This window comes from Thermorhabdus hydrogeniformans (assembly GCF_049310025.1).
In the GTDB taxonomy this organism is placed as follows: Bacteria; Bacillota; Thermosediminibacteria; order Thermosediminibacterales; family Tepidanaerobacteraceae; genus JBJYKD01.
Genome location: NZ_JBJYKD010000010.1, coordinates 1 through 54,450 on the forward strand (window position 1 = coordinate 1; position 54,450 = coordinate 54,450).

Here is a 54,450-nt window from a genome sequence, read left to right on the forward strand (position 1 = left end):
TCTTCATTCTTGAGCATCATCTTTCTTCGTCCCGACAGAGCCGATGTTCCAGCGAAGATTTCCGCCGCTGTTGCAGTAACTGTTTTAATCCCCGTCACCGGCGTTCTGATGGTGTAATTTAAAACATCATCTTTTGTAGGAACAAATATCTGTGCCATTATACCACCTCTTCAAAAAATACTTTTCCATTTGTTATTCCCAGTCGCCAGGATGTGCCCTGGTTATCTTTAATAACAATTCCCCCTGCAAACCTGCTGTCGATTACATCCATATTGCCGTTGATGTCGGCTATGTTGACAGGGTCTGTGCCATCTGGCTTTTTAAGATTGAGATTGGGAGTAAAAGTAGCCATAGAATCACCTCACATAAAAAAATGCTGGCTTGAAAGCCAGGTTAACATATTGCATAAATCGTGGTAAAATTAGGACAAAATATAAATGGAGGGGTTACAAATGAAAAAGTTTATGATTCTTCTTGTAATTAGCTTATTGCTTATCACCTCTTCTGTATCTGCTGCCGTCGAGCAGTTCATCCTCACCAGGTCGCCTTTCCCAATCATAGTAAACGGACAGGCCCTCAAATCAGACCTGCCCGTGCTGAATTACAAAGGTAATACATACATTCCCCTGAAAAAGGTAGGAGAGGCCCTGGGTGTACCGGTGGAGTTTAAGGATAATAAAATTGTGATTGGGGAAGGGGGAAAAGGCGATACAGTTACAAATAATACATCAGATGTTGCCACAGCTAAGGTTAATGAGTTAATTCAATTTGATAAATCAAAAATAAAAATTAACAGTGTCTCTTACAGTAATACTTTTACATTTGATAAATATATGAAAAACCATGCTGGAACTTCCGACCCATATAAAGCCCGTGATGGTTATTCCCTTATCATAATTAATGGTGATTTTTTAATATTAGAAGCTCCTAAAAATAAATTTGATTGGAGACCAATAGATATTAATGTTGAGGTTAATTTTAACACTGGACAGTCTATACGCCCACGTTTTTATGATTTTGAAGAAGATACTGTTAAATTAAATTCATGGACAAATATAACTTGGGGATTAGAATTCCCAAAAAATATCAAGCCAACTTCAATAACTGTTATTGACCCTGTTAGTCATAAAAAAGTAGAGGTTTCATTAGAATAAGTTATTTAGATGGGTTTTCTTGTAAAATTGTATTTATATTATCAAGCTCATTTTTAAGTCTTTTGCAGTAGTCTTGAATTTTTATAACTTGTTCATTATACGCTTGTAAATTATATTCCAATCTTCGTTTATATTTCATTAATTCTTCAAGGGTCATTTCGTTTTGGTAATTTAAAATGAATTTATCCCCATTTTTTTGTAATTTATTTAATTGCATTCTTCATACCCCCATAAAGAATTGACAAAATATAGTAGCGTCGATACGGCCAAGCTGACTGCTGCCCAGTTCAATTGTATTCCATTGCCCTATAGTTAAATATGGGGCAATATTTATATTTGACTGGTCAGCATTGAAAGGCCCTCCCAATTCTGATGTTCTATCAATCCCATTAATTTTTATCGTTATATTTGATGGCATTGTGCTTAAATATATACCGTATATTATAGGGTGCATATGTGATGGTATATTTACATCATGTGTATGAGTAGGAGCAATAAAATCATGTGAATGTGGTCGTAAAGTTACCCAATGATAATGATATGCATCATCAAACAAGTGATCGTGCTCTCCATCATAACCTATATCGTGGTCATGAAGGCCGGATTCTAAAAATACAGTGTATCCTCCACCATATAAAGCTAGTTTAGTCCCATCAGGAATGCCATGATTATGTCTTCCGCTTGTGCCGGTTAAACCGCCATGGTCATGGTTTCCTTCATAAGATAAAATTCTAAATGGGGGAACAAATCCTCTGCTTGTATCAATTCCCCATACATCATCTTCGGATGTAAAATAATCACCGCCACCGTTCGCCGTAGTTGACGACACGCTGCCGCCGCTACTGCTGGTAACTGTGCTTCCTCCCCCACTCGCTGCTCCCTTCTCATAAGCCCTAAACTGCTGGAGACGAAAACGCAGGATTGCCCTTCTAATACTCCTTGTCTCCGGTGGAATATAAACATTTAATACCAGCGGATTAGCCGAATCCACATTGTCGGCTCTGCCTTCCTGCCAGGATTGGAGGATTCCGTCCTGGTCAAGGATTGTCTGTTGGCCGGTTTTATCTTTTATAATTAGCCCAAAAATATCAGTATCATATTCCCCCAATCTAACCCTTATATTGTTCTGCCTATCTACCACATACAAGCAGTTTCCGTCAATATAAAGATTTCCTGCTTCGCTTATCACCCTCACCAGCGAAGTATTAAGCTGCCCTGTATTTATAACATCTGCAGTAAAACCGTCTCCTGTGCCAAACGTCCTCCATATCCAATTGCCGTTGGCATCCTTCTGATTCGCAATCGCCAGCATTCCGCCTACAAGCGCTATGGCCTTTGTGGGATTGTCTTTGTTATCCAATATCAAAAGACCTTGGTCGTTAGCAACAACAGTGCCCAATCCAGCTTGAAGTTCATTGTTGTGTGCATCAATAATACCTTCCAGCCATTTGGTGGAGAGTTTCTTTGTCTGCCGGTTGAAGGCATTATTAACTATGTCCTGGGTCTTTTTGAAGGATACAAAGTAATCGGTCAGCTTCGGAATGAAGTTGCCCAAAACCACCGATGACCTCTGCGGCTCATAAGGATAATAGGTGTATTCCAGAATCTCAGCCTTAACGTCTATACCCAGTTCTTCATCAATGATTGTAATAATATCACCTAGGTTGAATTTCTCATATTCATAGCTTGCAAGCTTCGATAATTCCACCACATTGACATCATAAGATACTTTAGGCATTTCTACATCCGCAAGATATTTCCGTGCCTCATCTAAAAGCTTTTGCGGGTCATCTATATCATCAAATTTAACTTCACTGATTTTGGGCCGTGGGAAATTTCCGATATACCGGCTGTCAATATATTTATGGCCGGTAATGCTTTCAAAAGTAAGCCCATCTTTGCCGTAAACATATAGCCGGGTTACTACATCCCGGCCATCGGTAATCTTTTTTATGGTCTTGATGTTTTTCTTATATCTAAACTGAATGCCGTTATCCTGGCCTATATTATGGAGCAAGGATATCTTGAAATTATCCCGCTTTAGCTCTCCACCCCATACCTCTATAACTTTGAGGATATTGTGATGTATATCCCCTCTCTCAAGCCTTATATCCGATACGGGAAATTCATCCACTCTTTCAACAGTAAACCGGGTGCCACTTAAAAGCATGTTTAATACTGCCTGGGGAGTGGTGGCAGGGATAAAGTTAAATTCTTCTCGGTCTTCTTCCCAGTATTCGTCGAGAAGCTCAAAATAGATATGTTTCCCTTCGACAGTGCCTATCAATTTATTTTCCTCGTCTCTTGCTTCATCAAAGTAGTTTATTATAAAATATTGGCCTTTGATTTCAACATAGTTTCCATATTGAATATACTGCCATTTAGGATCATTCCGAGGCAAATTCATTGAGAAGGCATAATCTCCATTGATTTGCTCTGTCACCTTAACGTTGAAGGCATTTTCAAGATAAGCTATCCGCTTCAAATCCTTGTCAAGGACTATGGGGACGTCTCTCATTATAACCACCTGTCTTTATACTGGATTTGTATGGTCATAAGCACATTGCCGGTATCGTCCTGGATAACTAAATAATTTACCCCTGTTTCTAACTCAATAAATTTATCTACTGAATTATTGGCAAGTATATCATTTACCAAAGCAATAAATTTTTCTGTATCGATAACAAGTGTTTGTCCTGGCCCCAATTCGCCCGTAAATACCATCTGCGATAACATGGCCGTAAGCTGCAAAGAATCGATAATAATCTCTTTTGGTAGATAAAGCATCTGTTTTGAATCTATTAGATATATCTTATCTGCCGATATGATAAATTTGGTATCCGTTAATTTTTCCCTACTGGCGTATATAATCTGTTTGCTATCGGCTAAAGTTTCTCTGTCTAACGTTATAACTTGCTTTGTATCTGCAAAAATAATTTTTTCTACCGTCAATACAATCTTGGTATCAATATTCCCGGTAAAATCCATGGTCAAAGACTGCTTTGTATCAATTAAAGTTTTAAGAGCGTTCGCAAGCATATCCCATGTGTATAAACCTAAACTATCCCAGGTATTTTGTGATAACTGATTCCATGTATATCCCATAAAATCACGTCCTATACGGCATATTCAACAGCAGTTATTTTATAGTCTATGTTTGTTCTGTTCTGACTGTCCTGGCCCGGCGCTACAATCACACGCCTCCATATCTTTACCACATCTCCCGACTGCCCGGATGCGGCTATGCTTCCTACATTCAAACTGTCGCTAAAAGCCCCCGGAGAACCGTTTAAATCTAGTGCAAATTTTATATCTACATTCGCATCATCATTTACTGCCGTTATTACTACATTCTCATACCTTTTGACAGTGCTATCATTTCCGATATAAATTGCTCTATCAGCAGTAAATCCGGTGGTTCCATTTCCCGTTGCCACATCAGGATTGCTCCCGTCACCCTCGCTAAACATGCCAGTTTTATTGCTGTTGGCATATATGTGCAGCACTCGAATCACCCCTTATAAAGCATGATTTTGATATTTTTCATATTCACGGAACCATTATTTTTGATTGATATTATAAACGGCGTCTTATATGTCCCCTGGCTATTTATTATTATGACTTCTGGTTTGGTGGAAAAACTCAAGCTTTTATCTGTATACGCAAAAGGCTCACACTTAAACTGAAGTGTGAACCTTCCAAGGTTTATGGTCTGCTCTAAATCTATCCTGTTATTGATTTTTGCTAGGTAATATTTATCCGGCTCATCATCAAAAATAAGTTTCCCCCGGGTGGTCGAATATAGCCATGCCGCAATCTGCCTGGCTTTGCTTCGTAAGTCTCCGACAATAGCGCAATCAACTTCTATAATCCGGTCTTCAAGTTCCCCTGAAGAATAATCGTATACTCCATGCCTGCCTGGAATAACTTCTTCTACTTGGCGAATGGAGGGAAGTAATTGCCTGTTCCGTGAGCGCATATAAATTCCATATTCCGAACTGTGGTGTCCGTTAAATGTGAAACCCAACAATTACCCCACCTCCAATGTATTCCGCAGTATTTTTGCCTGCTCTCGCTGGTAATTTTCTATATCCAGCTTATCCTTAAATATTTTCTGCCCGTAATCATTTAACGTTACTATTATCGGCCTCGGCGCTCCTGCAAAAGCAGGTCTTGCCCCTTGCACATTCATGATTATGTCTTTTATCGGCCTTATATCAAGTCCAGCAAGAAGCGTTGGTGTAAAAGCCTTCCACCAGGTGTGCAGCCTTGACAATGGCCCTTCCTTTGCCGGAGAATGAAGCTCTAAAACATCCGACGCCGCCTGTGCAAGTTTCGTGGCCGCTTCTTTCACTCTCTGGGCCTGTTCCTCCAAGCCTCTTGCAAATGCCTGGCCCAGGGCCTGGGCTGATTGATAATATACTCCAGCTTTAGATTGCAACATGCTGATGATATCATCCTGATTTTGCTTATAAACTTCCAGATTTTGCTGGGCAAACTGCTGTGCGCTGGCTAAAATTTGCTCATGAGTCTGCTCTATGATGAATTTCCTTTCATCCAGTTTTTGTTTTTCTTCCTCATATGCTTTCTTTGTCCTTTCAAGTAAATCATCATAATAAGCCTGGGCTTCTTTAATTAGCTCGTCGTAATGGGCTTTGATGGCATCCTTTTCCTCGGCAAAGCGCTCTTGCATAAGCTCATATTCCTGCTGGAGTTGGTCTTTCTGGATCTCTGCATTCTCCTTAATGTTGTCAATTTGGTCTTGCAGGGATTGAGTAAGTTGTTCATTTTGGATGTCCCTTATTTGTTTTGCCAGTTCTTTAGCCTTTTCCTGGCCCTCTGCTGTTGTAGACTTAGAATATAATTCATATAGCCTCTGTAAGTCTGCAAGTTGCTCTTGTCTATCCTGTTCCTCGGCAGCCCTGTTTATGGCATCTATCTGGTCTTGCAAGGCCTTTATTTTGGCATTGGCCTCATCATCAATCATTTTGAGCCTTGCTTTGTAATTCTTTTCGTATTCTCTTTGCTCTCTATCAAGACTATCAAGGGCCTCTTGCTGGGCCTCTCTTAATGCGTCGATCTTCTCGTTTTTTTCTCGGTTGATTAGGTCTATCCTATCGTTATAGGCCTCCTGCAAGGCATCATATTCCTTCTGAAGAGCCTCGATTTGAGCATTATACATTTTGTCAGCTGCATTCTTTACTGCCTCTACCGAATTGTCCAGCATTTCCTTCCGGACTCTATATACTTCTCTATCCGCTTCCTTATAAAACTCGCTGTTTTTTGCGTATCTATCTCTTACCCGCTCCCATGCGGCTAGTTCTTCTTCTAAAGACATTCGGTTATAATATTTCTCCTGGTCAATCCAGTTCTTAGAGAATTCAAAGGACTGCCGCATTTTCTCCTGACGGGCATCATATATCATCGTATCGAGTTGCCTTATTTCATCGGCAGTTTTAGCATATTTCGCTTTTATAGTCTCCAGCATTTTGATTTCATCATCTATAGTTAATTGATTTAAATGTTTTCGGTAATTATATACATCAAGAGCGTTTTCCAGGGCTTCATTACGATATACTTCCTGTGCTTTTGATGCTTTTGTATTTATTTTTGCAGCACTGGTTGCGATAGAAGAAGTATATAGCTGTGTCCGCAACCTGTCTAATTCAGCTATGCTGTTTTGCAGTTCGTTAATATATCTTTGCTGACCCTGTATTTGTATTTCATAAGGAGTGGCCCAATCTTGTTCCAAGACACTTCCGATTAACCCGCCGAAGGGTACCAATGGATTTTTCAAGACCTTTGCCAGGATCTTTTGTTGCTCTAAATAAGCCTGTTGCTCTATTTTTAAGCTTTTGAGTATGGCATTAGCCCTGTCAAGCTCACTTTGGATATCCAGTTTCCTTTGCCTTATCTTGGCTTCTATAGCTTTTTTATGTTCTTCGCTGCTGTTTTTGACCTGCTCGACTTCTTTCTTTAATGCCTCAATGCTTATGCCGATAAGTTCTCCGTCTTTACCCCTTACCGCTATATCCTGGCCGAAGATATCTATAAGATACTGCATGGTATTTGCTAACTGGCTGGCTTCCTGGGCCGATAAGTTCTGTTTTTGTGCAAGATTTATATACTGCTGGGCACTCTCTATTATTTTCTGATTGGTGTTCTGTATTGCGGTATATTTTTCTATCTCTGATTTTATTGCGTCATTATTGGTATACTGCTGGATTTTGGCCTGCTCTTCCAGGGCTTTATTGTATATTTTTATGGCTTCCGTTGCAGTTTCATACGTATATCCAAGCTGGCGCAGTTTTTTGTCCAGCTCGCCTATTTGCGCCTGAGTAATGGCAATAGTTGTATCATAACCGGCGGCCACCCCCGGGCTTTCACGGAAGGTATTTTTGGCTTCTTCAAGTTTTGCCTTTAATTCATCATATCGTCTAATTAAATCCTCAAGCTGCTGGGCCTCTTGTTTGATTTCTTCCACCTGGTTATCCTGAATACCTTCGACCTTGATTTTGTTTAATTGCTCTACCTTTTGGTTGAAAAGTTCCTGCTCTTTTTTTGCTCTTTGCGTGGCCGCTATATAGTTATAAATTGCCGCTACAACCGCACCGATAGCCAGAGCCACCCATCCCCAGGGAGACTTCAGCAGGGTGACATTTAGGAGTTCAATGGCTTTTTTTACCTGGGGGATTATTAAGTTCAATGAAGTAAATAGGGCCACAAGACCGGTCAAGGATGTCGTTACGGTTATGATGCCGGCAACCAATTGCGGATGTGCATTTGCTAAATTTGTAAACCCCTGTAGCACTAAACTCATAACCGAATATAAGTTTTCCATGGCAGGTGCTAGTGCATTGCCAACAGCAGTCTTGGCATAATTTACCTGCACCTCAAATGCGCTCATCTGACCGGAAAGACTGTTTGCTAGCTTAGCAGCATCACCAAGTTGGTGCTGAGTTTCCTTCAATATACCGTTAAATATGGCCTGCCGCACTCCTGCATCGGATGTGGCCCGGGATAAATCCTGGGCTGAATATCCCGCTTCCTCCAGCATAACGGAAAGGTTTTTTGTGACACCAGCATTATCTACCAATATGCTGTTACCATTCTTGATACCTTCCGTAGCTGAAACAATAGCCTCTCCGAAGGATAATGCTCCTTGTCTGCCAAAAGCAGCACTATCTTTAAACCGCTGCATTAGGATTATAGCCTGATCAAGTCCAAAACCGGCCAGCAGTAAATTTTTTAATCCTGTAGCCGCTTCGCCAATAGACATCAGCCCATCTTTGGAAAGTTCCTTTGCAGCTTCCGTAACATCATTAAGATTAATATTTAAACTTGCTGCAGTAGACTGCAACCCAATAATGGCATTATTGAATTGATTTGTAGAATTTATTACATCCTGAATGCCCTTTATCATCCCGTAAAATGCTGCTGCTGATGCTACCGCTACTTTTGTAAGTTCCGCCTGCACTTCCCTGGCCCCATCGGCAACATTTTTACTCCCCTGTGCTATCTGTTTTGCAGCATCCGATGCTTTTTTTGCCTGTTCCTGGGTCTGTTTTGCCAGATCCTGTATCTCTTTTTTGACGCCATTCATCGTGGCTTTAAAGGCTTCAGCAGTAGCTCGGATTGTAGCTGTAATAGATCCTACTTCCATTTTCTCACCACCTTTACTGGCGGATCACTTTAAATCCCATCTCTTCAAATGAAAAGTCCTGCTGTTTTTCGTCTGGAAGTTTTGATATGTCAAGCAATGTTTTTATCTCGTCGATGTAATAGTCCTCGAATAACTCCCTTTTGCTAATTCCTTTGTTTAAAGCCCACAATATCAGGTATTGGAGCCAATTTTCATCATCTGGTTGATTACCGGTATTTTCTCCATCATAGGATAAATTTTTTTTTGAAGTTCATCAAGCTTATTTATTTTTACAAATTCCTGCATAATTTCTATTAGTTCAAGGGGTGTCATTTTTTCCTCAAGATGTTTTCTGTCAACATCAAGTATTTCAGATATAATATCAAGCATCTTATCCGGCAATAAAGCAATAAGTTTAGGGAGAAGATCCAGCACTTTATCAAAAGTAATATCTCCTATTTCACTTAATGCTTCTTCCGCTGTTTTCCCCGGATATAAAGCCTTAAATATTTCTTGCGGAAAATCCTGAAGTAATTGAAGCACCTTCAAATATTTGCCTAAAGGCATTTTTTTTATTTCAATACCATGTATTTTTTTAGATTGAGGAAGCGATTTTTCTATACTGTTCGCCATGTTATCCCTCCTTAAAAACATAACAGAGGGAAATTAATCCCTCTGTTATACTGTTTTATCCACAATCTCACCGTATTCATTCATATCGTTTGCCAGTGCTTCAAGCGTAATGGGTATGAGCTGCACTCCGTTTTTGGTATAGCTTGTCTGAACATTTCCGGTGGAAACCACTCTAAACAGTGTAATCGTTCTATCAAGGCCATCTGGATTTTTGCCTACCAATTTTACCTGGTGTTCAGGTAGTTCAAAATTCGGCTTTAGAGTTAATGTTTTGGTTTTGAGAGTAGTATCTTCAGTTAATGCTGTATCCGGTAAGCCCAATGCAAGTTTATAATTTTCCAGAGTGGCTTCAGCCATATTTACGGTTATCGTCAAGGTTTCACCGGTTTTTACCTTTTTTACAGGCAAAAGTTCTTGATCGACTTCTATATTCTGGAATGTGGGACTGTAATTAAGCGATGCTCCATCCTGAGTATAACCGATATCTATCCATGTGGTACCGCCATCTTTCGAAATACTCATCGATACGGCACCGACTAAAACATTCTTTCTGGTACCCATTTTAATACCTCCTTGTGATTTCTAAATTTAAACTGATTTCATATCTGCCATTTGTATCCTGGCCGATGTATGTCGGCTCCTGTGCAAATTCACTGTAATAGATATAAAAATCTCCAAGGGAATAATTTTCCTTGGAGTGAAATAAGGCAAATATTTCTTCTGCTTTGGAATTAGCCAGGGCATAATCGATATTTCTTACAATAAACTGAAAGGTTGGATATCTAATAGCCTCAATATAGTCAGGCCTATAACCTCCCGTCTCAAGGATGGTTATACAATTGTCTGGTTCTGCCGGTTGAAAGCCTATAAAAATATCATTCCCCAAAGCACCGATACCGTGTGTTTGCAGGAATTTAGCAATTTCTTCTATCAACATCATTTATTCAGCACCTCTTTGACTTTATCGGCTATGGTTTGCATATACTTTTTTGAGTAAAACTTTAGCGGTCTTTCAAGGTACTTCCTTCCCGGCTCCATGCCATCCACGGGAGGCTTTCCTCTTGTGAAAACACCTCGGCCATCGATATACTCACCTATTCTTCGTCCTTCCTGGTCATATTGCGGATATGTGCCCATCCTGGGCGCTTCCTCATGTCTGCGAAGGGCATATGGCACACCGCTGAAAATCACTCTTTGCTTTATTTCTTTTCCGTTATTGATAAGCTTTCCAAGGTGTCCTGCTGCTTCCAAATCTCCTGTTAAATGCGGCGCCAACGCCTTGGACTTTTCCAGCAGATCCTCTGCGTTTTCGTTTACACCTTCTTCTATCGCTTTTATGACTTCATCAGTGGCCTTATCCAGGTTTGCCATTATTTCTTCTATGCCATCCCATTGAATGGAAAAGTCAAGTAAATCATCGGCCATCAGACCCACACCTTTCGATATGCAAAAGCTCCATCAAAACACATGATGTCGGCAAAATTTAATACAAAATAAACTCTACCGTCATACTCCAGCTTATCATCAAGTCCCACCTTATCAGCTACGTAAAAAACCCCCTGGCTTACTGCATCCTTGCCGGTTTTGTCCTTAATGAGCTTCATGCCGCCCTCAAACCGGCAATGAATATCAATCGGTTCAGCATAAATAGGCTTACCGTATGCATCCTGCCCGGTCTTTTTAAACCACGTCGCAACCTGGTTTAGGTAATCTTTTATCATGTTATAAGCACCGCCCCGGCAAGATAAGGCTTGAGCAATTCTTTTGCCTCTTGACTAATAAGCCCCCGGCCAGACCCGGGCCGATATGTCTCAGAAACATCGCCAATATCAACCGCCTGAACTCCTTCCTGTTGAAGTTTTCTCCTTTGGCTGTTGCCTCTTTCGAGCAATGCCAGAGCTTCTTCACATGTAGCATCTTTGACAGCCTGCGGCACATCTGTCTCGCACCACCAGCCGGGAAGAAGGTCAAAACGATACTGTGAAGGCGGTGCTCCAGGTGCAAGATAACATCTTGGAAAGGCCAGCGGCTGTTTTAAATCAACCGGCCTGCCTTTAAGCGGCTGCCGGTCTATTGCTTTTGTCGCCTGCTTGAGGGCTTTTTCTTTATCTGATTCTGTTGCATTGTTCCAGGCGTCGCTGTAGAGTCTTCCTGCAAAATATTCATCTGCTCCGGCGATGTCGATGTAGGAATCAATTCCGACGGTGATTGACATTCTATCACCTCATATTCGGAAGAACGGGAGAGCCTTTCTGCAAGCTCTCCCGTAACTTCCCATGTTAGACCAGTTTTTTTATTGCGAAACCACATTTTTCTCACACCTTATGCCTTGTTGGCAGTCATAACCACTATAGCTTCAGGCCTTACAAGTTTAGCACCATAGAGATGGAGCCCCTTAACTGCGTCAGCAAACCGCTTCTCCGGCCTGTAGGCTTCAACTTTGTTAATTTGTTCAGCATAGGTGATAGCAATAGTGGAACCGGCGATAATCTTATATTTTGTGCCTGCAGTATTCGGAACATTGTGAGATACCAGCACTGTAAAGCCTGCGGCCTGGCCTACTTCACCATTTCTCAACACCTGGTCGGATGTGGGAGTTCCGGCCTTGACAAAGCGGTCATCTTTCAAGAGAAGGCCATAAAACCAGGGTGGAACAACTACCCAACGGTTTGCCCTGGGTACTTTGTTGTCGTCAAGGATTATTGCCATGTCTACCAAATGTTCATAAGCATCCGCTTTTGTAGGAACCACCGGAGTAGTATCATTCCCTATGGTATTTCCTGCGGCAACGCCAGTATAAAGCCCTGCTATATACTGGTCTGCGGCATCGGCAAGAGCATAAGCGGCCTCTCTCATTGCATCATCCATCACTTTAGGATTCTGCTGTGCCCGGTCGATATCATCCACCTGGAAATTGAAATACTTGGCCTGATCTATTACAAGAGTGGTCTGATCACCGTTCAAAGCTTCAGGATCTCCGATGTTAGTATTTTTGGTATATGTTCCAACAGTTATGGGGCCAATGTTGTTGATTTTAACAGTATTACCCACATCTCTTATTTCACCTTCATAATCCCTGTTTACGACATTAGCCTGACCGTATACAAGGGATTTTTGAAGGTTCTGGAGTAGCCTTGCACTCCATATGGTTGGAATAAAATTATCAATCGCCATTATCTATCATCCTCCTATTTAAGTTTTCCTTCTGCCATCAGCTTACTGATGATATCCCAGTTTTTATTGATTTCATCCGGTGACATTCTTTCGATTTGTTCACGTGTAAAAGTCGGAGAACCGCTACCAGGTGGATTAGTTCCTCCACCTATGGGCTTGCCTTGAATACCTAACAACTTCTTTAATTCCTCGGCATCGGCTTTTATCTCTTCTTCAGTCGTACCGAAGATTCTCGAAGCCCAGGAGAGAGGAAGGCCCATTTCAGTTAATACCTTGGTCTTAATCTGTTCTGCCCTTAGCGTTGCAAGCTCAAGCTCTTTATCGGCCATGGCCCTTTCATATTCAACTAGTTTTGCCTGAAGCTTTTCAGCTTCAGACATCTGGGATTCCTTTATCTTTTTTAGTTCTTCAGCCGCTTTTTTAAGTTCATTATAGTCTTTGTATTTTTCTCTCTCCCTGGCAAGCCTCTCATTGATGATGCGGTCTAAATCCTCCTGTGTAAAAGTCTTCGGCTCATTGCCAGTATTTCCGCTTCCAGCGTTTCCGCCCTTATTGGCGTCATTACCCCCAGCGCCTGTTTGGGTATTTGTTCCCTGGCCGGTGCCGTCCCCGCCATCTGCAAAAAGCTGTAAGTTCATATGTCATTTACCTCCTTCTTTCACCGCACTTAACCGGCGTGCGTAACCGTATTTTGACATAATAAAAGCACCTTTACGGTGCCGGTGTAAACACATCTGGATTGTCTTTAATTACCTGATATAATCCTTTCGCAAGCTGGTCAACCTGTTCCTCTCTCAAGTCGATGTTAAATATATCGTCAATTCCATGGATTATCTCATGTATCAAAGCGCATTTTTGGACGTCATCAGCATATTTTGTTGAAATTTCTATAATACAATCATTATGTCGAATAACTCCATAACATAGTGTCGTACCGTCTATAACATCGCCATCCGTTTTTAGCACTTTTATATCTTTGTAACCTATTTTTACTTTGTCCGGAATTTTCATTTCACACCCGCCAATCTTTTGATACTGTCTGGCGGCTCCTCTTCCAGTTCCCGATACAATGTTATAAGTTTCCTGGCCGCCTTTCGTTTCTGTTCCATCGGTGCATCAACTCCGCCCCTTGCTCCCGCCAGGGCAGCCGCCGCCGCATGAACACCATTACGGTTCAATGTCCCGTCCGGTTCCCACACCGGTAACTTACACTGGCTTTTAGCAGTAGGTGCACCGTCATGCAAATGTATCAAACATGCCCTATGCCACTGCTGAACATCGTAATCCGATTCCTGGATGCTTCCCCAGGGCTTGTTTGAGACAGCCAATGTCATCACCTCCTTTGGGCATAAAAATACCGCCTTGGTTTATTTACCTTGGCGGTTTGTTATGAGATGCTTAATATTTGGGCAATTATTAATTATATCACTGCTTTTATCTTTAGTCACTGTGCGTTTAATATATTCTTCATACTGCTTCAATATACCCGCATCAATGCCCATCGGTCTTTTACCTGTATTATCATAACTCTTTTTTAGTTTTTGGGCAGCTTTAATTTTTTCTTCTAGCGGTATGTTTTCATTTAAAAGGATTTCCCTGGCTCTTTTCCGGTTAGTGGCGATTGTTACTAAATCTCTCATTTCTTTATAAGCCTGTTTTTCAGCCTCGCTTCGTGGGTCTTTCGTTAATGAAGTATTGCTATACCTTTGTGTTTCATCTGCATTAGGGTCAAGTTTACGAATATAGGGCATCAAAACATGCCGGCAATTAGGGTGAACGGGAACCCTCGCTCTATCACCATCATATTTGGGATATCTTTTATCTCTGCCTGATAAACTGAAAACTTTTCCCTGAAGAGGTGCACATAGTTCACATGTGGGATAATGCGTCGATATCCTTACCAGGTCAACACCAAATTCCTTGCACTCGTTTATTGTTGCTATGGTTGCCGCCTCTCTGGTTGTCGTCCGTGCTACCATTTCGGCATAGCTGTCCAGCCTCCATTTCCTTCCAAGCTTATCAATGAATGCTGTCTGACCCTGGTCTAATAGTCTTTGAACCAGTCTTTGTTTCATATCCCTTACTGTAGTTCCGCTTACAAACTTACGTCCTGTTTCTTCAAGGCCTATTCGCCGAAATTCATCATTTATGCGTCTTCCGATAAACTGAAAGGCATCCCGCAAATTATCCGCCATATTCTGAGCCACAACATCAATGGCCCGCTGATGAATTACATTGGCCTCATTTATTTTATTTAAACCTAAGCTGTTCAAATATGCCACAACCTGTGCTGCATTCTGGCTGTAAACCTGTCCTATTGTTTGCTGTATCCATTGTTGGGTGTTATCATCAAGCTGGCTTAGTATATCGTAAACATCCTTCAATATTGCCTTCCAATATGTCGTCCATTGCCCCTTCGCTTCTTTTTGTATAATTATGCGAAGTATCTCCTCAAAGCCCTGGCGGTATAGCTCTATAAGCTGCTGAATCTGCTTTTCCTCATCAAAGGCCATTAACTACCACCGCCTGTATTTTGTTGCCCTTCCTGTTGTTCTGACGGTTGTAAATTCGGCCTGAATATCAAAGGCGTCTGCTGATTGGCTTCTGCTGTAATCTTCAACAGTTCATCCCGTAACGTCTGGGTATCAAATTCATATAAGTTCTTCAGCGCCGTTTCTCTCGACGCAAGGCCATTCTGTACCCGCAAGCTGTAGATCTGTGTCTTCTCCATCTCATCCTCTGGTAATCCATCACGCCATGCTATATTGATATTCTCAAGCTTGACTGCGTCACTCATACCCTGAGCAACTTCAAGTTCGCTTGCAAGCTTCAGCACTTTTTTGAGCGCCGGGTCAAACCTCATTCTAATTCTGTTTACTTTGGCTAGCGGGGCCATCATTAAACGTCTTAAAGCGCTACCACTTTCAGCAAGACCTTGCTTGAGCTGCCCGAATGCTGCAGCCGATGCCTCACTCAAGGCATAAAATTGCTCCATAAGAAGATCTATCTGCTTGAAAGCTGCTTCAAGCTGCCCGTCCCAAGTGACATATCCTGGCGGATTCTCCCCGTCGCCCACAGGAAAGTATTTCCCGCCGCCACGAAAAGTCCATTGCCCTGTCTCTGGATCTTTTTCAAGCGCTGTTTCCGGCCCATACATATTCGGATCTGCGTGCTTGTCTAGTATACGGCTTATCTGCGCAACTCTGATTTCGAGTTCCTGAATAACGCTGTCAAGGTCGCTATAATCATCAAGGCCCGTCACTCTGTCCGTTGTCAGCACATTGTTTACCGGCACTATGAGAAAATCATCAATGCCGGTCTGTTGTTCTTCTCTGCTTATTTCCTGCGATATTTTGCCATCCTTGACAATGTATTCTGCCGTTGTGATTTTTCCTTTTTCGTGTATCTCGGCTTTAAGATGCTGTATTTTCTTCGTCCCGAACAGGCCCTGTATCTCTTCATCCCAAGTCCACGCCAGCACATGGGCTGTGATTTCCTTGACGTTGTCCGGCTTTACAACCGGAAACCATATTATCGGCGGCTGGCCTTCTATGATTGCCCTACCGTCGTGCCTAATCTTGAATAATCCGGTGCCGAACCGTGATACGTCTAATGCCACCTCGTATGCAACGTTTATCAAACCGTTGTCGTTTATAATTCTCTCTAATGTCTGCTGCTCTGGGCTGCCTTCTTCGCCTGCTGTAATCTTCGGCGGCTCTCCTAACAACAAATCAGCCCAAAGCGTCGATAATCGCTTGGGCCAATTGAGAATTATTTCCAATATTGCCTTCTGGTCTTCCCGAAGCAGCCTAACCCAGTCTTTATATACCTGGTCATGCTTACCCTCGAATAATTTTCTATTGTTGTCGTATAACTGCAATCTGTCTATTTCACTCGGCGGGGGCCATTTCTGCCCTATGCTCAGGAAGTTTATGTCTGTCAGCATGTCATCACCATCCCTGCGGTTTGTTTACAATCGGTTTTCTTTCGAGCATATCATCTTCCAAGGCATATCTGACGGCGTCTATCGTATGGTTATTTTTATCAGGGAATTCCGCTTTAAAATTGCCATTACTGTCTTTTTCTAATTCATAATTAAGGAATTCTCTTGCCGCATTAGGGCACCTGTCAATGTCGATTATAATTTCCTCTAAGTCTTGCAAGAATTTAATTCCATAATCAACGCTATCAGGGCCTTTCTTTGCTCCTTTGATTCTTATGCCATATGTTTTCATCTCTGCTATGGATTTTGGTTCGGCGCTATCAGCAATTATGGTCTGGTGCTCTGGATCTTTCTTTTTAATTAACTCTGCGGCTTTCCGATTACTCAATCCTACCTGATATATTTCATCGAAAATAAACAATCTTCGCCTGGTCTTGTTATAATGAACCTTGATATAAACAAAAGGATCTATGGCATATCCCCAGTCTATCCCCCGCTTAATCCGGTCGAAAGTTTTGATTTCATCGTCTGTTATTTTCCGTATTATTACATTGGTGAATATCTCGCCGCCAGTGCCGGTCACTTCGCCCAAATATTCATGCCTGTATGCTTTTTCATTGACTTTCTTTAAGTGTTCCGCTTCAATAAAAAACTGTTCCCCGAGCCATTCCCGAGGAACAGTCAAATACGTGCTATGATGTACTTTCCTATCTGGCCTTTCAATCAATACTTCTTCATTAACCCAGTTTCTAACCGAATTTGGCGGATTGTAGGTATAGAATACAACGAATTGTTCACCGCCACGCATAAGGGATTGATTGATTATGCGAATTTCTTCCATGCCGTTAAATTCGTCTACTTCTTCATACCAAATATATTTCACATAACCCCGACTAACCTTGATTGATTTAATTTTCCTCGGTTTATCCGCTCCCCGAAATAAAATCTTCTGTCCCGTTGGAAGATAAGTTAGCTCCATCGGGTTATGTTTAATATCCCAATACTCTGCTACTTTTAACTTTTCTATCGCCCAAACTAACTGCTCAAATACGCTGTCCTTTATCGTTTCTTTAACCTTTCGCAAGACCACGGCATTGGCATCTGGGTCTTTCATTATCCCGAGGATAATTTCTATACTGACAAACGATGATTTTGTGCTGCCTCTGCCGCCTTTTAACCAGTAATGTGTATAACGATTATGTTTTATATCGCTATGGATTTCATAAAACGATGGTGCTATGACTTTTCTTAAGTTCACTGTAACCATGAAGCATCACTCATCTATGTCATCAACTATTTGTACACCTACATCACCGCTAATATTTATTTTATCTGTAAACATCCCTAAATGCTTGCCAAGCTTTTCAAGTGCAGGGCATTTGTCATGGAGCCGGATTTTCCTCACACGTTTAACACCGCCAGAAGGAAGTTCCGTTTCTGTTTCTGAAACCTCAACAATTGCTGCAGCATCATCTTCGGAAAGTTCGTTACTAGGTTTTATTCGAATGCTGCCGAAGTCATCCCATTCTACAAAATCAGTTATCTTTGCAAAGCCTATCCTGGCGTATTCACGGATTACACGATCCTGACTGATACCAGTCCTTCTTGATCTTTCCGCCATCGCTTCAGCAATCGCATTTGATACTGTAGTTTTCTGTAGTAATTGATAACCTATCTCACTTGCTCTTTTAGGACTATATCCTGCTCTGATAGCGGCTTGCGTTGCATTCAAGTCAATTAAATACTCTTCAACAAACCGCTTCTGTTTTTCTGTTAATGCCACCTCACCTCACCCACTTTCAGGGCAAATAAAAAAAGAACCTTTGCATACTTTTTATAACAAACCCTTCGCCTTAAGGCTTGGTAGAGTTTTGCCCAATAAAGTTAATGGCGTAGTTCGTAAATCTCTGCAAACATCTCCTACTGTCGGTTGTATGCCTTTCCTTTTACACTTCTCAAGATAATCTTTTAGTCGCCGCTCTTTTGCGGAAAGTTTCATTGTACTCCTCCTATAATACAAGAGCCGTCCTTGCAGATGGCTATCGTCGCTCTCATAAATGGACATAAAAAAAGAACCTTCTGGTTCTTGCATTGTTCCGTATCCCATTGTAATCATTATAGCATATTATCCTTAAAAAAAGTCGCATACTTTTATGATACCTTTTCAATATCGATTAAATTATATTTCTGTGCCAGCAGTGCCATATATAAAATGATTTCATTCTTCCATCTGAAATAAGTGGCTCTATCAATATGTAATTTTCTTTGAATATATCCAGGGCCTTCTTTGTCAAAGTATTTCATTTGTAAAAGCCGACCTTTATCTGTATTTTCAAAGTGTGCTTTAGTTTTCTCTACAATCTCAATCCATTTTTCTTTTTCCCGTATTTCAGGTTTTACAAGCCGGATTGCTTTTATTGCCGTTGGATCGGAATGGTAAGACACCCCTCCACCCCATTCTCCAAATTCAGGGGGGCTTGAATTAAGTATAGTATCTCTGTATTCCTTTACTTCACGTCTTATATCGAAATAATGAAATAAATGCCATTCTAGTTTTTTGTATATTTCTCGGTTTATTATACTCATAATTCAAACCCCCTTGTAAGTTTAATACCCAGACCAGAAGGCATTAGCCATTACCCAGGAATGTTCATTTATTTCTTTGTCGCCATATGCCCATACTCCATCCTCATTGAAGTATGCGCCACATTTTTCGCATTTGTATAAAGGAAGATGACTGTTTATTACTCTTGCCTCTTTAAGCTCCGTGTTGAGCCACATCAAACATGCCGGACACTGCATTATCTCGGCCATAGTCACACCTCCTGTTTATGAATGCCTTATCCCACATTTTGTGCAGCCACTTCCTAAACCGTGTATCCTGCCACCATATTTGTATCTGTTGCCTATAGCCTTACCTCCGCATATCGGGCAGATGAATTCTACCCTTCCTGTTTTTATACCAGCTTTTTCAAATGCCTCGGATTCAGCCTTTATAAACTTTATAAAGTCTTCCATCAATTTTTCTCCTTCAGAGTTACACATTTTTGTATTCCCCCTTTAACACTGCTTCGATTTTTCTTTCCACCGGCCCAGGAGTTGGCGAATCGAGATAATGTCGCTTCCTGTGTGCATAAAGCTCTTTCAACGCTTCACGTAAAGCTTCTTCCAATTCTTGTACCCGTACATCTAATTCCATAAAATTTGGTAATATGTAATATTCTTTAGTTCTATCAAGAAATTGTGAGCCATCCAACTCCGCAGTATTACCATAGATGCACTGCATTCCTTTTACTACACCGAACATTCTACATATCGTGGGCCTAACAGGATATATGGCACATCTCTTATTTTCAATATCTCTGTAAGGACAAGTCAGTATGGCCTTTTCCTGGTTTTTAAGTTTCTCTTTATATTCTTTAGGCATATCTCTAACGTATTTCCTTATCTTTTCAATCTCTTTTTCTGTAGCCATCACCGGCCCGCAGCACTCACCGCAATTATGGCATTTATGCTCTGGTATTCTTGTCTTCATTGTCATCTCTCCAATATCTTTATATCCCCGATATTGATAAGCGATTTATTGAGACATTCTTTGTATCCATGCTCAGTCTGTAAAAGGTAAAAGTTCTCATATTCCTTGATAATTCTGCCTTTTACGGTTTCCCTTCTATGGTTAGTTACTTGCATTGATACTTTTACAGGCGTGCCTATTTCTAACATTGTTTCTCCCCTCTTCCTCATCTAAAACTACTAAACGAGCTAAAATCCTCAACCGCTCCTCGCCCTTTACTTTGTGATAAAGATCCAGTAGACGGTCACGCTCATTTATAATACCAGCTGACCTCATGTTAACCCCTCCAATTTTAAAGCTTTCTGTAATCTTCCCAGTCCATGTAGATACCTTTGCACATTTCATATATCCTGGATACTATAGCCTCGGCGGACTCAATGTTATCCTTCACGGTTAGGCGGTTTATTAGCTTTTCAGTATTGTAATTTGTGGTTATGATGACCGGCAGGCATTTTTCATATCTTGTGTTGATGATGTAATAAAGTTTTTCGAGTGCCCAGTCCGTAGGCCTTTCTTTACCCAGGTCGTCAATTATCAGCAAATCGCAATTTATATATCTGTTTATTACACGTTCTTCATTCTCTTTTGAATATTCATCATCATATGTGACTTTTATTTTTTCAAGTAAATTTATCATTGTTCCAAATATAGGCTGATAGTTTTGTTTAATAATTTCATGACATATTGCTGCTGCTAAATGAGTCTTGCCCGTCCCGTATTTGCCTATGAATATAAGCCCCAACCCTTGTTTTTTATATTTTTGAAATTCATCCGCATATTTTTTGGCTATTTCATATGCTTCCTTGTTTTTATCATCAATGATAAAATTCTCGAATGTCCGGCTCATAAACCTTTCTCCTAACTTGCTTTCCTTTATCATTCTTTCGATTTTTTCACGATATGCTCTTTCTTTTTCTTCCTGTGCTTTTTTTAAGGCCTCTTCTAGCTCTTTCTCTCTTTGCTTTCTAGCGCCTTCGCAATCACAGTCTTCATAAGAGTCATTAGTACGAATCCATTTATATGTGCCTAGCATGTGTATAAGCAATCCGCTGGCCCGAAGTTTCTTACCGCAAAATTCGCATGTTATCGGTAATATATCCCCTGTATTTACATATTTCCTCGCTTCGTCTATAGTAACTCTCCTAGTCAAGGGTTCTTGCGAAGAGCTTGTCTCTCGGGTCTGGTTTAGTTTCATCATTCGTGCTAAAACTTCTTTCACTGGTTCCATCAATTACAACCTCCTTGATAAAGTCTGTAAAAGGCTTATCAGGCCCCAAAAATGTCCCTGGATGCTTTATATACCTTGCCTCAATACTTTGCTTTTTACAGTATGCAGCATAGTTACGGGCAGCAGTAATCATATCATGTGGGCTAATTTTTTCTTTAAGCCTAGTGTTCCATACCCTGAATGCCTTCTTTTTTTCGACTTTCCGGGGATATATGGCCCAAAATTGTTCAAATTCGGGTGTGTAATCTTCACCTTTGCCAGCAGAAGCAGTCTTGACACGTTCCTTCTGCTGCGCTCCACCATCTTCCGTAGTGTCAGATGGTTTCTCAGCCGAGGTGTCAATCACACACTCGGCGTTAGCCGAGGCACACATGTTTATATTATCTTTACCTGTACCTGTTCCTGTACCTGTACCTGTTCCTTGTTTCCGTAACCGTTCGCCTAACCGTTCCAGTAACGGTTTATAAAACGGTTTATCAAACTTATTCACTAACTCCCAAAAGTCCTGAAATAACGGTGTTTCAGGGATTTCGTCCAATTTCTCAATTGCGCTTTTAACCTGATTTGGATTTTCTAAAGGATTATGTTTGAGATAATTTTTAATTAGCACTACATGCGCATGAGCATCATACTTAATCAAACTGGCAGAAATCAGTTCCTGTAACCCTTTACTAAACCGTTTCTCATCCCATCCAAGATCGAAACATGCGTAGGGAGAGGGCAGAAAATAGAATCCGAGAATGTTACGATGTGGCGAAGTCAGAAGGTATAACATCAGATATCGTGCATCGCTAGAAACAGTTCTCATTTTTTCATCTTGCCAAAATCTGTTCTCTACTCTTGTGTACAAAAATCAACCCTCCCCGTTTTCTCCTCTCCTAACATCAAATAAACAAGTTACATCCATTTGACCTATAAAACCTTACCATGCTTTCTTTTTCTTCATCTTTTAACCCCATACACCTAGGGCATTTGTAGAAGCGTTCATCTTTTGCTCCCAGCTTTTTGTTGATGCCAATATCGTTATAATCCAGTTCAGCACCACAGTTTATACAGTAGAAACGATTCGGATTTTCATCTTTTTTGGGTGGAAAATCATATTGCAGTATCGTGTCTGGATCGCCTTGCTCGATTTTGATATATCCCCTTGCCAGAAGTATTCTTGCATCGTGTTCGGTTATGCCAGGATTTTGGATGAGTGCGGAAAATGGCCCGTGGTAGATGATGTCTGCGTAGAAGGGATTGTCCAGAAGTTTTTCGACCTCCGGATCTTCTACTTCAAGGCTAACCACATGCTCTTTCCCGTCCCTTATTCGTTGCTCGAATTCTTTTTTATACCTTTCGGTTTGTTCATCGCATTCCTGGATATATTGGCGTATATATTCTTCCGCTTCAGGCGTATGCAACCATTCGAAATATTCCTTATTCCGCATGAAGTGTTTATAATTGAGTTCATATACGAATCTGTGATAAGCCGCTTTGTAATATTTCTTGGCCGTTTTTCCGTCTATGTTGTATTTTTTGGCTATGTTCTTTATTCGAGTTTTATGTCGAGAATAACGTTTCAGATACTTAGGCATATCTTGGTATATTTCATCTTCAATAGTGGGGAACAATGAAATCTGCTCCTGGATAGGCTTTCTAAACATATTTGGATGCATATCCTCAGCTCGGATGATGAGATATGAGAATTCACCTTCATATCTTTTGTATGAAGGGATATTCATAGTCCCACCTTCTTGGGGTGAAGGCAGGCAGGCCGGGGTAGCCCGCCCGCTGGAGTTATCATAAATACTCATCAATTATTTCCTTGATTTGGTAGGGCGGGCAGGATTCGAACCTGCTTCCACATCGCAGCTCCCCCCATGCGATGTGGCTTTTTGTGGTATACACTGCGTAGAGGGTTCAGTATACCACCACGTATGCACCACTACGTCGCCGCCCTTGCCGACTTACCATATCCGCCGCCCCGCCCGTGCATCGCCAGACTTGCGGGAGGGGCAGCAGGGTATTATCCAGCGAATTTTTTCTCCCACTCCTCTATTAACTCCGGATCACTGTCACGAAATGCCTTCTTAATCGTCTTCCACTTCACGAATATTATTTGTTCCGCATTGCAAGCAGGGCACGTTATATGTCTTATCCCATCTTTATCTTCGCCAGCATCTATCTCAAACCCATGCCCGCATTTCGGGCAAAAAGTATAGACAATACTTTCAATCATGTTCCTCCTCCCTCCTGCACCGGCTATTGCGCCGCCGGTGCCTTTTCTTTATGCCACTAACTCAACATCCTTTATCCACTTCTTTATAGGCTTCATATCTACTTCTTCAAAATATTTTGTGCTGACATACAGTTGAGGCCCTTCGCCAAAGTCCCTTGCGACGGATTTATCAATGAATTCGTCAAGTCTGATACGATACATCTTTCCTGACTGCCGGTCATAGTTGTAAATATACTCAACGCAATCCTTCTCAAGTACTGGGATTAAACTTGCCTGAATACTCCAGGCATCGAACGTATGGAAAGCATGTTTATTTTTCGAAACTTCCCGATAAAAGCACCACTTACCTTCAATTTTCAACACCTTTCCTGCTACCTTCCACCCTGACGGGGTTTTTATTTGCAAGGCTCTTTCTTTCATGCTTAATCAACCTCCACGATAAACTCAGGATTCTGCGGTATTGCTACCACTCCCGGAATAACTTCCCCTGTGTTCTTAGATACCACCGTTTCACCGACTATTTCAGTTTCTTTTTTCAATGTTGCCCAGTCCGGGGACTTCTGAACCTTCACCAGTTCCGTCATGCCGTTGGCCTCCAACCATTCAACGAGCTTTTCATCATCTCGAACAATCTTCGGTGCTCTGTATTTCTTAACAAGGCGGCCGCTGGGCAAGTTATATGTTTCCTGCGTCTTTGTCTTCTTGCGCTGAACCTTCTCGAAGTATTCGGCCAGTTTACCAGTGAAAAAGCCTACTTCACGTTCCATCTTTGTTTTTTCGGCTTCAAGCGCTGCTTGAAGTTGTGCTATTTTGTCATTCACAACCATTTCAAACCTGCGGTATTCGGCCCGGGCCTCCCGGATTTTATCCAGAGCCCAGTCGGCCTGTGAGTCATTTTCAATTTTCCAATGTTCTTTTTGTTCTTCATTGTCTGTATCAATGTCCAGATGTTTCAGAGCTAAATCCCCTAAGATACTCATACTGCGGCTGCCTCCTCATTCTCTATATTTTCTTGAGAGAAATATACATGCTCTACTTTGACTCCATTTATTTCATGCTCATTTTTTTGATATATTGTTTTGTGCGGTTTCAGTGGGTCGTAATCTTCACCGACATATTTATATATTCTTAGAATTGGTTTATCCCAACCATACGGTGAAACATCAATATATACCGAGATTTGTTCCTCTTTGCATATTTTCTGAAGCTGTTTTGCTATTTCAATCAAACGCTTATCCATTTTTTCTTTCCTCCTTGATTTTCCCCAGCATATCTGGTATGCTAGGGGTGGTTATAGTTGGGCCTTGCAAGGCCTTGTTTTTTTATGCTTCAATTTCAATTTCTTCTGCACTGCTTACTTCTGCCTGTTCTTTCTTTGCCGTTTCTTCTTCCAGTTTTGTCAGAAAGTCTATTAATTCATTGGCTTCTGACTTTGTAAGCTGTTTGGAGCTTTCTTTCCCAAATCTATCCTGCATCATTCTGTGCATGTCTTCTCTTTCAAAACCCAGTTTTCGAGCCATAGCATATAGTTTTTTAAGCTGCAATTCTGTAGCCATTTTTTCATTTTCGGTTATAGGTTCAGTTTCTATGTCAATACTAGAAATTGGTTTTTCGGATAACTGTGAATCATCAATTGACATTTCTTCTGGAGAATACATGCCCTGAAAAGTTTCCGGGAAGGCTTCTCTAAGCGCTTGTACAAGAGCAACTTTGCGAATCATCGTCGCTGGCATTTCCCTCCAATTCCTCATCGGGGTGCCATCTTCTTTTTTTCGAAGATATTCCGAAAGAGATACCGTTATTTCCAGTGGCTCTTTCCAGTCTTTCCGGCTTACCCTTGCCCAACCGCCTACAAGCTCTTCTCCTGGTAATACCAAAGTACCATTGCGCTTTTCTATCTGGCCGTCCTTTTTGAGAATGATTACGCCTGCCTGCCATCCTGTGCACAATTCGTTCTTAGCCGCTCTTTTTGTAAAAGTTTCTTTTCCTGTTACAATTGTGGCTGGTTTATTACCGAATTTTATTAAGTATGCTTCACGCAAAAAAGGATTTAATTTTTGAAATTTGCATAAAGCTAGAAACATCATTACTTCCTGGTCTGTTACTTTTTCTGCTTCACCGTTTACCAGATATTGTTTTACTATTGCCGGCGAAAGCTTTATTTTGCCGGTATCTGTTTCATACTCTACGCTTGCCAATGCAGCAGTTTTATTAATTGCCATTTAGCACACCACCTAAATAATCTTTTTTAGTTTGTTTTATAATGGAGTTGTAACGAATTAGTGCCGCATTTAGGTCATAAATTGCAGCGTCAATTTCCTCCTCAGTTTCGGCCCGATTAAATCTTTCAAGAGATGCTAAATATGTTGATTTTGCATTTTCAAACATCCTTATAGTCTCAGGTAATCGCAAAATTTCTGGAAGATTTTTAGCCTTGCCTTTAAAGTAGAAGCATAATTTCATTACATTTCACCTCTTTGTTTTTCCCTGCAAATCTATATCATCTTTCCACTGTTTCTAACTGCTTCAGGATATCCTTTGCCACTTCAGTATCAGCTTTTTTCAGCAACTCTTTTGCCATCTCTACCGTATTCTGCATTGCTTGCTGGAGGCCCTTGCCGTGGTTTGCCCCGCCGCATATGCATGTGCATCGGTTGCCGTGGCCGTTATAGCACCGGGCATCACAACGCCTTCTGTGCCCACCAGACCATTGTTGTATTAAAGTCGCCATTTCCTTTCTTCTCCTTTCCTGGGAATTACCTCTCCACATCGACATATTTTGGAGTGGGGAAATAATAGCCGTCGATTATGTCTCTCCCGCCTTCCAAAATCAACCTAACGTATTTACAGTAGCTTCTGTGCACCACCTCCACAACCTTTTTGCCGTTAATTCGGTCACCTTTTTGTACTTCCTCAAGCTTAACCTTAAGTTTCATTTCTTACGTCCCCCTTCCCTTAGCTGTTGCAACTGTCTTAACATCCGGCCCTCACATATCCGGCAGACTTTTCCCTCATCACTTCTTAACTTTCGCCCGCATGATTCACACCGCATGTTTATCCCTCTTTCTTTCTAAATCATGGTAAAATTATTTTGGAGGTGTTAAATATGCTTGATAGCATTTCAAAGAAAGTTTTAAGAATCGTCTTAAACCTTTGCAGGAATAATCAGTTTATAGAAATCGAAGATATTCAGGAACTTTTGTCGCTTTCAGAGGATGAAATTGAAGAATGTGTGTCGCATTTGATTGATAGCGGTTATCTTAAAGGTATTTGCCTTGATACAACAATTGCTCATATTCAGCCTACCTATAAAGGCAAGACATTTGCTGAATTGGAAAAAAAGTCTTTTTTTGAATATGTCTTGAAAAATATTCTTGTGCCTGTAATGATTGGCGTACTAAGCTACATTGCTTCAAAGCTCATAGATAAATGGCTATTATAGATCGTCATACCAATCTCTGAATTTCTCCCACCTTAGCAAAATAAGCGTTATTAATGCCGATAAGAATATACTCAGGATAATTTGTGCCATCTCCTCACCTCCCTTCACCCTGCCCTTCCGCTGCGGCGGATTGGTTGGTTTTTATACAATCTCGTTATGGTATAATTTTCTTGCGTAGTTAACCAGGCTTACCAATCTTTTTAGAAAGGGTGACAATCATGGATGTTCAAATGATGAAACTTCTAAAATTAATCCAGAAAAACGAAGGCAAAATAACTTACAATGAATTGTGCCGGAAATACCCGTTAGATATTAACGTGATTACAAAATTACTCAATATTGGTTATATCCATCTCAAACCTATAGATGCATATGGTAAACCAACCTCTGAAACAAAAGTTTTTCTTTCCCTTGACGGTAGGTCTTATCTAATCGAAAAGAAATCTGAAGGTTTTAAAGAATTTATTAGGATTATCGTTGTTCCCATAATAACTGGTGTTTTATCGGCTGTCTTAAGTTTCCTGATATTAAAGCTCATTGATTAATTTTTTTATAAACTGTCGTACCAATTTTTAAATGTTTTCCAATTTAGTAAAATCGATGATATTGATGATACTAATGCTGCAATGCAGGCGCATATAATAATTTCTTTCATCATTCTCACCTCCTTATCCCTCCGCTGCGGCGGGGTGGTCGGTTCTTATACAATTGGTAAGTTTGTTATCAAAAAAAATTTCATTTACCTGATTTGTATTTAATTCTAGAATTTGGGCTATTGTTAATATCTCGTGTCTATTAAACTCAATTAGCCCAAGTTCTTTTCTATTATAAGTCTTTGCAGACATATGGAGCTTTTGAGCAAGTGTTTCTTGTGTATATCCTTTTGCTACTCTTGCTCCTTTTAGTTTTAGTGTATTCATTTCATCGACACCTCCTTGCCGTTCGGTAATTTTATTCTACCACACCATTTGGTAAGTTGTCAATACTTTTTATATATTTTTGGTAAGTTTTCTTGTAAAAATAGCTAAATAATTTATAATATTGGTAAGAAGTGTAAAAAGGGGGTGATACAATTGGAAAGTATAGGTGATAAAATTAGAAGATTGAGGGAGCAGAAGGGATTAACTCAGAAGCAATTAGCTGAACTAATTGGTACTACAGAAGCATCTCTATCAAGATATGAGAATAATTTAAGAGAACCTAAAGCCGAAATAATTTCAAGATTAGCCAATGCTCTTGGTGTTTCCGCTGATTATTTACTTGGAAAATCAGAAGAAGACAAGCCCTGGTGGGAAAAAGATGAACCTCCCACAGATATAGAGCTTGAGGAATTTATTAAAAATAATTCAAATATAAAACTCATGGGCAATCCGCTGGACGAAAAGACAAAAGACGATGTCATTATGTTCCTGCGGGCGGCCCATGAGTTTATTAAGCAAAAAAGAAAGGCCGAAGAATCGGCCGAGGAGAAAGAGAAAAAAGAGTAAAGGGGGTCGTTTATGGAAGAAGAACAATATTTAAAAGAAAGACTTGATGACCAAATAAAATGGTATAGTCAAAAAAGCCAGTGGAACCAGAAAAGATATAAAATATTAAGAATGGCTGAAATTATTATATCAGCTTTAGTTCCCGTATTAATTCCATATTCCAATACAGTTCCATATATCAAAACTATCATAGCATTAAGCGGTAGTGCAGTCGCTATTATGATCGGTGCTCAGGGATTATATAATTTTCATGAAAATTGGATTGAATACAGAATGGTGGCCGAAACATTAAAGCATGAAAAATTTCTGTATATAACAAAAGCAGGTGTTTATGAGGCGGTAGATAAACCATTTAATCTTCTTGTAGCTAGAGTAGAAGGTATTATATCCCACGAAAATATTAACTGGTCTCAGTTAAATAAAACCACTTCAAAGAAAGTCACTTAGTAATATATGGCGTAAGCTCTTCATCATCACTTACTGGTTCGTAAGTTCTTTCAAAAACATCCGGTTTGCATGGATATAATTCTCCTCTTATGCCTCTTATAATCCAATCGCCAGGAGATGCACGCAAAGGGCCTTCAAGTGTTTCAATTATCATTTCTTTATCTGTTTGGTACGCCTCAATTACTACGGGTTTTTTTCTAAACTTTTTAAACTGCATTGTAAAAACACCTCTCAATTTAAATTTTAGGGGGTATTATGATGCCGGAGTTAAAAACATATGACATTTTTATAAGTCATGCCTGGAAATATGGAACCGAATACGATCGTTTAATAAATCTATTAGATAATGCGCCTTATTTTTATTATAGAAATTATTCTGCACCGAAAGATAAGCCCCTTGTTGATCCAAATACGTCAGTAGGAAAATTATTTTTAAGGGAAGCCATAGATAGAAAGATAAAGCCAGTAAATATAGTGCTTGTATTGTCGGGCATGTATGCCGCTTATAGAGAATGGATGCAATACGAAATAGATACAGCTCAAAAATATTATAAACCAATTATAGGCATAGTTCCATGGGGTCAAGAGCGTATACCATCCGAAGTGCAAAAGGTTTCTCTCGAAATGGTTAGATGGAATACCGATTCAATCATATCAGCTATAAGAAGATATGCCATTTAAATATGTGAATAAAATGTGGATAATTTGTTGACAATCTCGACCTCTTATAAGGTGCTTCACCATGATTTATCAAGAAATTGAACATTTAATCCGGGAACTCGGCACCCGTGATCCAAAGCTCATTGCCGAGGAAATGGGAATTGATATACTTTATCTCCCTTATGCTGAATTATACGGCATTGCAGCATGTCTAGGTGACTATAAACTCATCGGCGTCAATAGTGAACTTGATGAACCAATAAAAAAACTCGTGATTGCTCACGAGCTTGGGCATTTTGTGTTACATCCCGAAGGAAATTTCTACTTTGTCATGGATAAGACAATGTTCTATGATAAGTTTGAATATCAGGCCAATATGTTTGCCATAAATCTATGTATAGGAGAGGAGGCGGCGAAGTATGACTTTGTGAAGGAACTTGCTGCAGGAAAAGTGGACAACCTTATAAAAATACTCAGCATCGCCCAAATGCAAAATCAATAAAAAAACGGAAGGCGGGTGCCCTGGAGATGATTTTTTGCAATAAAAAAATTGGGCCGTTCCCTCAAGCCCAGTATTCATGCTATTTTGGTAGCCATAGGGGGATTCGAACCCCCGTTACCGCCGTGAGAGGGCGGCGTCCTGAACCCCTAGACGATATGGCCGTATATTTGGCTGCGGGACCAGGATTCGAACCTGGACAACATGATCCAGAGTCATGCGTGCTACCGTTACACAATCCCGCAACAATTTTTGCAGAATATATATTATCATATTTGGAGGTGTTTTGTCAAATTTTTAAACTGCTCATTTCTAGGCTCAGTTACGTTTTTATTATAACGTATTTTATAAAAAAAGCAAGTAGTCCATACATACCTTTCTGTGTTTATATTTAACAACAATTGTAAATATACTACTCCAGGATAAACAGAATTGACTAAAATATTAAAATACCATAATATTTGGTCAATTATTAAATTACCTAAAGTGAGGTGACTGAATCATGAAAAAGATAGTTAGCCCTATTGAGTTTAGGGATAGATTGGGTCAGATTATCGAAGAGGCTTGCTACAGCGGCAAACAATTTATCATTGCCCGGCGTGGAAAACCCATGGCTGCAATAATCCCTATCAGTGAATATGTAAAATGGGAACAAGAACGGGATTAATTTTTTAGGCTCGTAGACAAAACCTGGCAGGCTAATTCAAGATATATTACTGGTGCTGTCACCGGCAGCCGGCACAGCTACTGCAATTTCCGCCGCTGCAGCCGCCTGAACCGGATGTGCCGGGTTCTCCCTTTCTAAAGTACAGAAAGCCCGTGAAGCGCTGGCTTACCTGTCCTCCACATTCGGGGCAGCGGACTTTGTCTTTGTCTTTTAACGACACAAACTCGCTGAAAAGGTTGCCACATTGGTTGCATTTGAAATCAAAAGTAGGCATAACTTAATCCTCCCTGGTATTCATTCCATTTTAAAGGCGCGTCTTCATCCCCAGAGCAGCAGGAAAAACCTTATCCTGTATTCCGGGCGAATAAAGCCCTTTCACCGGCGGGCAATATCAACGCGCGTTATATTCTTTAAAGGCTTTCTCCATCTCCCGCTGGGCATCCTTCCTCTTAATATCTTCCCGCCTGTCGTAAATGGTCTTGCCCTTCGCCACTGCCAGTTCCACCTTCACAAGACCGCGCTCATTAAGATAGACCCTTAAAGGGATAAGGGTCAGACCTTTCTCCTTTACAAGCCCGAAAAGGCGGTCAATCTCCCGCCTGTGCATAAGGAGTTTGCGCGTCCTGAGCGGGTCCTTGTTGAATATGTTGCCCTGCTCGTAAGGGCTAATGTGCATATTGTATAAAAACAGTTCACCGTTTTCCACCCTGGCGAAGCTGTCTTTCAGGTTGCCCTTTCCGGCCCTCAGCGACTTGACCTCCGTGCCCGAAAGGGCAATGCCGGCCTCATAGGTTTCCAGTATGTGATAATCGTGCCGGGCCTTCCGGTTGGTGACAAGGTCGCGGGATTTTCTTTCCATTTCAAAACCCCCAAAATAAATTGCTCAATGCCAGATAAATTATATCAAAAAGGCTCATCATACACAATGTTCATACTAATCGTCTGCCAGAGCAAAATCTATCTGCCGTTCGGGCACATTCACCCTTATCACCTTAACCTTTACCGTGTCGCCTATGCGGAAAACCTTTCCGGTGCGCTCTCCTCTGAGTGTTATGCTTTTTTCGTCAAAGTGGTAATAGTCGTCCTCCAGGTTGCTCACATGGACCAGGCCCTCAACGGTGTTTTCCAGTTCCACGAACATGCCGAAAGGCGTTACACTGGATACAATCCCATTGTACACATTTCCAATCCTCCTGCTCATGTACTCGGCGATTTTTAAATCCGTTGTCTCCCGTTCGGCCTCCTCGGCTATGCGCTCCCGCTCGGAGGAAATCTTTGCGATCTTGCCTATCACCCTGTTGAGTTTTTCCTGCCGCTTCAAATCAAGCTTTCCTTCCAGATGCTCTTTTATTATCCTGTGGATCACAAGGTCGGGGTAGCGGCGAATGGGAGAGGTAAAATGGGTGTAAAAATGGGCCGCCAGGCCGAAATGACCCACGTTCTCCTCACTGTAACGCGCCCGCTTTAGGGATCTTAAAAGCACGGTATTCACCAGCCGCTCTTCGGACCGCCCTTTGACTTTTTCCAGTATCTGCTGGAGGGCCTTGGGCTTTACGTTTTTAACTCCCTTTATGGTGTAGCCAAGGCTGTACAAAAATTCCCTCAGGGCAAATATCTTCTCCTCGTCGGGCACCTCATGAATCCTGTATACAAATGGGACTTTCAGCCAGTACATGTGCTCGGCTATAACCTCATTGGCCGCCAGCATGAATTCCTCTATGATGCGGTTTGAAATCCGTCTTTCCTCCTTTACCACATCCACCGGATTTCCCCTGTCATCCAGGATAACCTTGGCCTCTTCTATGTTAAAATCTATGCTTCCCCTTGAAAAACGCTTCTGCCACAGTTTCATGGCCAGTTCTTCCATCAACCGGAAGTCTTCCACCAGGTACTCGTAACGCCTTATTGTATCCGGGTCTTTTTCTTCCAATATTTTGGTGACTTCCGTATAAGTCATTCTCTCACATGTCTTTATAACGCTTGGTGTTATCCTGTAGCTTTTGACTTCGGCTCTTGCATCGAAGTCGATGATTACGCTCATGGCAAGTCGCAAAGTTCTGGGGTTTAAGCTGCAGATGCCGTTTGAAAGCTTTGGAGGCAGCATGGGGATCACCCTGTCCACAAGGTAAACGCTGCATCCCCTTTTCATCGCTTCTATATCCAGAGGGCTTTTTTCCCTTACGTAATGGCTCACATCGGCGATGTGCACCCCCAGCCTGTATCCACCTTCAATCCTTTCCACCGATACGGCGTCATCCAGGTCTTTAGCATCTTCTCCGTCGATGGTAACGATTTTTTTATCTCTGAAATCCTCTCTGCCCACCAGGTCGGAATCCATCACCTCATCGGGGATTTCCTGAAGCTGCTTCAGCACCCTGTTCGGAAATTCCAGAGGAAGGTCGTATTTTTTAATGATGGACAGTATGTCGATCCCCGGTTCATCCTTGAAACCCAGCACCTCTATAACTTCTCCCTCAGGGTTGCGCCGTTTTTCCGGCCATCTGGTTATTTTAACAACCACCTTCTGCCCGGATCTGGCCCCCATTGTCCGGTCCCCGGGTATAAAGATGTCGTAGAAAAATCTCTTATCATCAGGGGTCACAAACGCAAAATGCTTTTCTTTTTCAATGGTCCCCACGACCTTTTTGCCGGCTCTTTTCAGAATCCGTATAACCTCGCCCTCCGCCTTGGCGCCGCCACGGGCCCGCACTTTGGGCCGTACCAGAACTGTATCCCCGTGCAGGGCGCCGTTTAAGTCCTCCTGGCTTATATATATGTCTTCAAGTTCCTCATTTTCCGGGATCAAAAAGGCATAACCTCTGGGGTGGCCTTCCAGGCGCCCCACCACCAGGTTCATCTTTTCGGGAATACCGTACCGCCCCCGCCGCGTCCTTACCACAAGTCCTTCTTTTTCCATGTAATTCAGCGCCTTTAGGAGCAAGTCCAGTTCTCCGGGCTGGATATTTAACGCCTGTGCCAGTTCCCACTCCGTCATTGGCTTGTAGGCTTTTTCTTTCATAAAATTAAGAAGTTGTTCTTTTAAAGGCATGACAGGCCTCCTGATTCAATCGTTATTCAAAAATTATCTCAGATTAAAAACATTACTTCTATTGTACCCTCAAACTGCATAAATTACAATTTATTATTTCATTGACTCATCGAAACACAATCTGGTATCATAAGACTTAAACATCGAATTGTCCCGGAGGAAGATTCATGACTGCCCACGAAAAAAAACAGCTAATCTTCGGCGTAAAAAGGGCTGTGCCCATTGTCATGGGATATATACCGGTAGGTTTCGCCCTGGGAGTGCTCGCAGCCGATGCCGGTCTTACCCCCCTTCAAATCGGTATGATGTCTCTACTGGTATATGCGGGTTCCGCCCAATTCATAGCGGTCAGCATGCTGTCGACGGGAATGGGCCCTTTGCCCATAATAGCGACCACCTTTCTGGTGAACCTGCGCCACATCCTTTTTAGCGCGTCCTTGAGCCCCTATTTTAAGGAGATAAGCCGGAGACTTATTCCTTTCATTTCTTTTTACATTACCGACGAGAGCTTCGCGGTAAGCATCACCGACGTAAAGGAAGGAAACCTATCCCACGCTTATTTCCTGGGCCTTTATATAACTTCTTATTTGAGCTGGGTAGTAAGCACTGTTCTGGGGGCGGCCTTCGGCGCATTGATACCGGATACAAAAGCACTGGGCTTTGATTTTGCGCTGCCGGGCATGTTCATGGCACTACTGTGCATGCAGATTAAAGATTATAAGAATAAAGTTGTGGCCGCGGTAGCAGGGGGGTTGTCTATATTTTTCATATACACCGTCCCCGGAAACTGGAATGTTATTCTGGCTACGGTCATCGCAGCAGCAATAGGGGTGTTAATAGAAAAATGAGTATTGATGTAAACTACTTATACCTCATTATAGGGATGGGAATCGTAACATACCTTCCCCGCATGATTCCGGCTGCGGTTTTATCAAAAAGGAAAATCCCGGAACTCTTAATTAAATTCCTGAGCTATATACCTGCCGCGGTGCTGTCTGCTCTCTTTTTCCCCAGCGTATTGATGGTAGATAATAAAATAAGCATCAGCACGTCAAACACATTGCTGTTGACATCTTTGTTAACTTTCCCCCTGGCCTATAAGACGAGAAATATGTTTTTAACGGTAATTGCGGGCATGGTGATTATAGTCTTATTGAACAGGCTGGTTTAGTTTAATTTTCTCCCGGCTTATATCAAAAACCAAATGCCGGCCGCCGCTAAAACTCCCATAATCCCCCCAAAGTAGAAGGGGGCCGAGGCTCCGAAAAGGTTCCACAGCGTTCCGGCCAGGATGGACGCCGGGAGTAAGCCTATGCCCACCAGCGTGGCATGAAGCCCTATCAGCGTGCCTTTCAGCTCTTCGGGGGCGACGTCCGTTATAAAAGCTTTCTCCACCCCTTCAGTAAAAGCTATGTAAAAGCCGTAAATACCAAAAAGCGCCCAGATGGCAGCCGGCGTCTTAGCCAGTGCGAAACCAAAATACACCAGACCGTATACCATATAGCCCGCCACTATCATTATTTTTCTTCCTATCCTGTCCGATAAAAGCCCGGCCGGATAGGAGAACACGTCGTACACCACATTGTAGAGGAGATAAAGAAGGAGCACATTTTTGGCGTCAAACCCCACGTTCTGGGCCCTGAGAAGCAGGAACTGATTCGATGAATTGCCCAGGGTAAAGATGAACATGAGGATTAAAAATGCCTTCAGCCGGGCATCAAGAGCCTTCCAGTTCAGCGAGAGCTTTTTGGTTGTGTTCTTCACTTCGCCTGCTTTTTCCTTTATGAAAAACAGGATCAGGACGCCAAGAACCGCCGGAATGAGGGAATACAGGAAAACGGCATAATAATTCCCGGGATTTTTGGTCATGAAATAATAGGCCAGCACCACCCCTATAGCGGCGCCCAGGGTATCCATGGCCCTGTGAAGCCCGAAGGCCCTTCCGCGGCCGCCCGCATCGGCCGACTCGGCTATAAGGGCATCCCTGGGAGCCGTCCTTATCCCCTTGCCAAATCTATCCGCCACCCTTCCGAGCAGAACGAAATGCCAGGATGTGGCAAGATAAAGCAGCAGCTTGCCCAGAGTGGAAAATCCGTATCCGGCAATAGTAAAAGGTTTTCTCTTATTCATTTTGTCGGAAAAATATCCGGAAAACACTTTCAGGAGGCTGGCAAGACTTTCGGCTATTCCCTCAATGGTGCCAACAATAAGGGGAGTGGCCCCCAGCTTTGTAGTCAGGAATATGGGCAATAGAGGATAAACCATCTCGGTGCTTATATCAGTAAGGAGGCTTGTAAGCCCCAGCAATATAATGTTAAACATATCACATCGTCCCTTCTTTTTTATATATGGTCTGGGCAAATTCAAAAAACATCTCCCGGCATATTGCAAGCATTTCTTCGGCTTTTTGCCTCATCGACGCCTCAAAAAAATCCCTTTCTTTTATTTTTTCATACCATCTCGAAAGCTTTTCAAGTTCCTCATCGTTTTCCTCCAGTTCCGCAAAGGTGAAATTTTGCCTCTCCGTCTCTTTTTTTATTTCGTCAAAAAAGTCCTCGCACTTATCCATCAATTCCCTGTATTCCAGGTCCCTCTGTTCGTTAAATTTTGAAATGAGGGCTTTTTCACCTTCTCCGGAAAGATTGATCACTTCGAATAATAACGCCTCTCCCCCCGATGTCTTGATTTCCTCCACCAGGCCGGTAAATTCTTCCGCCAGATGGTTTATTTTTGGATATATGGCCACCGATTGCTGCAGGTAAAGTGCACCCATGTCTTTTATTTTGCGCCATGCCCTGACGCGTAAAGTGGAAGGCTCTGCCGGCACTTTATAAATTAAAATCATCCAGGATAAACGTTCTTTCACGAGCTCACCCCTATGCAACATTTGTTTATATTTTAAATTGTAACATATGTTACACCACAATGCAATTATCAGTTTTTAATTTTCACTCTGATGCTTTATTAAGATTTCTCTATAACAAAAACAAGAGTAAGAAATTATTGCAGCATGATCAAAACAAAAAAGCAAGGATTCCAGGACGAATCCCTGCTTTTTTATGCGTACCCCGCTTATCTCATAAACAGCGGCGCGAATACCAGTGAGACAATGGTCATTAATTTTATCAGGATGTTGAGGGACGGCCCGGATGTATCTTTAAAGGGGTCGCCCACGGTATCTCCCACCACCGCCGCGGCATGGGTGGGTGTGCCCTTCCCGCCGTAGTTGCCCGATTCAATGTATTTTTTGGCATTGTCCCATGCTCCGCCGGAGTTGGCCATCTGAATGGCTATCATTACGCCCGTTACAAGAGCGCCGGCCAGCAGTCCTCCGAGGGCTTCTTTGCCGAAGATGAGCCCCACGGCCAGAGGGGCAACGACGGCCAGGAGTCCCGGGATTATCATTTCCTTCAATGCAGCCGAGGTGCTGATGTCAACGCATCTGGCATAGTTGGGCTTTGCTTTGCCTTCCATCAGCCCGGGTATTTCCTTGAACTGCCTTCTCACTTCTTCTATCATATGAAATGCGGCTTTGCCGACGGCTTCCATGGTCATGGCCGAGAATAGATATGGCAGCATGCCGCCAATTAAGAGGCCCATGATGACATCCGCCCTGAGAAGGTTAATCCCTTCCTTTAGCCCTGCGGCAGTGGTGTAGGCTGAAAACAGAGCCAGCGCCGTCAGGGCAGCGGACCCTATGGCAAACCCCTTGCCGATAGCGGCGGTGGTGTTGCCCACGGAGTCGAGCTTATCGGTTATCTTCCTGACATCGGGCGGCAGTTCCGACATCTCGGCAATTCCGCCGGCGTTGTCGGCTATGGGGCCGTAGGCGTCTACGGCAACGGTCATGCCTGTGGTGGAAAGCATTCCTATGGCCGCCAGGGCAATACCGTAAAGACCTGCGAATTTATAAGCTATTATTATGGCAAAAGCTATGAACAGCACCGGTAGGGCTGTGCTCTTCATACCCACCGCAAGACCCGATATGATGTTGGTGGCAGGCCCCGTCTGGGAAGACATGGCTATGCCCTGTACCGGGGCGTTGTCGGCTGATGTGTAGTATTCTGTTATCATTCCTATAATTATTCCCACAATGATTCCCGAAGTGGTGGCGTAAAATACTCCCAGTTCGCCTAATAGCATCCTGCTTAAAAAGAACGACGCTATTATGACCAATATCCCGCTGGCAAATGTGCCGTTAGACAGGGCCTTCTGTGGGTTGGCCCCTTCGCCGGTCCTGACGAAAAGGGTACCTATGATGGAACTCAAGATTCCCGCCGCGGCTATTATCATCGGAAAGATTATCCCTTTTATGCCGTAAGTCTGCCCGGTGGCGGTGCTCACCGCCACGGCGCCTATGGCCATGCCGGATACAATGGAACCAACATAGGACTCAAAGAGATCCGCACCCATTCCGGCAACGTCGCCCACATTATCTCCCACGTTGTCGGCGATAACCGCGGGGTTTCTCGGGTCGTCCTCGGGTATGCCCGCCTCGACCTTTCCCACAAGGTCCGCCCCCACGTCTGCGGCCTTGGTGTATATGCCGCCACCCACCCTGGCGAAGAGTGCTATGGAGCTGGCTCCAAGGGCGAACCCGTTTATCACGTCAAAGCTTTTTACGTCGGCGGGATCGCCGAACACAAAGTAGAGTATGCCGAGCCCCAAAAGGCCCAGGCCCACCACGGACATCCCCATGACCGCCCCGCCGGAAAAGGCTATGGAGAGGGCCTTATTCTGCCCTTCCCTGGCCGCGTTGGCGGTGCGTACATTCGCCCTGGTGGCCACGTTCATGCCTATAAATCCGGCCAGAACCGAAGCTACGGTACCCGTTATGTAGCTCACGGCCGTCTGCCAGTTGATGAATATGCTTATCACGGCAAACATCACTATTACGAACATGGCAAGCGCCCTGTATTCCCTAAAAAGAAAAGCCATAGCTCCTTCATGTATGGCATCGGAAATTTCTTTCATCCGGTCGGTTCCCACAGGGCTTTTAACCACACGCATGGCAAGCATGCATGCAAAAGCTAAAGCTGCGATTCCCATGATTGGTGCAATAACTATTAAGTTTTCCATTTAAATGTCCCTCCAAAAATTTTACGTAAATACATGGTTAGCGCAAGAAAACCATCATCACGATGGACATAGCCAGAAAAGCCACGGCAAGGATTTCCGTAAACCGTGCCAGCTTATCGTCGATACCCTTCTTTTTGCCAAAGAAGGTTTCGGCACCGCCGGCGATGCTCCCCGAAAGGCCGGCACTTTTACCGGACTGGAGCAAAACCGTCGCAATGAGGCCCAGACATATTAATAAATACACAATAATCAGGAAAATCTCCATCAGAACACCTCCCGTATAAATTCAACGAATGTATTTTATCACAAAGCCCTTAAAAACTCAACATTTGCAGGAAAATAAATGCGGTATATATTCTTGAAATTGTATACAATAAATCACAAATAGCCACATTTTAGCAGCTATAATTTAATTTAAATACATCATTATTATGGAATTATCTTCAATTAATACCGCATATTCTCCGATATATGCCTGTATATCGCATTTATATCCACCTACACGGCAACTTTTCCCGTTAAATATGAAAGCTTTACTGCCGCTGAAGCATTGACTATATATTTTTCAAACACTTTTGATAAAATTCATAGGTGACCGGAATTTCTCCGGTCACCATGAGTTTGCCCTCTTGTGCTTTTTATCCCCATTTCGTTTGGATATTTTACCGCTTTATATTATAGAAAGCCCCAAGTCCCAGATACTGTGCCGCCATATCCAGCTCTCCCTCTATTCTGAGCAGCTGGTTGTACTTGGCCACCCTGTCGGTGCGGGAAGGCGCCCCCGTCTTTATCTGCCCGGCGTTGACGCCCACGACAAGGTCGGCGATTGTAGTGTCCTCGGTTTCTCCTGAACGATGGGACACCACCGCGGTATATCCAGCTCTTTCGGCCATCTGGATGGCGTCGAGGGTTTCGGTGAGTGTTCCTATCTGATTCAGCTTTATCAGTATGGAGTTGGCAACGCCCATCTCAATACCCCTTGAGAGGCGCTCTGTGTTGGTCACGAAGAGGTCGTCGCCCACCAGCTGTACCTTTTTGCCGAGGCTTTGGGTCAGCAGCTTCCACCCCTCCCAGTCTTCCTCGGCCATGCCGTCTTCAATGGATATGATGGGGTATTTCTCGATAAGGTGGGAATAGTAATCCACCATACCGGCGGAATCGTACTCCAGGCCTTCTCCCTTTAACTGGTATTTTCCGTCGCTGTAAAGTTCCGAAGATGCTATGTCGAGGGCCACATATATGTCTTTGCCGGGGGTGTAGCCGGCCTTTTCAATGGCTTCCACAATGAATTTTATGGCTTCTTCATTGGAAGAAAGGTTCGGCGCAAAGCCGCCCTCATCGCCGACGGTGGTGCTGAGGCCTTTTTCGGCCAGGACCTTTTTCAGGGCGTGAAAGGTTTCTGCGCCCATTCTGAGGGCATGGGCAAAATTCTCCGCTCCCACCGGCATTATCATGAACTCCTGAATGTCCACATTGTTATCCGCGTGTTTGCCGCCGTTTAAAATGTTCATCATCGGGATGGGAAGCACCTTGGCGTTGGCGCCACCGATATAGCGGTACAGGCTCAACCCCAGGAAGTTGGCGGCCGCCCTGGCGCAGGCCAGTGAGACTCCGAGGATGGCGTTGGCCCCGAGCTTGCCTTTATTGGAGGTGCCATCCAGGTCAATCAGCAATTTATCTATGCCAACCTGATCAAGGGCGTCCTTCCCCTGCAGTTCAGGCGCAATGACATTATTCACATTTTCCACGGCCTTGAGTACACCCTTGCCGCCGAACCTCTTCATGTCTTTATCCCTTAGCTCCACCGCCTCGAACTGGCCGGTGGAGGCTCCAGACGGAACCGCGGCACGTCCCACAGTCCCATCTTCGAGCACCACTTCCACTTCCACCGTGGGATTTCCGCGGGAATCGAGTATTTCTCTGGCAAACACATCAAGTATTGTAGACATTTTTACCACCTTTCCTTTATCCATATTATTGAATTATTTTATTATCCTTCTATCAGCGACTCTCCCGTCATTTCTTTGGGCTTTTCTATATTTAAAAGTTCCAGCATGGTAGGAGCCACATCGGCCAGCTTTCCGGAGCGCAGGCGGCAGCTTTTGTCGCCCACCAGGATAAACGGCACCGGGTTGCAGGTATGAGCCGTGTGAGGTTCACCGCTCCCGTAGTCTACCATCTGCTCGGCATTGCCGTGGTCCGCCGTTATTAATACTTTACCGCCTCTTTCCCTGACCGCTTCTACCACAAGGCCAATACACTTGTCAACGGCTTCGATGGCCTCCTTCGCTGCCTCAAACACGCCGGTATGCCCCACCATGTCGGGATTTGCGTAATTCAGTATTATGACATCATATACGTCTTCCTTTATCTTCTCTATGACCTTATCAGTCACCTCATAGGCGCTCATCTCGGGTTTCTGGTCGTAGGTGGCCACTTTGGGCGAGGGTATCAGTATCCGATCCTCGCCGGGATACGACTTTTCAACCCCACCGTTGAAGAAAAAGGTGACGTGGGCGTATTTTTCGGTTTCTGCAATCCTCAGCTGCTTTAACCCTTCCCGGGAAATCACTTCCGCAAATATGTTTTCCAGCGACTGAGGTTTATAGGCAACTTCCGCATTCTGTATTTTCACATCGTACTGGGTCATGCACACGTAATGTACCGGTAAAAATCCCCTTTTTCTTTTAAATCCGTCAAAATTCTCGTTACAAAAGGCATAGGTAAGCTGTCTTGCCCTGTCGGGGCGGAAGTTAAAGAAAATAATGGAGTCGCCCTCTTCAACGGTCGCCTTCGGGTTGCCGCTTTCATCAACGATAACGGTAGGCGTGACAAACTCGTCAGTCTCCTCCCTGGCATAGCTCTTCTCCACGGCTTCCATGGCGCTTTTTGCCGTTAGACCCTCCCCGAAGACTATGGCGTTGTAAGCCTTCTCCGTCCTGTCCCAGCGCCTGTCCCTGTCCATGGCATAATAACGCCCGGATACGGTAGCAATCTTGCCCACGCCCAGCTCATCCATAACCTTCTCGATCTGCTTTATATATACCTCGGCATTGGCCGGAGGCACATCCCTACCGTCCAGGAAAGCATGGAGAAAAACCTTTTTCAACCCTCTCTCCCCCGCCAGCCTGAGGAGGGCTGTCACGTGGTCAATGTGACTGTGGACTCCGCCGTCGGACAAAAGCCCCATCAGGTGCAGGGCCCTGTTTTCCTTCAGCGCATGGTCAACAGCCCCGATGAGGACCTGATTCCTGTAAAAATCCCCATTTTTTATATCCTCGCTGATTCGCGTATACTCCTGGTATACCACCCTGCCGGCCCCGAGGTTCAAATGCCCAACTTCCGAATTGCCCATTTGACCTTCCGGCAGGCCCACGGCAAGGCCGCTGGCCTCAAGAGTGGTACTGGGATAATGGTGCAGTAGCCGGTCAAAATTAGGGGTACGGGCTTTCATTATGGCATTGCCTTCGGACCGCGAATTTAATCCCCACCCGTCCAGTATCATCAACATCAAAGGTTTTTTCGGCACTTTCTTCAACTCCTAATCCTGATTAAAGGCTGCAATTTCATAGAAGCTATCGGGTTTAAGGCTGGCGCCCCCCACCAGAGCCCCGTCTATGTCGGGCTGGCTCATAAGGTCCTTTATATTGTCGGGCTTGACGCTGCCCCCATAGAGGATCCTGACTTTTTCCGAAACACCTTTGTCAAAAAGCTCCGATATTTTTCTCCTGATGGCGGCAATAACCTCCTGGGCATCGGTACTGGAAGCGGTGCGACCGGTACCGATGGCCCAAATGGGCTCGTAAGCAAAGACGACCTTCTCCGTTTCTTCAGAAGCCAGACCCTCCAGCGCCTTTTGCACCTGGGACAGTACCAGGGACATGGTGATGCCCTGTTCCCTCTGCTCAAGGGTTTCCCCCACACAGACGATGGGTGTTAAACCGTATTTCAGCGCCGCCTTTATTTTTTTATTCACCGTCTCATCGGTTTCCGCAAAATACTGCCGCCGCTCCGAGTGACCTATTATGACATAATCGCATGGGATTTCCGCAAGCATGGCCGGTGATACCTCCCCGGTAAAGGCGCCTTTTTCCTCCCAGTGCATATTCTGGCCTCCGAGCTTCACTTTCGTACCCTTTATTCTTTCGGCCGCCGCCCAGAGGCTCGTAAAAGGCGGGCATATGACCACTTCCGCCTCCGGCTCTTTCACCTTTGGCAAAAACGAATCCAGGAAATCCATGGTTTCTTTTACGGTACTGTGCATCTTCCAATTGCCTGCTATAAGCGGCTTTCTCATTCCAAACACCTCCCGAAACAGAGTATTCCCGGCGAAAAACCAAACCGGCGAAGTTTGCCCGTACACACTACCTGTCATTCAGCACAGCCACTCCCGGCAGTTCTTTACCCTCCAGGAATTCCAGCGACGCCCCTCCGCCGGTGGAAACGTGAGTCATGGCATCTGCGAAGCCCAGCTGTTCCACCGCCGCGGCTGAATCCCCGCCGCCTATTATGGTTATGGCTTTGGATTCGGCCATGGCCCGCGCAACGGCCAGGGTTCCTTCCGCAAAGGCCCTTATTTCAAATACTCCCATAGGTCCGTTCCACACCACGGTCCCGGCACCTTTAATAACCCGGGCGAATTTTTCCCTGGTCCGTTCGCCGATATCCACACCCATCATGTCCGCCGGAATCTCGCTCACGGGGACGGTCTTATAAGGCTGCCCTTCTTTGAGTTCGGGCGTCACCACCACGTCTTCGGGCAGGAGGAGATTTACCCCCCTTTCCTTTGCCTGCTTTATAAGTGACGCGGCCAGTTCAACCTTATCTTCCTCCAGCAGAGACTTTCCGATTTCGTACCCCATGCTCTTCAAAAACGTATAGGCCATCCCCCCGCCTATGAGCAGCGAATCGACTTTACCCAGCAGGTTCTGGATAACGCCTATCTTATCCCCCACTTTTGCCCCGCCCAGTATGGCCACAAATGGCCTGTCCGGGTTTTCCAGAGCCTTGCCCATGGTCTCAATCTCTTTCTTCATCAGGAAACCTGCCCCGGAGGGTAAAAATTCCGCCACCCCGGCCGTGGAAGCGTGAGCCCTGTGGGCGGTGCCAAAGGCGTCGTTTATGTATATGTCTGCAAGGCCGGCAAGTTTTTTAGCAAATTCTCTGTCATTTTTCTCTTCTTCGGCGTAAAACCTTACATTTTCCAGCAGCAGCACATCTTTAGGCTTCATGGCCGCCACGGCTTTTTCGGCGGGCTCTCCTATACAGTCTTCAGCCATCGCCACATCTTGGCCCAGAATCTGCGAAAGCCTTTTCGCCACAGGTGCCAGGCTGTATTTCTTGTTCACTTTGCCCTTGGGCCTTCCCAGGTGGGAAACCAGTATGACCTTTGCGTTGTGGTCAATAAGGTATTTTATAGTGGGAATCGCCGCCCTTATGCGGGTATCGTCGGTAATCCTGCCCTCTTCATCCATCGGAACATTAAAATCAACCCTCACAAGAACCCTCTTGCCTTCCACGTTGAAATCTTCCAGGGTTTTTTTGTTCAATTCACTCGCCTCCTTCTAATTCCAGCAGCCTCCTGGCCGCTCCTTCGTCGGTAATCAAAACCGTAGGTAGATGGTATTTTAAAAAGGCTTGAATGGCGGGCGCCTTGCTGGCGCCGCCCGCTATGGCGATAACAACCCTGATGTTCTTAAGGTCTTTTATTGAAAGCCCCACACTGGTTGTGGTATAGACTATTTCTCCGTTTTTGTTAAAATAAAAACCAAATGCCTCGGCAACGGCGCCGGTTTTTTTAATCGCCACGATTTCCTCCTCGGGAAGACCCCGCCGCCGGGCCATCTCCTCGGCGCCGCCTATACCGTGGAGAAGGATGTCGGCCCGGCGTATGATGTCAATAACTTCTCTTATGCCGGGCTCCCGCACTATTGACTCCATGGCTTTATCTCCAAGGTTGTCGGGCACGTACAGGAGCCTGTACTGGGCGCCGAGCTTTGCCGCCAGTTCCGCGGCTATGGTGTTTGACTGGATTTCAACCCTTTCCCCAAGTCCTCCCCTGCCGGGCACCACAATCACGTCTTCAAACCCGCTTACAGGACTTAAGTTCCTGGGGACCTGCGCCATGGTGGTGCCGCCGGTTACGGCCACCACATCACCGTTTTTTAGAGAAGCTTTCAAGAAAGCCGCCGCTTCTTTTCCGAGTTGTTTTTTTATCGTCTCATCCTCATCCGAATTACCCGGAACGATTATCACATTACCGCAGTGAAACCTCTGTTTTATATTCTCTTCCACAGTCTTTAAGCCTTTTAAATAGAAAAAAAAGCCCTCCAGCCCGGAAATCAAATTCTCCCCTGTGCTCGATACTTTCATACCTTTCGCGTCTACTTCAATAAGGCCGAGTTCCTCCAGCCGCTTTACTTCGGTTCTCAGGGACCTTTCGGACCACGAAAGGATGGCGGACAGCGCCCGCCTGCCGATAGGCTGGTTGAAATAGATGTTTCTCAAAATGGTGTATCTATCTTCAATCGCCTGAACCGTTTCCGGAGCAATTTTTTTGAGCAGTTCCACGACATCTTCCATGAAAAATCTCCTTAGCATAAAATAGCCCAATAAATGGGCTATTTTTTTATAATCCCTTTTCAGCTATGTATTTTACCAGATCCATTACTCTGTTGGAATACCCCCATTCATTGTCGTACCAGGATATTACCTTCACAAAATCGTCTTCAATCACCATGGTGGAGAGGCCGTCAACTATGGATGAGAGCTCGCATCCTTTGAAATCCATGGACACCAGCGGCTCTTCGGTATATCCCAGGATCCCCTTCATTTTTCCTTCCGCCGCCTCTCTCAATGCGTCGTTTACCTGCTCCGCCGTGGCGCTCTTTTCCAGAAGGCAGGTGAAGTCCACAATGGAAACGGTGGGAGTGGGGACTCTCAGCGCAAAGCCGTTCAATTTTCCGGCCAGCTCGGGGATAACGAGGGCGACGGCCTTCGCGGCTCCGGTAGTGGTGGGAATGATATTTAGCGCTGCAGCCCTAGCCCTTCTTAAATCCTTGTGAGGCAGATCCAGTATCCTCTGGTCGTTGGTGTAGGAGTGGACGGTGTTCATGAGCCCCTTCTTTATGCCGAAATTGTCCATCAGGACTTTGGCTACCGGTGCCAGGCAGTTGGTGGTGCAGGATGCGTTGGAAATCACGTGGTGCTTTCTGGGATCGTATTTTTCCTCATTGACGCCCATGACTATGGTGATGTCCTCTCCCTTGGCCGGGGCGCTGATTATGACCTTTTTGGCTCCGCCGGATTCAATGTGTTTTACGGCTTTATCTTTAGACGTAAAAACTCCCGAAGACTCCACCACAATATCCACACCCAGGTCTTTCCATGGTATGTTGGCCGGGTCTTTTTCGGCAAACACCTTAACCTCTTTGCCGTTTACCACCAGCGAAGAATCCTTTGCTTCCACTTGAGCGTCAAAGGTTCCGAAGACCGAGTCGTACTTTAAAAGATGCGCCAGGGTTTTGGTGTCGTAAAGATCGTTGATGGCTACAATTTCTATTTCGGGGTGTTTTTTAAATGCGGCTTTGAAGGAGTTCCTGCCAATACGGCCAAATCCGTTGATACCGACTTTAATGCTCATTTGATCTTCCTCCTTGAAATATTCTTATTGTTAATTTTTGCATATTTAATAAACTTTTATTCAGCCCTTCACCTCCCGGGACATATATAGTCCCTATAGTATAAATTATGTCCCATATGTACCAAAAAATTAGGGGCTTTATACCTCTCTAATCAAAGAAATTTTAAGTTTCAATACCGGTAAACATACCCTTTAATATATCTCTATCTTATTAGATATTTTCTACACCATTGAACAAATTCCTGCCTGCAAAAAAAATTTTTATGGTCACATTTTCTCAGTATCTTTTTCTCTTGGCCGATGAAGGAATTCCGGTCTCCTCCCTGTACTTGGCCACCGTTCTCCTGGAAATCACAATCCCTTTCTTTTTGAGATTATCAGCTATTTTCTGATCGCTTAAAGGGTTATACGGGTCCTCCCCTGCCACCATTTCTTTTATCATCTTCTTTATGCTCTCGGACGAAATGGAAGAGCCGTCAACATTGTCCAGACCGTTTTTGAAGAAAAACTTCAATTCAAACAGACCCCGGGGAGTTTGAACGTATTTACCGCTTATGGCCCTCGAAACGGTGGATTCGTGTACGCCTATTTTATCGGCTATCTGCTTGAGAGTCAACGGCTTCAAACAGGTAATACCGTAATCGAGAAAATCTCTCTGCACATCCACAATGGATTTTATCACCTTGCTCAACGTTATGCGGCGCTGCTCAATGCTCTTGATCAGCCACAGTGCGGAATCGAGCTTATGGGCCAAGAACTTTGATATCGTTGATTCTTTGTCCTCCGAATACAGCAGCGAGCGGTAATAAGGGTTTATCGAAAGCCTCGGGGCTATGGTGTCGTTCATCACAACCACATATTCGTCGCCCACTTTTTGTATTATCGCGTCGGGGACTATATACTGCGTATCATTGGTTGCTGAAAAGTTCCTCCCGGGCTTGGGGTCGAGAGTAAGGATGAGGTCTTTCAGCCGCTGCACTTCCGCCAGCGTAATGTTTAAAGCTTCGGCTATGCGCGTGTAACGGGCTTCCGCCAGGTCTTTAAGATGATTCTCGATGAGCCGCCGGATATTGGGGCTGTCAATATTTTTCTGCTCCACCTGTATCAAAAGACATTCCTTCAAATTGCGGGCACCCACTCCTGCCGGTTCGAAGGTCTGGATCAATTTTAAAACCCTTTCCACTTCCTCTTCAGGCACCCTCAAAAGCTCCGCCGCTTCCCGGGTGCTTATGGCCAGATATCCCCTTTTATCCAGATTTCCTATTAAAAACTCTCCTATTTTAAAGCCTATTTTTGATACGTTTGACAGGTGCAGTTGCATCATGAGGTGCTCCTGCAGCGAGGGGGGTGAAGAAACGAAGTTCTCAAAGCTCGTTTCCTCTTCCCTCTTTTCTCTGGGAAATCTTATAAAGTCCAGGTCGGAGCAGTCCTGGAAATATTCCTCCCAGTCGATATTGTCGGAATCTTTTTGGCGCAATTTGTCGAACGTCTCATCCGGTTTCGGCCCATCCTCGCTTACTTCCAGCAAAGGATTATTTAAGATCTCCTGTTCGATATACTCATCAAGTTCCAGCGAGGACAGTTGCAGTATGGTAATCGCCTGGCGCAGTTCCGGGGTCATGACAAGTTTTTGCGTCTGCAAAAGCGAAAGTCCGTAATTCATCTGCATCTTTTATACCCCCCAAAGCCCCTGAATAAATCTTCTATATAATATTTTATTCTATAAAACATTAATATTTCCTCTTTTTCCGAAAAATTTGCATACCTCCACTGTCGGCGGCTGACAACCACGTTTAAACTGTTATAATATACTGATTTACAATAATTATATCATAAAACCGTTTTTTGGGGAAGCTTGTCGAAAATGTTGGTCGCGTAAAGTTTTTTTAAGGCTTATCCATCTGCCAGGGGGTGTTCTGGGCATCGACAGATACTTTTTTGAAACTATTTCAGTATTTGAAGAAGCGTGGTATCGATCAAAAGCAGACCCATTTTTTTGCATAGCCTGAACCCTTTGGCGTCAGACCAGCGGCTTTGGCCCCTGTATGAGTTTGCCTTCAAAGTGTATATAGGCGTTATTGTAGTTTTAACAGAGAAGGCCGGTCAGCAGTAGAATAAATGCAACCGGCCTTCGTCCAGGCGCCATCTAACCCTACACCTTGAAGCGCTCCACCTGCTCTTCCAGCCGTTTGGCTACTTCCAGGACCTGCTGGGCATTGGTGGCTATCTCTTGGGTGGAGGCGGAAAGCTCTTCTGCAGAGGCCGATATCTCTTGCGCTGAAGCCGAAGTCTCCTGCGCCACTGAGCTTATGCTCTGGACCCGGTCCAGGACTGCGTCTTTCGCCTTCACGGTGCCGTCTACTTCACGATAGGTCGCTTCAATCATGGGCGCTATCGCTGTTACCGAATCGAGTATATTGTCAAAGGCCTTAACGGTGCGCTCTACATTCTCCAGCTGGCTGGTTACCTGCTCCGATACTTCTTCTGAGGTGGCCACCACTTCTTCGGTTTCTGAAGTTATGTTGTTCAGTAGAGCTCTTATCCTGTCCGAAGATATGCGGGATTGTTCTGCCAGTTTGCGCACTTCATCCGCCACCACCGCGAAGCCGCGGCCCGCTTCCCCGGCGCGCGCCGCTTCAATGGCAGCATTCAAGGCCAGCAAATTCGTCTGGTCCGCTATATCGTTAATAACATCCAGGATCTCTCCCACCTGGCTGACTGAACCTTTAAGCACATCGAGCCTTTCTACCACCACCTTGAAAGCCTCACGGGCACCGTTGATAGATACTATGAGACTGTCCAGCTCCTTCTTTCCGGTGTCGGCCAGTCGGGAAGTCTCTTCGCTGTTGGTTTTAACCCGACTGAGTTCGCCGTAGACTTTGTCCAGACTTGTCGTTATGTTCTTTACGAGGTCCACAATCTCCTGCAAATGACCCGCTTGATCGGAAGCTCCCGAAGCTACCTGCTGGATGGCGTTCGCCACTTCGCCGGAAGATGAGGCGATCTCTTCGGAGGTTGCGCTTAAGGTTTCGGAGTTTCCGGCCAGGGTTTTAGCGTCGTTTCTAAGATCCGCCAGCAGCGGTTTGATGTTCGCCTGCAGACGGTCAATTGCCTGGGCCAGCTTCCCTATCTCATCCTTTTTACGCAGGAATACCTCTGGAACCGGCCGCGTAAAGTCGCCATTTGCTACCTGACCTAAATGAGCCACCGCCAGGATTAAGGGTGTTGTAATTGATCTTGCAAAGACAAAAGTCAGCACCAGGGCAATTAGAATTATTATTATAGACACAACAAAAACAGACCTCCTGAGGCCTGACAGCCGTGCCAGGACCTCCGCTTTGGGAGCAGTAACGGCTAAAGACCAGCCGGTGCTCTTTATCGGAGCGTAGGCTATTAATTTGTCTTGCCCCTGGAAGGTATAGGCGGCAATACCTTCCTCGCCATTTGCCATCCTGGAAATTACCGCTGCCAAAGGAGCTAAGGCCTGGTTTGATTTGGCAAGTTCGATGATATTCTCCTGGCCTGTCACTTTCTCCGCTTCTTTATGGGCAATTGTCTTTCCCGTGCCGTCAACTGCGAAGGCATATCCCGTGCGTCCATAAGTGATTGCCTCCACCAGCTCACTGAACTTTGCCGCATCCACTATACCTATCAGCACACCGGTTATCTCATTGGTGGCGTAATGGTGTATAGGTGCGGCATAAACAAACACGACCGAATTATCTACTTTGCTGACAATAGTGCTGTATACAAACGTTTTGCCTTCCAGGGCCGCCTTGAAGTAATCCCGGTCCGCGAGATTGGCAGTGCTGCCGTCAGGATAAACTGCAATCCCTGCTTTATCAACGATTCCAAATCGTTTGAATCCCAGGCTCTCCGCCCTTTTCTGCTCATCCTCCAGGGCTTTCATCTTTTCCTCCATTGTAGCTTCACGGTCTCCCTGAATACCCCGGATGACATTTCTGGCGGCTATGCCTTCCACTACGTAAATACGGGCCTGAACGCGACTGTTCACGGTTTCGGCGGCCTGCTTGGCCACTTTAAGCATCGCATCTTTTGCTTCGCATCCCAATGCATTTCCGGCTTCGCTTTCGCTTATATAAGCCAGAATCAAACATCCGACAAGAACTATTAACCCGAACAGAGCGGTCATTCTACCGCGCAAGCTTCCCGTGTATCTTTTCATTCCGTCGGTCGCCCCGGATTCGTTAAAGATTCAATCCTTTTGGGCAACCGGTACCCCCTTTCTAATATTCGTCCTCAAATTTTATTGTCGGTAATTTTATCCGGTGAAGAATACAGTCCAGCTAAATGCTTAAACAATCTGCTTCAGCGGCTTAAATTTAATTTTTTTGAACATATGTGTATAATTCTATGTATCTGCTATCCATCCCGTTCCTTTCTGGCCTATATGTTCAATCATTTCTCTTTCTTTTGCTTCAAACAGCAGGTCAAGTCTTATTATGATAATAAGTTTATCGTCCTTCCTGGCCAGTCCATCTACAAAAGCCGCGTTTATAGTGGCCACAGCAGGAACATGCTCAATAGAATTTTCTTCTACAGTGGTCACTTCTGCAACGGAATCAACCACCAACCCTGCTTCTTGGCCGGATATGTTTGTTATTATTATCCTGGTATCTTTTGTCTTATCCGCTTTTTCAAGCCCAAAGCGTTCTTTCAGATCAATGACCGGTATTATCTTCCCCCTTAAATTTACTATGCCCTCTACAAAATTTGGCGCGCTTGGTATTTTTGTAGCAGGCGTATCTCTGATTATTTCTCGTACGTCAAATATATTCAGGCCGTAAAGCTCACCCGCCAGTTCAAATACTACCAGCTGCCTGGCCACACAATTTCCCTCCTTTTCTTTAACAAAGTCAATCGAAGCAGCATCTGCATCCGCCCTGGTCTGTCAGCCAAACCCGCTCTGCACCTCCTTTTGTGAATATATTGCTAACGGCCGCCATGAGGGCGGCCGTTAGGAATCATCAAAAATCATAAGTTTGCTTACTCCCACGGCAACCCGGCAGCCATATCCTTTAAACGGACTTAGGCCCGCGGCTTTGCGTCCTCGCCTTTCGACGAGTTTGCCCTTTTCGGTAAGGTCATTTCTTCCATCACCAATGTACTGGAAGACATTCATTCATTGATGGCGGATTTGAGACCAATTTAGAAATTTCCTCTGCTTTGATTATCAGTAACGCCAGAAAATTGGCATTCGGAGATTAATAATTCGACACATTTCACAAAAATCCCTCTTTATTTTTAGAAAATTATTATTTTACTTTTTTTTTTTTTTTTTTTTTGAATATTTATATTTATATTTATATTATGTCTTTTCTTATTGGTGAACCTTCTGCGCACCCGAAGCCGCTCTGGAAAGATATGAAATAATATTGTCAAAATTTAATTTATTTTCAATAAAGCAAGCGGGGTCATTTCGTATTAAATGCTGTTCTTTAGTCAAAGTTTTGTTACAGCCTGTGTAAATTTTTTCAGGGGCAAAAAAAATTGACCCACCCCCGGCGAAATATTCCTCTGATATTACCGCAAGGTGGTCTTGTTTCGTCTTAAAATTTTTTCTACATTCGGCAGCCGTTTTTTGCAAATTGACCCAATAAAAAAATTTGCTTCCGCTTCACGCCATTTCCAGCAAAGCCTGAAGCTGCCTGGCATTTAAAACGGCCTGAGCGTTAAAATGATTGTTCATGGCGACAAAAACGACTTCAGTCTTTTTGGAAAGTTCTCTGATCTTGGGCACCCACTGGGAAAGTTCCTCTTCGGAATAAAGATAATCGTAGCGTTCATAGGGTTTCTGGTGGTTATACCACTTTTGGGCGTTTCTCCCATGGAACCTTACATACCCTATGGAAGCGGTGGCCACCGCCACCGGAGGCAGCAGGCCTTTAATCTGAGGTTCGTCCACGCAAACAAAGGCCATGTCGTATTCCCTGAGCAGTTTCATGATTTCAAGCCTCAACCAGTCATCGGTCCTGAACTCCACAGCCACCGGCAAATCTCGCAGCCTTTCCCTCAGTTTTTTCAAATAATCCCGGTTTTTCTCGTTGTTGTGAAAGCTGTACGGAAACTGCGCGAGGACGCAAGCCAGGCGGTTTGACTCGACCAGCGGTGCAAGAGCATCCCTGAACTTCCCGACGGTTGTATCGCTCAAATCGCCATGATGGGTCATTCCTCCGAAGGCCTTTACCACAAACAGAAAGCCTTCCGGGGTTTTCCTTGCCATGTGGTAAAACATGTAGGCGCTGGGCATACTGTAATAACTGGAATTGACCTCTGTAAAGGGAAAAACCTTGCTGTAAAAGGAAAGCATATCTTTGTCCTTGATGTTCTCCGGGTAAAACTTACCCTTCCAGTCCTTATAGGCATAGCCGGCAGTGGCAATCAATATCAAGTTTTTTGCCCCCCTTTATATGAAAAAAATTCAATTACGATTTCAGCATAAAAAAGCCGACTCCGGTGGCGGGGCCGGCCTGGCACCTCACCTTCCAGCCGGATGTTCTAAGGCCGCGCCTCATAGCTCCGCAGGGCTTGAGCCGGCAGTTCCACCTCCTGGCTCAATGCCGGCCGGAGTATTTCTGCTTGCCTCCCCTGACGGGTAGCCGCAGAAGGCGGGTATTGTGGCGAGCCAAGAAGCTCTTTGAATTCGGTCCATGGTATCCTCGGCCGCCACGAACCAGCATCGATGCGTTTTCACGCTGAAATCAATTATATTATACCGATACGATGGCCACTTTTACAGTTTTTTGTGCTGTGCAATTTTAGGACAAAAAAAGCGGGCTAACCCGCTTTTTTAAATGCCATTACATTAAAATTTGCACCGAGAAATTTCAGGCAATTGAAATGCAGACCGTTTAAAGCAAAGCGCTTCTAATGGGTTTCCACATCTCTGGCGCCGTTTTTTCTCATTATGTCTGCGGCGGTATTTACCTTTTGATCATGGGCTCTTACGGCCGCCAGCATTTTTCCCTTCTTAACTTCTCCCTCATAGTACCTGCCCCGCTCTTCGGGAATTCCCCAGTCAATAAGGCCTCCCGCTATTCCGCCGGTGGCCGCTCCGGAAAGCAACCCCGCTATGGGGCCGGCCGCAATAATGGGCCCAAGCCCTGGTACCGCCAGTGCTCCAGCCCCCAGCGCCAGGCCAGCCAGGCCTCCCAGAACCCCGCCGGTGGTGGTGCCGTCGGCCACGGTCCCCATCCCAAGAACATCGCCGCCTTCATCGCCATTGCCGTTATTACCGTCTCCCCGGCCTCCTTTTGCCACGATGGATATTTCATTGATGTCAAAGCCCGAATTGCGCATCTCCGATACGGCTTTCTCGGCCTGTTCCCTGCTGTCGAACACTCCGATTACTGTTTTGGCCATTTTTGTTATTCCTCCTCCAGATAAATTTTATCAATGTTATTTTATCCTCTTTTCCGCAGGCTATTCCGCGTATTGAAGGTTTAAAAAAAGGAGATATTAAAAAAAGAAATACTGAAGTGGAGGAGGAAAAAAAGTGGCCGACAAGAACGATATAACCCAGAAGAGCAAAGCCGACAAAACAATGAGCGAAATTAGCGAAAGGCTTGGAACCGAAACGGTAAACCAGATCCAGGAAATTGTGAATCAGCAGCGGGGGCAAAACAACATTCAATACCAGAATGCTCAGCACCAGCAATTTGCAAAAGAAGTGGAAAGCCTGGTTAACTCCGCCCGTGAACAGCAGATGGCCTCGGAGCAGCAGATCCAGAGCACTCTCAACCAGGCTTCCACCAGCCTGATGGACGCCCGGCGCCTGGAAAATCTGTACAGCAGCGCTCAACAGCTGCAGCAGGCGGCCCAGCTCGGAATTTCCAACCTGCAGATGAATGCGAAACAGTACAGGCAAACCATAGAGCAGATGGAA

At 44.2% G+C, this 54,450-nt stretch carries 68 protein-coding genes, 3 tRNA genes and 1 riboswitch (1 of these 72 only partly in view); of the genes, 11 read left to right on the plus strand and 60 right to left on the minus strand.

The genetic code is table 11. The features are described from left to right. Positions 1–157: 157 nt before the first annotated feature. Positions 158–352 carry a hypothetical protein gene (locus ACKX14_RS06730; protein WP_422445948.1) on the minus strand — a complete coding sequence of 65 codons (195 nt, stop codon included), beginning with the start codon at positions 350–352 and terminating at the stop codon, positions 158–160. Between the two features lie 100 nt (positions 353–452). On the opposite strand from ACKX14_RS06730, the gene ACKX14_RS06735 reads away from it, so the two are divergent. After that, a complete protein-coding gene (locus ACKX14_RS06735) occupies positions 453–1,154 on the plus strand; it encodes a stalk domain-containing protein (protein WP_422445950.1) in 702 nt (233 codons plus the stop codon). A 1-nt stretch (position 1,155) separates the two neighbouring features. On the opposite strand, the gene ACKX14_RS06740 is transcribed toward ACKX14_RS06735, so the two are convergent. From ACKX14_RS06740 to ACKX14_RS06920, 37 genes are all read right to left on the minus strand, one after another. Beyond that, positions 1,156–1,371, minus strand: coding sequence for a hypothetical protein (locus ACKX14_RS06740; RefSeq protein WP_422445952.1), 216 nt, complete (start codon positions 1,369–1,371; stop codon positions 1,156–1,158). 3 nt (positions 1,372–1,374) lie between these two features. After that, a complete protein-coding gene (locus tag ACKX14_RS06745) occupies positions 1,375–3,672 on the minus strand; it encodes a phage tail spike protein (RefSeq protein ID WP_422445954.1) in 2,298 nt (765 codons plus the stop codon). Further along, positions 3,672–4,259, minus strand: coding sequence for a phage distal tail protein (locus ACKX14_RS06750; RefSeq protein ID WP_422445956.1), 588 nt, complete (start codon positions 4,257–4,259; stop codon positions 3,672–3,674). The genes ACKX14_RS06745 and ACKX14_RS06750 overlap by 1 nt, the downstream gene beginning before the upstream one ends. Positions 4,260–4,270: 11 nt before the next feature. Beyond that, complete coding sequence (locus ACKX14_RS06755) at positions 4,271–4,660, minus strand: hypothetical protein (RefSeq protein WP_422445958.1); 390 nt, start codon at positions 4,658–4,660, stop codon at positions 4,271–4,273. Positions 4,661–4,665: 5 nt separating this feature from the next. Next, complete coding sequence (locus ACKX14_RS06760) at positions 4,666–5,184, minus strand: distal tail protein Dit (protein WP_422445960.1); 519 nt, start codon at positions 5,182–5,184, stop codon at positions 4,666–4,668. After that, positions 5,185–8,817, minus strand: a complete 3,633-nt coding sequence (locus ACKX14_RS06765; RefSeq protein ID WP_422445962.1) for a hypothetical protein — start codon at positions 8,815–8,817, stop codon at positions 5,185–5,187. A 171-nt stretch (positions 8,818–8,988) separates the two neighbouring features. Next, positions 8,989–9,429: a hypothetical protein gene (locus ACKX14_RS06770; RefSeq protein WP_422445964.1), complete on the minus strand. Its 441-nt coding sequence runs from the start codon at positions 9,427–9,429 to the stop codon at positions 8,989–8,991. 45 nt (positions 9,430–9,474) lie between these two features. Next, entirely contained in the window at positions 9,475–9,990 is a 516-nt protein-coding gene (locus ACKX14_RS06775; RefSeq protein ID WP_422445966.1) for a hypothetical protein, read from the minus strand. 1 nt (position 9,991) lies between these two features. Next, entirely contained in the window at positions 9,992–10,369 is a 378-nt protein-coding gene (locus ACKX14_RS06780; protein WP_422445968.1) for a minor capsid protein, read from the minus strand. Continuing rightward, the gene (locus ACKX14_RS06785) at positions 10,366–10,854 is read right to left on the minus strand and encodes an HK97 gp10 family phage protein (protein WP_422445970.1); all 489 of its coding nucleotides are present in this window, start codon (positions 10,852–10,854) and stop codon (positions 10,366–10,368) included. Before ACKX14_RS06785 ends, ACKX14_RS06780 begins: the two co-directional genes overlap by 4 nt. Continuing rightward, entirely contained in the window at positions 10,854–11,150 is a 297-nt protein-coding gene (locus ACKX14_RS06790) for a hypothetical protein (protein WP_422445972.1), read from the minus strand. The genes ACKX14_RS06785 and ACKX14_RS06790 overlap by 1 nt, the downstream gene beginning before the upstream one ends. Next, on the minus strand, positions 11,147–11,644 hold the full coding sequence (locus ACKX14_RS06795; RefSeq protein ID WP_422445974.1) for a DnaT-like ssDNA-binding protein: 498 nt from the start codon (positions 11,642–11,644) through the stop codon (positions 11,147–11,149). Before ACKX14_RS06795 ends, ACKX14_RS06790 begins: the two co-directional genes overlap by 4 nt. A gap of 107 nt (positions 11,645–11,751) precedes the next feature. Beyond that, on the minus strand, positions 11,752–12,603 hold the full coding sequence (locus ACKX14_RS06800) for a phage major capsid protein (protein ID WP_422445976.1): 852 nt from the start codon (positions 12,601–12,603) through the stop codon (positions 11,752–11,754). 14 nt (positions 12,604–12,617) lie between these two features. Further along, positions 12,618–13,241, minus strand: coding sequence for a capsid assembly scaffolding protein Gp46 family protein (locus tag ACKX14_RS06805; RefSeq protein WP_422445977.1), 624 nt, complete (start codon positions 13,239–13,241; stop codon positions 12,618–12,620). A 73-nt stretch (positions 13,242–13,314) separates the two neighbouring features. After that, positions 13,315–13,614 carry a hypothetical protein gene (locus tag ACKX14_RS06810; RefSeq protein ID WP_422445979.1) on the minus strand — a complete coding sequence of 100 codons (300 nt, stop codon included), beginning with the start codon at positions 13,612–13,614 and terminating at the stop codon, positions 13,315–13,317. After that, positions 13,611–13,937 carry a hypothetical protein gene (locus tag ACKX14_RS06815; protein ID WP_422445981.1) on the minus strand — a complete coding sequence of 109 codons (327 nt, stop codon included), beginning with the start codon at positions 13,935–13,937 and terminating at the stop codon, positions 13,611–13,613. The genes ACKX14_RS06810 and ACKX14_RS06815 overlap by 4 nt, the downstream gene beginning before the upstream one ends. 33 nt (positions 13,938–13,970) lie before the next feature. Then, positions 13,971–15,116 carry a phage minor capsid protein gene (locus ACKX14_RS06820; protein WP_422445983.1) on the minus strand — a complete coding sequence of 382 codons (1,146 nt, stop codon included), beginning with the start codon at positions 15,114–15,116 and terminating at the stop codon, positions 13,971–13,973. Next, a complete protein-coding gene (locus ACKX14_RS06825; RefSeq protein WP_422445985.1) occupies positions 15,116–16,549 on the minus strand; it encodes a phage portal protein in 1,434 nt (477 codons plus the stop codon). The genes ACKX14_RS06820 and ACKX14_RS06825 overlap by 1 nt, the downstream gene beginning before the upstream one ends. Before the next feature lie 4 nt (positions 16,550–16,553). Then, positions 16,554–17,813, minus strand: coding sequence for a PBSX family phage terminase large subunit (locus ACKX14_RS06830; RefSeq protein WP_422445987.1), 1,260 nt, complete (start codon positions 17,811–17,813; stop codon positions 16,554–16,556). A 6-nt stretch (positions 17,814–17,819) separates the two neighbouring features. Further along, positions 17,820–18,329: a terminase small subunit gene (locus ACKX14_RS06835; protein ID WP_422445989.1), complete on the minus strand. Its 510-nt coding sequence runs from the start codon at positions 18,327–18,329 to the stop codon at positions 17,820–17,822. 368 nt (positions 18,330–18,697) lie between these two features. Beyond that, positions 18,698–19,132: a DUF1492 domain-containing protein gene (locus ACKX14_RS06840; protein ID WP_422445991.1), complete on the minus strand. Its 435-nt coding sequence runs from the start codon at positions 19,130–19,132 to the stop codon at positions 18,698–18,700. 21 nt (positions 19,133–19,153) lie between these two features. Further along, positions 19,154–19,360, minus strand: coding sequence for a hypothetical protein (locus tag ACKX14_RS06845; protein ID WP_422445993.1), 207 nt, complete (start codon positions 19,358–19,360; stop codon positions 19,154–19,156). Positions 19,361–19,375: 15 nt separating this feature from the next. Then, positions 19,376–19,564: a hypothetical protein gene (locus ACKX14_RS06850; RefSeq protein ID WP_422445995.1), complete on the minus strand. Its 189-nt coding sequence runs from the start codon at positions 19,562–19,564 to the stop codon at positions 19,376–19,378. A gap of 19 nt (positions 19,565–19,583) precedes the next feature. Next, the gene (locus tag ACKX14_RS06855) at positions 19,584–20,081 is read right to left on the minus strand and encodes a YkgJ family cysteine cluster protein (RefSeq protein WP_422445997.1); all 498 of its coding nucleotides are present in this window, start codon (positions 20,079–20,081) and stop codon (positions 19,584–19,586) included. Between the two features lie 2 nt (positions 20,082–20,083). Further along, the gene (locus ACKX14_RS06860) at positions 20,084–20,269 is read right to left on the minus strand and encodes a hypothetical protein (RefSeq protein ID WP_120766731.1); all 186 of its coding nucleotides are present in this window, start codon (positions 20,267–20,269) and stop codon (positions 20,084–20,086) included. A gap of 143 nt (positions 20,270–20,412) precedes the next feature. Then, positions 20,413–21,348 (minus strand): ATP-binding protein, encoded by a 936-nt coding sequence (locus ACKX14_RS06865; protein ID WP_422446169.1) that lies wholly within the window; start codon positions 21,346–21,348, stop codon positions 20,413–20,415. Continuing rightward, complete coding sequence (locus ACKX14_RS06870) at positions 21,263–22,198, minus strand: hypothetical protein (RefSeq protein ID WP_422445999.1); 936 nt, start codon at positions 22,196–22,198, stop codon at positions 21,263–21,265. Before ACKX14_RS06870 ends, ACKX14_RS06865 begins: the two co-directional genes overlap by 86 nt. 34 nt (positions 22,199–22,232) lie before the next feature. Continuing rightward, positions 22,233–23,075: a hypothetical protein gene (locus tag ACKX14_RS06875; protein ID WP_422446001.1), complete on the minus strand. Its 843-nt coding sequence runs from the start codon at positions 23,073–23,075 to the stop codon at positions 22,233–22,235. Positions 23,076–23,164: 89 nt separating this feature from the next. Next, a tRNA-OTHER gene (locus ACKX14_RS06880) sits at positions 23,165–23,293 on the minus strand. Positions 23,294–23,359: 66 nt separating this feature from the next. Further along, positions 23,360–23,572, minus strand: a complete 213-nt coding sequence (locus ACKX14_RS06885; RefSeq protein ID WP_422446003.1) for a hypothetical protein — start codon at positions 23,570–23,572, stop codon at positions 23,360–23,362. 48 nt (positions 23,573–23,620) lie between these two features. Further along, on the minus strand, positions 23,621–23,992 hold the full coding sequence (locus ACKX14_RS06890) for a hypothetical protein (RefSeq protein ID WP_422446005.1): 372 nt from the start codon (positions 23,990–23,992) through the stop codon (positions 23,621–23,623). Positions 23,993–23,994: 2 nt separating this feature from the next. After that, positions 23,995–24,552 (minus strand): host-nuclease inhibitor Gam family protein, encoded by a 558-nt coding sequence (locus ACKX14_RS06895; protein ID WP_422446007.1) that lies wholly within the window; start codon positions 24,550–24,552, stop codon positions 23,995–23,997. Beyond that, entirely contained in the window at positions 24,549–24,812 is a 264-nt protein-coding gene (locus ACKX14_RS06900) for a hypothetical protein (protein WP_422446009.1), read from the minus strand. The genes ACKX14_RS06895 and ACKX14_RS06900 overlap by 4 nt, the downstream gene beginning before the upstream one ends. Before the next feature lie 82 nt (positions 24,813–24,894). Beyond that, entirely contained in the window at positions 24,895–25,794 is a 900-nt protein-coding gene (gene bet / locus ACKX14_RS06905; RefSeq protein ID WP_422446011.1) for a phage recombination protein Bet, read from the minus strand. Further along, positions 25,784–26,035, minus strand: coding sequence for a hypothetical protein (locus tag ACKX14_RS06910; protein ID WP_120766741.1), 252 nt, complete (start codon positions 26,033–26,035; stop codon positions 25,784–25,786). Before ACKX14_RS06910 ends, bet begins: the two co-directional genes overlap by 11 nt. 37 nt (positions 26,036–26,072) lie before the next feature. Then, positions 26,073–26,303 carry a hypothetical protein gene (locus ACKX14_RS06915; protein ID WP_422446013.1) on the minus strand — a complete coding sequence of 77 codons (231 nt, stop codon included), beginning with the start codon at positions 26,301–26,303 and terminating at the stop codon, positions 26,073–26,075. A gap of 25 nt (positions 26,304–26,328) precedes the next feature. Continuing rightward, complete coding sequence (locus ACKX14_RS06920) at positions 26,329–26,508, minus strand: hypothetical protein (protein ID WP_120766743.1); 180 nt, start codon at positions 26,506–26,508, stop codon at positions 26,329–26,331. A 170-nt stretch (positions 26,509–26,678) separates the two neighbouring features. On the opposite strand from ACKX14_RS06920, the gene ACKX14_RS06925 reads away from it, so the two are divergent. Beyond that, positions 26,679–27,014: a PCI domain-containing protein gene (locus ACKX14_RS06925; RefSeq protein ID WP_422446016.1), complete on the plus strand. Its 336-nt coding sequence runs from the start codon at positions 26,679–26,681 to the stop codon at positions 27,012–27,014. 218 nt (positions 27,015–27,232) lie between these two features. Next, positions 27,233–27,559: a hypothetical protein gene (locus ACKX14_RS06930; RefSeq protein WP_422446018.1), complete on the plus strand. Its 327-nt coding sequence runs from the start codon at positions 27,233–27,235 to the stop codon at positions 27,557–27,559. 123 nt (positions 27,560–27,682) lie between these two features. On the opposite strand, the gene ACKX14_RS06935 is transcribed toward ACKX14_RS06930, so the two are convergent. Next, the gene (locus ACKX14_RS06935; RefSeq protein ID WP_422446020.1) at positions 27,683–27,934 is read right to left on the minus strand and encodes a helix-turn-helix transcriptional regulator; all 252 of its coding nucleotides are present in this window, start codon (positions 27,932–27,934) and stop codon (positions 27,683–27,685) included. Between the two features lie 153 nt (positions 27,935–28,087). On the opposite strand from ACKX14_RS06935, the gene ACKX14_RS06940 reads away from it, so the two are divergent. After that, on the plus strand, positions 28,088–28,501 hold the full coding sequence (locus tag ACKX14_RS06940; RefSeq protein ID WP_422446022.1) for a helix-turn-helix domain-containing protein: 414 nt from the start codon (positions 28,088–28,090) through the stop codon (positions 28,499–28,501). A gap of 12 nt (positions 28,502–28,513) precedes the next feature. Further along, positions 28,514–28,948 (plus strand): DUF4231 domain-containing protein, encoded by a 435-nt coding sequence (locus tag ACKX14_RS06945; protein ID WP_422446024.1) that lies wholly within the window; start codon positions 28,514–28,516, stop codon positions 28,946–28,948. On the opposite strand, the gene ACKX14_RS06950 is transcribed toward ACKX14_RS06945, so the two are convergent. Continuing rightward, positions 28,941–29,165: a hypothetical protein gene (locus ACKX14_RS06950; protein ID WP_422446026.1), complete on the minus strand. Its 225-nt coding sequence runs from the start codon at positions 29,163–29,165 to the stop codon at positions 28,941–28,943. The two genes, ACKX14_RS06945 and ACKX14_RS06950, sit on opposite strands and share 8 nt — an antisense overlap. 41 nt (positions 29,166–29,206) lie before the next feature. On the opposite strand from ACKX14_RS06950, the gene ACKX14_RS06955 reads away from it, so the two are divergent. Both ACKX14_RS06955 and ACKX14_RS06960 read left to right on the plus strand, forming a co-directional pair. Further along, on the plus strand, positions 29,207–29,629 hold the full coding sequence (locus ACKX14_RS06955; protein WP_422446028.1) for a TIR domain-containing protein: 423 nt from the start codon (positions 29,207–29,209) through the stop codon (positions 29,627–29,629). 61 nt (positions 29,630–29,690) lie between these two features. Next, complete coding sequence (locus ACKX14_RS06960) at positions 29,691–30,110, plus strand: ImmA/IrrE family metallo-endopeptidase (protein WP_422446030.1); 420 nt, start codon at positions 29,691–29,693, stop codon at positions 30,108–30,110. An 85-nt stretch (positions 30,111–30,195) separates the two neighbouring features. Here the strand turns inward: ACKX14_RS06960 and ACKX14_RS06965 are convergent. Both ACKX14_RS06965 and ACKX14_RS06970 read right to left on the minus strand, forming a co-directional pair. Then, positions 30,196–30,271 (minus strand) — tRNA-Glu (locus ACKX14_RS06965). 7 nt (positions 30,272–30,278) lie between these two features. Beyond that, positions 30,279–30,352 (minus strand) — tRNA-Gln (locus tag ACKX14_RS06970). A 257-nt stretch (positions 30,353–30,609) separates the two neighbouring features. On the opposite strand from ACKX14_RS06970, the gene ACKX14_RS06975 reads away from it, so the two are divergent. Then, a complete protein-coding gene (locus ACKX14_RS06975) occupies positions 30,610–30,774 on the plus strand; it encodes a type II toxin-antitoxin system Phd/YefM family antitoxin (protein ID WP_422446032.1) in 165 nt (54 codons plus the stop codon). Positions 30,775–30,832: 58 nt separating this feature from the next. Here ACKX14_RS06975 and ACKX14_RS06980 read toward each other — a convergent pair whose 3' ends face one another. From ACKX14_RS06980 to rnr, 3 genes are all read right to left on the minus strand, one after another. After that, the gene (locus tag ACKX14_RS06980; protein ID WP_422446034.1) at positions 30,833–31,048 is read right to left on the minus strand and encodes an FmdB family zinc ribbon protein; all 216 of its coding nucleotides are present in this window, start codon (positions 31,046–31,048) and stop codon (positions 30,833–30,835) included. Positions 31,049–31,165: 117 nt separating this feature from the next. Next, positions 31,166–31,633, minus strand: a complete 468-nt coding sequence (smpB, locus tag ACKX14_RS06985) for an SsrA-binding protein SmpB (protein WP_422446036.1) — start codon at positions 31,631–31,633, stop codon at positions 31,166–31,168. Between the two features lie 75 nt (positions 31,634–31,708). Beyond that, positions 31,709–33,823, minus strand: a complete 2,115-nt coding sequence (rnr, locus tag ACKX14_RS06990; RefSeq protein ID WP_422446038.1) for a ribonuclease R — start codon at positions 33,821–33,823, stop codon at positions 31,709–31,711. A gap of 167 nt (positions 33,824–33,990) precedes the next feature. On the opposite strand from rnr, the gene ACKX14_RS06995 reads away from it, so the two are divergent. Then, a complete protein-coding gene (locus tag ACKX14_RS06995; RefSeq protein WP_422446040.1) occupies positions 33,991–34,671 on the plus strand; it encodes an AzlC family ABC transporter permease in 681 nt (226 codons plus the stop codon). Continuing rightward, entirely contained in the window at positions 34,668–34,994 is a 327-nt protein-coding gene (locus ACKX14_RS07000; protein WP_422446042.1) for an AzlD domain-containing protein, read from the plus strand. Before ACKX14_RS06995 ends, ACKX14_RS07000 begins: the two co-directional genes overlap by 4 nt. Positions 34,995–35,011: 17 nt before the next feature. Here ACKX14_RS07000 and ACKX14_RS07005 read toward each other — a convergent pair whose 3' ends face one another. The 15 genes from ACKX14_RS07005 to ACKX14_RS07075 all read right to left on the minus strand — a co-directional run bounded on the left by ACKX14_RS07005 (position 35,012) and on the right by ACKX14_RS07075 (position 53,927). Beyond that, positions 35,012–36,145, minus strand: coding sequence for an MFS transporter (locus tag ACKX14_RS07005; protein WP_422446044.1), 1,134 nt, complete (start codon positions 36,143–36,145; stop codon positions 35,012–35,014). 1 nt (position 36,146) lies between these two features. Further along, entirely contained in the window at positions 36,147–36,689 is a 543-nt protein-coding gene (locus ACKX14_RS07010; RefSeq protein WP_422446046.1) for a Chromate resistance protein ChrB, read from the minus strand. A gap of 206 nt (positions 36,690–36,895) precedes the next feature. Then, positions 36,896–38,902, minus strand: a complete 2,007-nt coding sequence (locus ACKX14_RS07015; RefSeq protein WP_422446048.1) for a sodium-translocating pyrophosphatase — start codon at positions 38,900–38,902, stop codon at positions 36,896–36,898. 37 nt (positions 38,903–38,939) lie between these two features. Beyond that, positions 38,940–39,167: a preprotein translocase subunit SecG gene (gene secG / locus ACKX14_RS07020; RefSeq protein WP_422446050.1), complete on the minus strand. Its 228-nt coding sequence runs from the start codon at positions 39,165–39,167 to the stop codon at positions 38,940–38,942. 397 nt (positions 39,168–39,564) lie between these two features. Beyond that, complete coding sequence (eno, locus tag ACKX14_RS07025; protein WP_422446052.1) at positions 39,565–40,851, minus strand: phosphopyruvate hydratase; 1,287 nt, start codon at positions 40,849–40,851, stop codon at positions 39,565–39,567. 41 nt (positions 40,852–40,892) lie between these two features. Further along, a complete protein-coding gene (gene gpmI, locus ACKX14_RS07030; protein WP_422446170.1) occupies positions 40,893–42,413 on the minus strand; it encodes a 2,3-bisphosphoglycerate-independent phosphoglycerate mutase in 1,521 nt (506 codons plus the stop codon). A gap of 30 nt (positions 42,414–42,443) precedes the next feature. After that, the gene (gene tpiA, locus ACKX14_RS07035) at positions 42,444–43,199 is read right to left on the minus strand and encodes a triose-phosphate isomerase (protein ID WP_422446054.1); all 756 of its coding nucleotides are present in this window, start codon (positions 43,197–43,199) and stop codon (positions 42,444–42,446) included. Positions 43,200–43,266: 67 nt separating this feature from the next. Next, positions 43,267–44,451 (minus strand): phosphoglycerate kinase, encoded by a 1,185-nt coding sequence (locus ACKX14_RS07040; RefSeq protein ID WP_422446056.1) that lies wholly within the window; start codon positions 44,449–44,451, stop codon positions 43,267–43,269. Between the two features lies 1 nt (position 44,452). Further along, positions 44,453–45,484 (minus strand): sugar-binding transcriptional regulator, encoded by a 1,032-nt coding sequence (locus ACKX14_RS07045; protein WP_422446058.1) that lies wholly within the window; start codon positions 45,482–45,484, stop codon positions 44,453–44,455. Between the two features lie 46 nt (positions 45,485–45,530). Beyond that, the gene (gene gap, locus ACKX14_RS07050; RefSeq protein WP_422446060.1) at positions 45,531–46,544 is read right to left on the minus strand and encodes a type I glyceraldehyde-3-phosphate dehydrogenase; all 1,014 of its coding nucleotides are present in this window, start codon (positions 46,542–46,544) and stop codon (positions 45,531–45,533) included. Between the two features lie 277 nt (positions 46,545–46,821). Then, positions 46,822–48,213 (minus strand): RNA polymerase factor sigma-54, encoded by a 1,392-nt coding sequence (rpoN, locus tag ACKX14_RS07055; protein ID WP_422446062.1) that lies wholly within the window; start codon positions 48,211–48,213, stop codon positions 46,822–46,824. Between the two features lie 483 nt (positions 48,214–48,696). Then, on the minus strand, positions 48,697–50,730 hold the full coding sequence (locus ACKX14_RS07060; protein WP_422446064.1) for a methyl-accepting chemotaxis protein: 2,034 nt from the start codon (positions 50,728–50,730) through the stop codon (positions 48,697–48,699). A gap of 186 nt (positions 50,731–50,916) precedes the next feature. After that, positions 50,917–51,393 (minus strand): chemotaxis protein CheW, encoded by a 477-nt coding sequence (locus ACKX14_RS07065; RefSeq protein ID WP_422446066.1) that lies wholly within the window; start codon positions 51,391–51,393, stop codon positions 50,917–50,919. A gap of 165 nt (positions 51,394–51,558) precedes the next feature. Continuing rightward, a riboswitch (cyclic di-GMP riboswitch) is annotated at positions 51,559–51,646 on the minus strand. 536 nt (positions 51,647–52,182) lie between these two features. After that, positions 52,183–52,956, minus strand: coding sequence for a DUF72 domain-containing protein (locus ACKX14_RS07070; RefSeq protein WP_422446068.1), 774 nt, complete (start codon positions 52,954–52,956; stop codon positions 52,183–52,185). 476 nt (positions 52,957–53,432) lie between these two features. Continuing rightward, complete coding sequence (locus ACKX14_RS07075; protein WP_422446070.1) at positions 53,433–53,927, minus strand: hypothetical protein; 495 nt, start codon at positions 53,925–53,927, stop codon at positions 53,433–53,435. Between the two features lie 133 nt (positions 53,928–54,060). Here ACKX14_RS07075 and ACKX14_RS07080 point away from each other — a divergent pair, with 133 nt between their 5' ends. Further along, positions 54,061–54,450, plus strand: partial view of an exonuclease SbcC gene (locus tag ACKX14_RS07080; protein WP_422446072.1) — the 5' portion only. 201 nt of this gene lie beyond the right edge of the window; only the first 390 of its 591 coding nucleotides appear in the window; the start codon lies at positions 54,061–54,063; the stop codon falls past the right edge of the window.

Excerpts from the sequence above, each read along its gene's own strand:
- ACKX14_RS06980 (WP_422446034.1), bottom strand. The coding sequence starts at position 31,048 with ATGCCTACTTTTGATTTCAAATGCAACCAATGTGGCAACCTTTTCAGC.
- ACKX14_RS06890 (WP_422446005.1), bottom strand. The coding sequence starts at position 23,992 with ATGAAAGAAAGAGCCTTGCAAATAAAAACCCCGTCAGGGTGGAAGGTA.
- ACKX14_RS06770 (WP_422445964.1), bottom strand. The coding sequence starts at position 9,429 with ATGGCGAACAGTATAGAAAAATCGCTTCCTCAATCTAAAAAAATACAT.
- ACKX14_RS06825 (WP_422445985.1), bottom strand. The coding sequence starts at position 16,549 with ATGCTGACAGACATAAACTTCCTGAGCATAGGGCAGAAATGGCCCCCG.
- ACKX14_RS06885 (WP_422446003.1), bottom strand. The coding sequence starts at position 23,572 with ATGATTGAAAGTATTGTCTATACTTTTTGCCCGAAATGCGGGCATGGG.
- ACKX14_RS06785 (WP_422445970.1), bottom strand. The coding sequence starts at position 10,854 with ATGGCCGATGATTTACTTGACTTTTCCATTCAATGGGATGGCATAGAA.
- gpmI (WP_422446170.1), bottom strand. The coding sequence starts at position 42,413 with ATGTTGATGATACTGGACGGGTGGGGATTAAATTCGCGGTCCGAAGGC.
- ACKX14_RS06935 (WP_422446020.1), bottom strand. The coding sequence starts at position 27,934 with ATGAATACACTAAAACTAAAAGGAGCAAGAGTAGCAAAAGGATATACA.
- ACKX14_RS06840 (WP_422445991.1), bottom strand. The coding sequence starts at position 19,132 with ATGAGTATAATAAACCGAGAAATATACAAAAAACTAGAATGGCATTTA.
- ACKX14_RS06915 (WP_422446013.1), bottom strand. The coding sequence starts at position 26,303 with ATGGCGACTTTAATACAACAATGGTCTGGTGGGCACAGAAGGCGTTGT.
- ACKX14_RS06820 (WP_422445983.1), bottom strand. The coding sequence starts at position 15,116 with ATGGCCTTTGATGAGGAAAAGCAGATTCAGCAGCTTATAGAGCTATAC.
- ACKX14_RS06745 (WP_422445954.1), bottom strand. The coding sequence starts at position 3,672 with ATGAGAGACGTCCCCATAGTCCTTGACAAGGATTTGAAGCGGATAGCT.
- ACKX14_RS06780 (WP_422445968.1), bottom strand. The coding sequence starts at position 10,369 with ATGATGTTGATAGAAGAAATTGCTAAATTCCTGCAAACACACGGTATC.
- ACKX14_RS06735 (WP_422445950.1), top strand. The coding sequence starts at position 453 with ATGAAAAAGTTTATGATTCTTCTTGTAATTAGCTTATTGCTTATCACC.
- ACKX14_RS06830 (WP_422445987.1), bottom strand. The coding sequence starts at position 17,813 with ATGGTTACAGTGAACTTAAGAAAAGTCATAGCACCATCGTTTTATGAA.
- ACKX14_RS06800 (WP_422445976.1), bottom strand. The coding sequence starts at position 12,603 with ATGGCGATTGATAATTTTATTCCAACCATATGGAGTGCAAGGCTACTC.
- ACKX14_RS06855 (WP_422445997.1), bottom strand. The coding sequence starts at position 20,081 with ATGAAGACAAGAATACCAGAGCATAAATGCCATAATTGCGGTGAGTGC.
- ACKX14_RS07005 (WP_422446044.1), bottom strand. The coding sequence starts at position 36,145 with ATGTTTAACATTATATTGCTGGGGCTTACAAGCCTCCTTACTGATATA.
- ACKX14_RS06895 (WP_422446007.1), bottom strand. The coding sequence starts at position 24,552 with ATGAGTATCTTAGGGGATTTAGCTCTGAAACATCTGGACATTGATACA.
- ACKX14_RS06810 (WP_422445979.1), bottom strand. The coding sequence starts at position 13,614 with ATGAAAATTCCGGACAAAGTAAAAATAGGTTACAAAGATATAAAAGTG.
- rnr (WP_422446038.1), bottom strand. The coding sequence starts at position 33,823 with ATGCCTTTAAAAGAACAACTTCTTAATTTTATGAAAGAAAAAGCCTAC.
- ACKX14_RS06930 (WP_422446018.1), top strand. The coding sequence starts at position 27,233 with ATGGATGTTCAAATGATGAAACTTCTAAAATTAATCCAGAAAAACGAA.
- ACKX14_RS07075 (WP_422446070.1), bottom strand. The coding sequence starts at position 53,927 with ATGGCCAAAACAGTAATCGGAGTGTTCGACAGCAGGGAACAGGCCGAG.
- ACKX14_RS06955 (WP_422446028.1), top strand. The coding sequence starts at position 29,207 with ATGCCGGAGTTAAAAACATATGACATTTTTATAAGTCATGCCTGGAAA.
- ACKX14_RS06775 (WP_422445966.1), bottom strand. The coding sequence starts at position 9,990 with ATGGGTACCAGAAAGAATGTTTTAGTCGGTGCCGTATCGATGAGTATT.
- rpoN (WP_422446062.1), bottom strand. The coding sequence starts at position 48,213 with ATGCAGATGAATTACGGACTTTCGCTTTTGCAGACGCAAAAACTTGTC.
- ACKX14_RS06815 (WP_422445981.1), bottom strand. The coding sequence starts at position 13,937 with ATGACATTGGCTGTCTCAAACAAGCCCTGGGGAAGCATCCAGGAATCG.
- bet (WP_422446011.1), bottom strand. The coding sequence starts at position 25,794 with ATGGCAATTAATAAAACTGCTGCATTGGCAAGCGTAGAGTATGAAACA.
- ACKX14_RS06960 (WP_422446030.1), top strand. The coding sequence starts at position 29,691 with ATGATTTATCAAGAAATTGAACATTTAATCCGGGAACTCGGCACCCGT.
- ACKX14_RS06910 (WP_120766741.1), bottom strand. The coding sequence starts at position 26,035 with ATGAAATTATGCTTCTACTTTAAAGGCAAGGCTAAAAATCTTCCAGAA.
- ACKX14_RS06995 (WP_422446040.1), top strand. The coding sequence starts at position 33,991 with ATGACTGCCCACGAAAAAAAACAGCTAATCTTCGGCGTAAAAAGGGCT.
- ACKX14_RS06790 (WP_422445972.1), bottom strand. The coding sequence starts at position 11,150 with ATGATAAAAGATTACCTAAACCAGGTTGCGACGTGGTTTAAAAAGACC.
- ACKX14_RS06975 (WP_422446032.1), top strand. The coding sequence starts at position 30,610 with ATGAAAAAGATAGTTAGCCCTATTGAGTTTAGGGATAGATTGGGTCAG.
- ACKX14_RS07015 (WP_422446048.1), bottom strand. The coding sequence starts at position 38,902 with ATGGAAAACTTAATAGTTATTGCACCAATCATGGGAATCGCAGCTTTA.
- ACKX14_RS06860 (WP_120766731.1), bottom strand. The coding sequence starts at position 20,269 with ATGTTAGAAATAGGCACGCCTGTAAAAGTATCAATGCAAGTAACTAAC.
- ACKX14_RS06750 (WP_422445956.1), bottom strand. The coding sequence starts at position 4,259 with ATGGGATATACATGGAATCAGTTATCACAAAATACCTGGGATAGTTTA.
- ACKX14_RS07000 (WP_422446042.1), top strand. The coding sequence starts at position 34,668 with ATGAGTATTGATGTAAACTACTTATACCTCATTATAGGGATGGGAATC.
- ACKX14_RS07060 (WP_422446064.1), bottom strand. The coding sequence starts at position 50,730 with ATGAAAAGATACACGGGAAGCTTGCGCGGTAGAATGACCGCTCTGTTC.
- ACKX14_RS07045 (WP_422446058.1), bottom strand. The coding sequence starts at position 45,484 with ATGGAAGATGTCGTGGAACTGCTCAAAAAAATTGCTCCGGAAACGGTT.
- ACKX14_RS06875 (WP_422446001.1), bottom strand. The coding sequence starts at position 23,075 with ATGAATATCCCTTCATACAAAAGATATGAAGGTGAATTCTCATATCTC.
- gap (WP_422446060.1), bottom strand. The coding sequence starts at position 46,544 with ATGAGCATTAAAGTCGGTATCAACGGATTTGGCCGTATTGGCAGGAAC.
- eno (WP_422446052.1), bottom strand. The coding sequence starts at position 40,851 with ATGTCTACAATACTTGATGTGTTTGCCAGAGAAATACTCGATTCCCGC.
- ACKX14_RS06730 (WP_422445948.1), bottom strand. The coding sequence starts at position 352 with ATGGCTACTTTTACTCCCAATCTCAATCTTAAAAAGCCAGATGGCACA.
- smpB (WP_422446036.1), bottom strand. The coding sequence starts at position 31,633 with ATGGAAAGAAAATCCCGCGACCTTGTCACCAACCGGAAGGCCCGGCAC.
- ACKX14_RS06900 (WP_422446009.1), bottom strand. The coding sequence starts at position 24,812 with ATGGATAAGCGTTTGATTGAAATAGCAAAACAGCTTCAGAAAATATGC.
- ACKX14_RS06945 (WP_422446024.1), top strand. The coding sequence starts at position 28,514 with ATGGAAGAAGAACAATATTTAAAAGAAAGACTTGATGACCAAATAAAA.
- secG (WP_422446050.1), bottom strand. The coding sequence starts at position 39,167 with ATGGAGATTTTCCTGATTATTGTGTATTTATTAATATGTCTGGGCCTC.
- ACKX14_RS06795 (WP_422445974.1), bottom strand. The coding sequence starts at position 11,644 with ATGTCAATCACCGTCGGAATTGATTCCTACATCGACATCGCCGGAGCA.
- tpiA (WP_422446054.1), bottom strand. The coding sequence starts at position 43,199 with ATGAGAAAGCCGCTTATAGCAGGCAATTGGAAGATGCACAGTACCGTA.
- ACKX14_RS06765 (WP_422445962.1), bottom strand. The coding sequence starts at position 8,817 with ATGGAAGTAGGATCTATTACAGCTACAATCCGAGCTACTGCTGAAGCC.
- ACKX14_RS06845 (WP_422445993.1), bottom strand. The coding sequence starts at position 19,360 with ATGGCCGAGATAATGCAGTGTCCGGCATGTTTGATGTGGCTCAACACG.
- ACKX14_RS06865 (WP_422446169.1), bottom strand. The coding sequence starts at position 21,348 with ATGGAACCAGTGAAAGAAGTTTTAGCACGAATGATGAAACTAAACCAG.
- ACKX14_RS06920 (WP_120766743.1), bottom strand. The coding sequence starts at position 26,508 with ATGAAACTTAAGGTTAAGCTTGAGGAAGTACAAAAAGGTGACCGAATT.
- ACKX14_RS06925 (WP_422446016.1), top strand. The coding sequence starts at position 26,679 with ATGCTTGATAGCATTTCAAAGAAAGTTTTAAGAATCGTCTTAAACCTT.
- ACKX14_RS06950 (WP_422446026.1), bottom strand. The coding sequence starts at position 29,165 with ATGCAGTTTAAAAAGTTTAGAAAAAAACCCGTAGTAATTGAGGCGTAC.
- ACKX14_RS06740 (WP_422445952.1), bottom strand. The coding sequence starts at position 1,371 with ATGCAATTAAATAAATTACAAAAAAATGGGGATAAATTCATTTTAAAT.
- ACKX14_RS06805 (WP_422445977.1), bottom strand. The coding sequence starts at position 13,241 with ATGAACTTACAGCTTTTTGCAGATGGCGGGGACGGCACCGGCCAGGGA.
- ACKX14_RS06850 (WP_422445995.1), bottom strand. The coding sequence starts at position 19,564 with ATGGAAGACTTTATAAAGTTTATAAAGGCTGAATCCGAGGCATTTGAA.